A 56,442-nucleotide genomic window follows, 5' to 3' on the forward strand; every position below is an offset into this window, starting at 1 on the left:
GCGTCGCCCACACCGCGGCCCGGCTGCGCATCCCGCGCGAGGTCGGCCCGTACGACACCCTCTACTGGCCGTGTCTCGGCCCGGCCGTCTACCGGATCCCGCCGCCCCGCCGCGGTGACCTGGCCGCCGCCATCACGGAGGCCGCCGTCGAGTCGACCTGGTACCACCCGCACCGGCACGGCACCGTGACCGCCGTCGTCGAGGCGCCCATGTGGGGCGTGGCCGCCGTCGAGGACGGCGGCACACCCGCCGACGCGGCCGCCGTGCTGCGCACCGTCAGCCACACGCTGCGCCGCGACGCGCGGCTCCTGGAGGACGTCCTGGCGCGGATCCACCCGCATGTCTCGGCCGCCCCGGACGCGGCCCGGCTGCTCGCCCCGGTCGAGGACTATTTACTGGTCGGCCCCGGACTCGCCGACGCCTGGGACCCCGACGTCACCGACGGCGGCCGCCCGATGCCCCCGCTCACCACAGGGCACCTGGCCGCGCTGCGCATCGCCGGTCGGCGCCTGGCCCTGCGCACGGCCGGACTCCTGCACCAGCTCGTGACCCGCGCGGGCGCCGACCCGGCCGGCGCGCTGCCGGAACTCGACCGGCTCATCGACCTGTGGTGCGCCGACTACCGCGACGGCTGCGGCGCCCGCTGGATCCCGGTCCCGCGCCAGATCGAGTACCAGTCCCGGGTCGTGCTCGCGGCCTTCGAACTCGCCGCGCGGGACGCGCCCGCGTGCTCCCGTTCGGGTGAGCCGGGCTGGGGATCCGAGGCCGCGGTGCCGATGCATCGGGAATGACCAACACCATCACAGCGACAGCGGTACGGCGCGCGGCACACCTGGGTCTGACGGCGGCGGCCGCCCTGCTCCTCGCCGCCGCGGCCCCCGCGACCGCCGCCGGGTCCCAGGCCGGCGGCGACCACCTCTACCTCCTGGTGACCACGGGCGACGCCCGCTCCAGCGACACCCGTGGCACCCTCCTGCTGTGCGACCCGCCCCAGGGTCACGGCCGTGCCGCCGAGGCCTGCGCCCAACTGGACTCCGCCGACGGCGACATCGACGCCCTCCCGCTCGCGGACGTCTACTGCCCGATGCTCTACGCGCCGGTCACCGTCCAGTCCCGCGGGCAGTGGAGCGGCCGGCCGGTCGACTACCGACGGACCTTCTCGAACGGCTGTGTGATGAGGGCGCGGACCGGCGCGGTCTTCGCCCTGGACGGCTGACGTCCACGCGCGCGGGGCAGGGCCGGCTCAGTTCGCCCGCTCACGCGCGTGCAGCGCCACCGTCACGACCGTGCGGGCCTGGTGCTCCACCTGGTGTTCCAACGGCACCCAGCGGGCCCCGAAACGTTCCGCGAAGGACTCGCTCCACACCCTGACGAGCCGTTCGAGTCGTGGGGCCGCGGGGTCGTCGGCCTCCTGGAGGACCCGTAGCAGCATGGCCGCGGCCCGCAGCGGCAGCCGACGGGAGAACGCGTCCACACTGCCGACGTACGCCCTCGTGTCGTCGGCGGGCCGTGTGCGGATCCAGTCCGCGGCCAATCCGGGCACCAGCTCCAGGCCCCAGGTGGCGGCCCGCAGCAGCGGCCCTCCGGCGCCCTCCAGGCGCGGCACCGCGTCCGCCAGCACCCGGTCCACCGCCCGCGACTGCCGCAGCAGCCGCTCCGCCAGCCGCCGCATCGCCGCCGCCGGGGCCGGATGCGGCGCCGGATCGTCCACCAGGTCGCTCGCCCACATCGGTACCTCGACCACCGCGGTAAGGCCCCCGTAGCGGTGCGCGTGGTACCAGGTGCTGAGCCGCGCGTCGTCCGGCATGCTCGGGTACGCCGCCCCCGCGCCCGGTGCCGGCATCACATGCACCCCGGGTCCGGACGCCGGCCAGCCCGCCGCGTCCGAGGCGCCGGTCTCCACCGGGATGTGCAGCTCCGCCGCGGACTTGGCGAACGGCTCGGCGATCCCCGGCACGTCCTTCGTCAACTGCACCCAGCTACCGCCCAGATCGGTGCCGTGCAGGGTCACCTGGACATAGGGCCGCAGTTCGTCGATCAGTCCGGTCAGGGCGCGGGTCTCGGGTGGCAGCCGGTCGGGCGGCAGCATCGCGGGTGCCCACTCCGGCTGCTCCGTCCCGGCCGGGCGGAAGAAGCCGAGGTGGTAGTCGAAGAGACTGCGCGGCGCCGGGGTGACATGGAGACCGGCCCCGTCGGGATCCGCGCACAGCAGGAAGTGCCAGGACGTGTCCGCCCGCAACTGCCGCTCGGCCAGCACCCGTCGGGCCACCGCCAGGGCCGCGGGGCCGCCGGTCGGTTCGTTGGAGTGGGCACCCGCGACCACCAGGACGGCTCTGCGGGCGTCGCCGATCGACAGCACGTGCAGGGGCCGACCCGCGCGCGAGACACCCACCTGCCGCAGCCGGCAGACGCCGGGCCGCAGTGCGGCCAACGCCCGCGCGGACCGGACCAGTTCGGTCACCGTGGGGTAGCGCAGCTCCGGCAGCAGACTCACCCCCGATATGTCCGACCGGCCTCGCAATCCGCAGTACCCCACGGTCTGGTTGAGCTGTCAAGCACGCCATGGGGGAGCCTCCAGGGGGCGCCCGGAAGCATTTACCGGCAGCCACTACGACCGTAGGTGCGAACCGGGTTGTCCGCGCCCCGCCCCAGCGCCCGCGGTGGCGGCCCGGCGTCACCGCTGGCGTCCGCGCCCGGCCGACGTCAGGAACGCCTCACCGACCGGCTCGGACAGTGACCGCCTTCGCGCGCGTGCCGCTCACCGGCGCGGCCGAGACCTCCGTGGACCTCCTGCGGAGGGCCTGACCGCAGACGGCCGCACCTGCCTCTCCCACCGCACCTGGTCAGTCTGCGGCGACCCGCTCCAGCAGCGCCACCGGCGACTCGCCCAGGAGCTCCGCCACGCGCGCGTGCCCGGAGAACTCCCGCTCCGGTACCAGCACATCGCGCCAGACACCCGGCGGCAACGGCAGCACCGTCTCCCGCCAGCCGCCCCCCTCCGTCAGTCGCAGCGACAGCCGGGTCACCGCGGTGAGGACCTCCCCGGAGCGCGCGAACGCCACGCAGTGGGCCGCCGCGGGCCCCTCCGCGGCCAGCGGCGTGTACGCCGCCGCGTCGCCGAAGACCTCCGGCCGGCGTCGGCGCAGCAGCAGCGCCGCGGACGTGAGCGCGCCCTTGTCGCCGGTGTCCTGCGGCGGGAACCGCACGGGCCGCCGGTTGTCCGGGTCCACGAGGGCCAGGTACCGGCTCTCCGTGCCCTGGTACACGTCCGGCACTCCTGGCATCGTCAACTGCACCAGGGCCGTGCCCAGTTCGTTCGCCCGGATGTGCGCTTCGAGGCGAGCGCGCAACGCGGCCACCTGCTCACCCTGCGGCCCGCACGGCCCGGCCGCGACGAACTCCGCCACCGCCTCCTCGTACGCCGGCTCCTGCTCCGTCCAGCTCGTGTACAGCCCCGCCTCGCGCACATGCTTCAGCAGGGCCTCCCGCACCCGCTCCGGAGCCGCGGGGCCGAGCCCGAACACCGTCTGCCAGGCCGCCCACGCCAGTTGCGCGTCCGGTACGCCCTCGCCGGTGCGGGTCACCTCGGCCAGCGTGTCCGCCCACCACTGCGGGCACTCGGTGAGCACGGCCAGGGCCGCGCGCACGTCGGCACTGCGCTTGGTGTCGTGCGTCGACACCACGATCCCCGTCAGCGGCCAGTCGCGCTGCACGCGCGTGCAGTAGGAGTGGAACTCCTCGGGGGAGACCGCCGGAGCCCCGGGGTTCCCGCCCACCTCGGTCGCCGACAGCAGCGGCACATAGCGGTAGAACGCCGTGTCCTCCACGGACTTGGCCCGCAGCGCCGACGCCGTCTGCGCGAACCGGGTCCGGAACTCCACGTGGTCCGGCCCGTCACCGGCCCGCCCCAGCACCAGATCCCGTACGACGTCGACGGCGCCCGCCTCCTCGGGGACCACGAAGGCGAGCCGGGCCTCGGCCGCGGCCTCCTCGGTGACGACGGAGGCGGCGTCCGAGGCCCCGTAGGGCCGGTAGACCTCCATCCGCACCAGCAGTTCCTGGAGCGCGGTGCGCAACGCCCAGGGCGCGCGGTCGCGCAGCGCGGGCTCCGGGGACGTGGCACACACGCGTACCGCCACCCGGGTCAGCCGGTCGGTCTCGGCGGCCAGCTCGTGCGTGATCACCTTGTACGCCGCCCGGCGGGCCGTCGCGGCCCAGTCACCGCCGCGGTCGGTCTGCGGGGCCGCGAACCGCCGGTACTGGCCGAGGAGTTCCCCGAACCCCGCCGGATCCGTGAACAGCCCGTCGATGTGCCTCAGGGCGTCGTACCCCGTCGTCCCCGCCACGGGCCAGGACGCCGGCAGCCGCTCCCCGTCCGCCAGGATCTTCTCCACGACCGTCCAGCGCCCGCCGGTCGCCTCGTGCAGCCGCCGGAGGTAGGTGTCGGGGTCGGCGAGGCCGTCGGGGTGGTCGACCCGCAGCCCGTCCACGACCCCGTCGTGCAGCAGCTGGAGGATCTTGGCGTGGGTGGCCTCGAACACCTCCGGATCCTCGACCCGCACCCCGATCAGCTCCGAGATGCTGAAGAAACGCCGGTAGTTGAGCTCGGTACGGGCAAGCCGCCACCACACCGGTCGGTACCACTGCGCGTCCAGGAGCTGCGGCAACGGAAGTTCCCCGGTGCCCTCGCGGAGCGGGAACACGTGGTCGTAGTAGCGCAGCACCTCGCCGTCCACGGTGAGGTTGCCGAGCTCCGCGCCGACCGGGCCCCCCAGCACCGGCAGCAGCACCTGGCCGTCCTGCGCCTCCCAGTCGATGTCGAACCACCGCGCGTACGGCGACTTCGGGCCCTCCCGCAGGACCTCCCACAGGGCGCGGTTGTGGCGCGGGTCCATCGCCATGTGGTTCGGCACGATGTCCACCACCAGTCCGAGCCCGTGCTCCCGCGCGGTGCGCGACAGCGCTCGCAGCCCGTCCTCGCCGCCCAGTTCCTCGCGTACGCGCGCGTGGTCCACGACGTCGTAGCCGTGCTTCGAACCCGGGACGGACTCCAGGACGGGGGACAGGTGCAGATGCGAGACGCCCAGCGAGGCCAGGTACGGCACGGCCGCCGCCGCGGCCGCGAACGGGAAGTCGGGCTGCAACTGGAGCCGGTACGTGGCCGTCGGCACCGACGGGTCGAGTCGCTCAGGTGTCATGCAGACGTACGTACCCGCCCTGCGGCCTTTCGTGTCACCGGGTGCTCCATGTGCGCGGGACGCGGACCGCGGACGTCGGGACGATCCCGTGCCGTCGTGCCGTCGGGGGAGCCGACGGGCCCGTGCCGTCTCGACGGGACCGTGCCGTGACGACGAAACGGAGCCGTCGCGACGGGACGGGCTCGTCGCGACGGAACGGCCTCGTCCCGACGGCGGCGGCACCAGGGCGACGGCACGACGCTACCGTCCCGTCCCCGCGCCGACGGTGCGCCCGACCTCGTACCCCGGGCGCACCGAAACGGCCCTCCACGCGCGCGTACCCGCACACCGGCAACGAACACGCGCCGCTAGACGGGCCGCCGCAACACCGCCATGCTGCGGTCCACCAGTGTCAGCCGGTCCCCGGCCCGCACCTTCGCCCCCGTGCCCGGCGGCACCCCCTCCGGGCGGGCGGTGTCGACCACGACCTCCCACTGCCGGCCGTGGTTGACCGGGACCACGAAGTCCAGCGTCTTGGGCGAGGCGTTGAACATGAGCAGGAACGAGTCGTCGGTGATCCGCTCCCCGCGGGCGCCGGGCTCGGAGATCGCGTTGCCGTTGAGGAAGACCGTCAGCGCCGAGGCCTGCGCCCGGTCCCAGTCCCGCTGGGTCATCTCCTTGCCCTCGGGAGTGAACCAGGCGATGTCCGACAGCTCGTCGTGGGTGCCCTCCACGGGCCGCCCGTGGAAGAAGCGGCGGCGCCGGAAGACCGGGTGGTCCTTGCGCAGCCACACCATCGCGCGCGTGAAGGCCAGCAACTCGGCGCCGAGCCCCGTGGCCCCGTCGCCGTCCTCCTCCGGCCATCCCACCCAGGCCAGCTCGCTGTCCTGGCAGTAGGCGTTGTTGTTGCCGCGCTGGGTGCGCGCGACCTCGTCGCCATGGCTGATCATCGGCACGCCCTGGGACAGCATCAGCGTGGCGATGAAGTTGCGCATCTGGCGGGCGCGCAGCTCCCGCACCTCGGGGTCGTTGGTCTCGCCCTCGGCCCCGCAGTTCCAGGACCGGTTGTGGCTCTCGCCGTCGCGGTTGTCCTCGCCGTTGGCCTCGTTGTGCTTGTCGTTGTACGAGACGAGGTCGTGCAGGGTGAACCCGTCGTGGCAGGTGACGAAGTTGATCGAGGCCAGCGGGCGCCGGCCGTCGTCCTGGTAGAGGTCGGAGGAACCGGTCAGCCGGGACGCGAACTCCGCCAGCGCGCGCGGCTCGCCCCGCCACAGGTCCCGTACGGTGTCGCGGTACTTGCCGTTCCACTCGGTCCACAGCGGCGGGAAGTTGCCCACCTGGTAGCCGCCCTCGCCGACGTCCCACGGCTCGGCGATCAGCTTCACCTGGGAGACCACCGGGTCCTGCTGCACCAGGTCGAAGAACGACGACAGCCGGTCCACCTCGTGGAACTGCCGGGCCAAAGTGGCCGCGAGGTCGAAGCGGAAACCGTCGACGTGCATCTCGGTGACCCAGTACCTGAGCGAGTCCATGATCAGCTGGAGGACGTGCGGGGACCGCATCAGCAGGGAGTTCCCGGTGCCCGTGGTGTCCATGTAGTACCGCTGGTCGTCGGTCAGGCGGTAGTACTGCGGGTTGTCGAGCCCCTTGAAGGACAGCGTCGGGCCCAGGTGGTTGCCCTCGGCGGTGTGGTTGTAGACGACGTCGAGGATCACCTCGATCCCGGCCTCGTGCAGCGCCCTGACCGCCGACTTGAACTCCAGGACCTGCTGACCCCGGTCGCCCCAGGAGGCGTACGCGTTGTGCGGGGCGAAGAAACCGATCGTGTTGTAGCCCCAGTAATTGTTCAGGCCCATGTCGACCAGGCGGTGATCGTTCACGAACTGGTGGACCGGCATCAGCTCCAGGGTGGTGACGCCGAGCTCCACCAGGTGCTCGATGATCGCGGGGTGCGCGAGCGCGGCGTAGGTGCCGCGCAGCTCCTCGGGCAGCCCCGGGTGCCGCATGGTGAGGCCCTTGACATGGGCCTCGTAGATCACCGTCTCGTGGTACCCGATCCGCGGCCGCCGGTCGTCGCCCCAGTCGAAGTACGGGTTGACCACGACCGACGTCATGGTGTGCGGCGCCGAGTCGAGGTCGTTGCGCTTGTCGGGCGAGTCGAAGTGGTAGCCGTACACCTCCTCGCCCCAGCGGATCGAACCGCTGATCGCGCGCGCGTACGGGTCGAGCAGCAGCTTCGACGAGTTGCAGCGCAGGCCGCGTTCGGGGGCGTACGGACCGTGCGCGCGGAAGCCGTAGCGCTGCCCGGGCATCACGCCGGGCAGATACGCGTGCCGGACGAACGCGTCGCTCTCCCGCAGTTCCACCGCCGTTTCCGAGCCGTCGTCGTGCAGCAGACACAGCTCTACTCGGTCCGCGGCCTCGGTGAAGACCGCGAAATTGGTACCGGCGCCGTCGTACGTGGCACCGAGTGGATACGCCTCTCCAGGCCAGACCTGCATGAAACGACTCTTTCAGCTCTCCCGCGCCGCGTGTGGCGGCTTGGCCCCGAGTGTCCCCGAAAGTGATGGAACCACCTATGACTTACGTCCCTCTTACCGATCGACCGGTGCACAGGACGATCACAGGATCGTCCTGAGCCGAACCTTTTGGGGCAGACACGTACTCCCGGAGTACCCGGGGAGTAGGGGGAAGATGTGCGCAAGATAGTGCACCGCCACCTCGGGAAGGTGGTGGCAGGTGCGGCGATCGCGGTGGCCGGGACCGCCGTGATGGTCGGGATCACCCTGCCGGGTACGGCGGGGGCGGACGACACGGGAGGCGGGAAGGCCGCCTCGGGACAGTCCGCGGCGCAGGCCGGACAGGGCGCGGACGGGGCCGTCGCGCCCGGGGTCGTCGAAAAGGCGCCGGCCGCCGAGGGCGAGAAGGGCAAGGGCCGCGACCCGCTCACGGACGACGAGATCGAGCGGGTCGAGCGGATCGCCGTGAACCCGCAGATGATGAAGGCCGGTGAGGACGTCGAGGGCGACCGCGGCCCCGAACGGCTCACCGTGGACCTCGCCGACCCCGAGGCCGGCGAACTGGACGACCCGAACGCCCCCCGGCGGGCGAACGTGACGTTCTACGACTACCGGGACGACTCCCTCGTCACCAGGACCGTCGACCTCGACAGCGGCAAGGTCGTCGCGACCGGCACCCAGCACGGCGTCCAGCCGCCGCTGAGCGGCGCCGAGTACGCGGAGGCCGCGAGCCTGCTGATCGGCGACCCGCTCGGCGCGGACCTGAAGGCCGACTACAAGGACGCCACCGACAAGGAGCTCACCGACGCCAACCAGCTCCTGCTCACCGGCGCCGTGTACCGGGCCGTCCCGGGCGGACAGCCCGCCGCGCTCGACAAGTGCGGTGAGCACCGCTGCGTGCGGCTGTTCCCCAAGGTGAAGAACGGCCCCTGGATCGATGCCAGGGCCTTCGTGATCGATCTGAGCGCCCGCAAGGTCGCCAAGCTCGAGAGCTGATCCGCCCCCCTCCGTCCACTTTTCCTACCTGCTCCTTCCGCAAGGGAGTCATTTCTTCATGCGTGTCAACAGAATCAGCCGCGCGCGCAGGCACGCGGCCCTCGGCGTGTCCGTGGCCGCGCTGGCCGCCGGTGTCACGACCGGTGCGGGACCGGCCGCCGCTCAGCCCAGGGCCGCCGCCGCGGCCGCGGCGGAGTGCAGCAGCGCCTACAAGATCGAGCAGAAGCTCTCCAGCGGCACGACCTGGCGGATGTGCTGGCGCTACGACAGCAAGGCCGGAATGGTCCTGGAGGACATCTCCTACCAGCCCAAGGGCGAGGCCGCGCCGATCAAGGTCCTCAACAGCGCGCGGCTCGGCCAGATCCACGTCCCCTACGACGACGGCAGCGTCGAGTACGACGACCTGACCGGCTTCGGCTTCGCGCAGGGCCTGATGAACCTGGACCCGGGCGAGTGCCCCGGCGGCACCATCAAGAGCGTCAAGGTCCCCGACTCGTGGGACCCGGACCGCGAGAACGTCAACGGCCTGTGCACCACGACCCGTTCCCGCGGCCACGCCTACCGCATGCAGGGCGACAGCGCGAACAAGGTCTACCAGGCCCAGGGCAAGGACCTGCTCGTCTACTCGGTCAACCAGGTCGGCTGGTACGAGTACATGACCGAGTGGCGCTTCTCGGACGACGGCACCATCAGCATGAACCTCGGCGCGACCGGCAGCCTCTCCTACGAGGACTACGACGCCGGCGACGGCCGCGGCTGGCCCATCGGCAAGGGCCCCCGCGCCCAGGCCACCAGCCACAGCCACAACGCCTTCTGGCGCCTGGACTTCGCCCTCGACGGCTCCTCCAAGAACCGTGTCGAGCAGTACGACTCGACGGTCACCGCGGCCGCCCAGGGCCAGCAGGCCGCGACCGTCAAGACCACCCGCACGCCGGTCACCAAGGAACTCGCCGGCGACTCCAAGAGCTACCGCTGGTGGCGCATGGTCAGCGCGGTCGGCAAGAACAAGGACTGGCACCCGCGGTCGTACGAGATCGTCCCCGGTCCCAGCACCAAGTACCCGGGCCGCTCCTTCACCAAGCACGACGTGTACGTCACCGAGTACAACCCGTGCGAGCAGTTCGCCAGCAACAACACCGGCGACTGCGGGGCCGGAGCGGGCAAGTCCGTCGACAAGTGGGTCAACGGCCAGTCCCTCACGCACCCGGTGGTCTGGATGAACGTGGGCTTCCACCACATCGCCCGGGACGAGGACCAGCAGCCCATGCCCGTCCACTGGCAGGGATTCTCCATCGCCCCCAGGGACGTCACGGCTATGAATCCGCTCACGCCGGCCGAGCTCGCCGGGCAGAACGGTCACTGGGAATGGGGTAGTTGAGATTGACCCTGTCCATCCGGCTGCACCGCCGACCGCTCCCGGAGTACCCTTCCTTGATCGTTGGCAAGGGGAGTGCTCGGGGGAGCGGAAGGCGGTGCGCGGGTGGGCTCGGGAGGGCTGGAGTTGCCCCCTGGTGACGAGGGTCACGAGGGGAACTCCGCAGACGCCCCGCCCGGCACGGTGTCCCTGGCGCGGCCGATGGACGCGGGAGCGACGATCGGGCCGGAGCTGGACTGGGACGCCGACGCCTGGCGCGAGGTACGTACGCGCGCACAGCGGGCCGGCCGGGCCTACATCTGGTTGAACCTCGTCGAACAGCGGCTGCGCGCCGTCGTGGCCGCTGTTCTGCGCCCCATCTACGAACCCGTCCACGGCCACGACGACTGGGTGGTCGCGGCCGCCGGACCCGCCGGACAGGAGTGGGTCCAGCGCGCGGTCGCGGTCCGCGAGGTCAGCCGCCGCAAGGGCTATCTGCTCGACCCCGCCGACGACAACGTCCTCAGCTTCCTCACCCTGCCCCAGCTGCGCGAGCTGATGGTGCAGCACTGGCCGTGCTTCGAGCCCTACTTCGACGACCGCCGGGACGTCGAACTGGCCCTGGACGAGCTGGAGGTGACCCGCAACGTCGTCTCCCGCAACCGGGCCCTGTCCGAGGCGGTCCTCGGTCAGGCCGAGCGTGCCTCCGCCAAGCTCCTCGAGATACTCGGCGCCGGCGGCGACGTGCCGTCCGCGCGCAGGCTGCCCGTCGACGCCGTCGAGGACCTGGTCGGCGACCGGTACGCCGACGTGGTCGCCGTACACCCCGACCGGGTGCGGCTGCTGCGCCAGTTCCCCGCCGAGGACATCTTCGGCGGCGCCCGCCGACTCGACGCCGTCGGTATCGGCCTCAACCTCCTCGTGCAGAACTTCTCCGGGCGCCGCCTGGTGCGGCTGGCCGAGGCCGGCTGCCGGGTGCGGCTGCTGTTCCTGAACCCGGCCTCCAGCGCGGTCAAGCGGCGCGAGCGGGAACTGGGCATGAAGCGAGGCGAGTTGAGCCGCGCCGTCGAGATGAACATCCTGCACATGCGCCGGGTGCGGTCCAGGCTGCGCGACCCGGGCGCCTTCGAGATCCAGGTCTACGACGACACCCCGCGCTTCACGGCCTACCTCGTGGACGGCGACGGTTCGGACGGCATCGCGGTCGTGCAGTCCTATCTGCGCCGGTCGCGGGGCATGGAGGCACCGGTCCTCGTGCTGCGCAACGGCAGCCGGGTCGTCAAGGCGGGCGACGTGGACGACAGCGGTCTCTTCCCCACCTACCGCGAGGAGTTCGAGACGAACTGGGCGGATTCGCGACCGGTGTCCTGAACGTCCCACCGTGCGGGGCCCCAAGCGGAACGCGCTCCTCTGATTGTCAGTGGCGCATGGGAAGGTGGAGACCACTGGGGGAAAGCACCACCAAGGAGGGGGGACCACCCATGGGCTGGCACCGAGAGCTGCTGATCGGCTTCGACCTGGAGACCACCGGCACCGATCCGCGCGAGGCGCGCATCGTCACAGCCGCCGTGATCGAGGTCAGGGACGGGCAGCCCCTGGGGCGCCGGGAGTGGCTGGCGGACCCGGGCATGGAGATCCCGGCGGACGCCGTGGCGGTGCACGGCATCAGCAACGAACGGGCGGCCGCCGAGGGCCGCCCCGCCGACCAGGTCGCCGACGCCATCGCGGACGTCCTCACGACCTACTGGAAGACGGGCGTCCCGGTGGTCGCCTACAACGCCGCCTTCGACCTGAGCCTGCTCTCCGCCGAACTGCGCCGCCACGGCCTGCCGTCGCTGCGCGAGCGCCTGGGCGGCCTCGACCCCGCACCGGTCATCGACCCGTACACCATCGACCGCTCGGTGGACCGCTACCGCCGCGGCAAGCGCAACCTCGAAGCGGTCTGCACCGAGTACGGCATCGCGCTCGACACCGCCCACGACGCCGGCGCCGACGCCCTCGCCGCGGCCCGGCTGGCCTGCGCGATAGCCGTCCGGCACCCCAAGGTCGCGGGTCTTGGCCCGGCCGACCTGCACCGCCGTCAGATCGAGTGGTACGCGCAGTGGGCGGCGGACTTCCAGGACTTCCTGCGCCGCAAGGGAGACGCGACGGCGGTGGTCGACGGCACGTGGCCGCTGCGGGAGCCGGCCGACGAGACGGTGTGAGAGGGCGTCACCCCGACGCGCCTCACTCCGGGAGGGCGCCCGGCATCGCATCCGGAGTCGCGTCCGGAAGCGGAGGGCTCGCGATGGGCTCCACCCGGGGCTTCGCCAACCGCTCGTAGTCGGCCCCCGACATGCACAGCGACCGGTCGAGCCGGGCGGCGTTGAAATACAACCGGGGCTGCTTCACGACCTCCGGATCGGCGACCACCTCCAGCTCGGGATCGAAGCTGAACGGCAGCACCGTGCCGGGGATCGCACGGGCCAGCCGCTCGGCGGTCTCCGCATCGCTGAACCCGACGTAGCGCGCCGCGAACAGCGCCCGGACTGCGTCCAGGTCCACCCGCCGGTCCCCGGGGACGACCGCGAGGACATGCCGGGTGGTCCGGCGGTCCACCTTGACCCGCAGCACGATGCACTTCGCGGCCTCGCAGGTGGGGTGCCCGCGCAGCGCGCACACGGCCTCGGTGCTGCCCTCGGGTGCGTGGTCGATCAGCTCGTAGCCGACGCGGGAGGTGTCGAGCAGGGAGATCAGACGGTCGTAGGTGTCGTGGGTGTCGTCGCCGGGCATCGGGTGTCCTCTTCCATGGGGCGAACTTCGGTGCGGGGCGGGGTGGTTGCGCGATGGGCACGCTCCACGGACTGCCCCCAGTAGGTGCCGGTGATCATCATGACCGCGCCGAGCCCGGTCAGTGCGGTGAAGTGCTCTCCGCCGAGGGCGACGCCCGCCGCCGCGGCCCAGATCGGTTCGGTGCCCAGCAGCAGACTGGCCCGACTGGCCGAGGTGCGCTGCACCGCCCAGGTCTGGGCGAGGAAGGCGAACACACTGCAGAACAGGGCGAGGTAGAGCAGTTGCGACCAGGTGACCGCGTCCGCGCGGGACAGGGTCGGAAGGTCGCGGGCGGCCAAGGGGAGGAACAGGACCGTGCCGACGAGGGTCTGCACGGTGGTGAGGTGCAGCGGCCGGATCGCCCGGCCGGTGGTGAGCCGACCGACCAGGGCGACATGGCCGGCCCGGACGACCGCGGCCCCCAGCATCAGCAGGTCGCCGAGGCGGGGCGCGTGGAAGCCGTTGCCCGCCATGAGGAGCCCTACGGCCAGGACGCACACACCGGCGGCCGCGTAGAACACGGGCGGCAGTCCGCCCCGGTGACCGGTGCGGTCGAGGAGGGGGGTGAGGACGATGGTCAGGCTGATGATGAGCCCCGCGTTGGCGGCGCTGGTGTGGGCGACGCCGTAGGTCTCGACGACCAGGACGGCGGCCTGGGTGAGGCCCAGGGGCACCCCCGCCCGCAGCTCCTCGCGGGTCCACCGGCGGGGCCCTCGGCCGGGCGGGGCGAGGACTCCCAGGCAGGCGAGCGCGGACAGGGCGTAGCGGGCGAAGAGGACCAGCAGGACGGGGAGAGCGGACGTCGCGGTCTGGGCGGAGAGATAGCTCGAACCCCAGACGATCGCGACCAGCAGGAGTACCAGGTCGGTACGGCGGGCGTCGGACACCCGCCCACCCTGCACCGATCCGTCTCTGAAGCCCAGAACCAGTTTCTTCAACGATCTTTTAGTGCTCCTACACTGTAGTGATGGACGAACGGCAGCTCCGGATCCTGCGGGAGCTCGGCGAACTGGGCAGCGTCACCGCGGTCGCCGAGGCGCTCCTCGTGACTCCGTCGGCGATCTCGCAGCAGCTCAGGCTGTTGCAGCGTTCGGTGAAGGCGCCGCTGACCGAGCGCGACGGCAGACGGCTGGTGCTCACGGACGCCGGACAGGCGCTGGCGGGCGCGGCCATCGAGGTGGAGACGGCGCTGGCCCGCGCCCGGCACACGGTCGAGGAGTTCGTGGACCGCCCCGACGGCGAGGTCTCGGTGGCGGCCTTCCACAGCGCGGGCGCGGCCTTCTTCCCCCTGCTGCTGCGCGCCCTCGCCGCCCCCGGCACCCCGGTGCCGAGGCTGGCCGACGAGGACGTCCCGCAGGAGGACTTCCCGCGCCTCACCCGCGAGTACGACATCGTCCTGGCCCACCGCCTCGACCACGCCTCAGCCTGGCCGCCCACGGTGACGGCCACCACGCTCCTGCGTGAGCCGCTCGACGTGGCCATGCCCGCCGACCACCCGCTGGCGGCCCGACGCAGGGTGACCCCGGCGGACGTGGCCGGCGAACCCTGGATCACCGTCCACGACGGTTTCCCGGTCATGGCCACCGTCGAGGCGATCGCGGCGGCGGCGGGCCGCCGCCTGCACCTGGCCCACCGCATCAACGAGTTCGCGGTGGCGGCGGAGGCGGTGGCGGCGGGGGGAGGCCTGGCGCTGATGCCCCGCTGGACGATGCGCCGGCATCCGGCGCTGGTCCTGAGGCCCTTGAGCGGAGTACGGGCCAGACGCCACATCGACGCCCTGTACCGCCCGGAGAGAACTGCGAGGAGGGCGGTCCGCACGGTGTTGACGGAGCTGAGGAGGGCAGCCCTCCTGATTCAGGGGGAGGAGACGTCCTAGGGGCGGTCAGAACGGATACCACCGCACCGTCTCATCACCGTCCCGCAAGGACGCCACCCTGCGCTCGAACTCCGCCAACGCCTTCGGATTCGACGGCGCGTGCTGGGCGACCCACGCGCAACTGGCCGTCTCCCGGGCCCCTCGCAGCACCGAGCACCCCTCCCACTCCCGCACGTCCCACCCGTACGCGGAGGTGAACGCGTCGTAGGCCTCCGCGGGCATCCCGTACCGGTCCCGCGAGAGAGCCATGACCACCAGATCGTGCTCCCGCAGATCCGAGGAGAAGGTCTCCAGGTCGACCAGGACAGGCCCGGACGGCCCGACGTGCACATTGCGCGGGAGTGCGTCCCCGTGGATCGGCCCCGGCGGCAGGTGAGGCGTCACCGCGGCCGCGGCCGCCGCGAAACCGTCCCGCCGCTCCCGCAGGTACGCCGCGTCGGCCGAGTCGATCGCCTCACCCGCGAGCCGCAGCCACCGCTCGACCCCGCCCAGCAGCTCTCGGGGCGGCAGGGCGAAGGAGGGCGAGGGCAGCGCGTGCACGACCCGCAGCAGTTCGGCCAAATCCCGCGGCTCGGCGGGACGTACGGCGTCGGGGAGCCGGTGCCACAACGTCACCGGATGTCCCTCGACCAACAGCGCCTTCGGCTCGGCCGCCCGCACCGCCGGCACCCCCTCCTCCGCCAGCCACACCGCGATGTCCAGTTCACGGCGGGCCCGGTCGAGGAGCTCGGCGTCGCGTCCCACCTTGACGACCAGGTCACCGGCGGCGAACACGGCGTTCTCCCCGAGGGCCAGGAGCTTCGCGGACCCCGCCGGCAACCCCGCCGCTGCCAGTACGTCCCGCGCCCGTGCCTCGTCCATCGTCCGGCCTCCCGGTCCTGACATGTCCCGCATGCCCGTGTATCGCCACCGCGAACGGCGTCGAGTTCGCGCCATCGCCCGGTCAGTCTCGCATTCCCACAGGTGGGCCCGTGTGCGCGCTGCCTTGACGGCGCATACCCCCTTCACGACCATGACGGAGGCCCAGGCCAGGAGGGCCGGATCGTCACGAGCCGCGTGAAGGAGTCGATGACGTGACCTTGGTGACCGCGACGGAGCGGTCGGCGCGGGGCGCACCGCGCGCCGAGGGGGACCGCCGCCCGCCCGACCGCGGGGCCTGGTTCCTGGTGCTGCCCGCACTGATCCCGATCCTGGTGCTGAGCGTGGGACCCCTGCTGTACGGGATCCTGCTGGCCTTCACCGACGCCCAGTCGGGCCGGACCCGGGCCACCCAGTGGATCGGCGGCCTCAACTTCCGGGACCTGCTGCACGACACGCTGTTCTGGGAGTCGTTCCGGATCGGTCTGGTGTGGGCGGTCGGCGTGACCGTGCCGCAGTTCCTGCTGGCCCTGGGGCTCGCCCTGCTGCTGAACCAGGACCTCAAGCTGCGCTGGCTCGCCCGCGCCCTCGCGATCACCCCCTGGGCGATGCCCGAGGTCGTCGTCGGTGTCATGTGGCGCCTCGTCTACAACCCGGACGCCGGTGTCCTCAACGAGACCCTGCGCACCCTCGGCCTCGGCGACGGCCGGGACTGGCTCAGCGGACTGTCCACCGCCCTGCCCGCCGTGATCGTCGTCGGCGTCTGGGCCGGGATGCCGCAGACGACGGTCACCCTGCTCGCCGGCCTCCAGAACACCTCGCGCGAACTCCACGAGGCGGCCGCGATGGACGGCGCGGGCGCCTGGCGCAGATTCCGCACGGTCACCTGGCCCGCCCTCAGACCGGTCGCCCTCGCGATCACCGCGCTCAACTTCATCTGGAACTTCAACTCGTTCGCCCTGGTGTACGTCCTGACCAGCGGCGGACCCGGCGGCCGCACCCGCCTGCCCATGCTCTTCGCCTACGAAGAGGCCTTCCGGTACGGCCAGTTCGGCTACGCGGCCGCCATGGGCCTCGTGATGGTCGCCGTCGTCTCCGTCCTGCTCGCCCTCTTCCTCGTGGGCCGCCTCAAGGGAGGTGACGACACATGAGGACCAGCACCACCGGCCGTGTCGGCCAGTACGCCGCCCTCCTCGCTTATCTCGTCTTCCTCGCCTTCCCCTTCCTCTGGCTCGTCTCCACCGCCTTCAAGTCCCCGCGCGAGCTGGGCAGTCTGCACCCCACCTGGATCCCCAGGGACCCCACCCTCGACAACTTCCGTCAGGCCTTCGACGAACAGCCCCTGCTGCGCGCCGCCGGGAACTCCCTGCTCGCCGCGCTCGCCGCCGCCGTGATCGCCGTACTGATCGCGACCCCGCTCGCCTACGTCATGGCCCGCCGGCGCACCCGGCTCGCGAAGGCGGCCACGGGCTGGGTGGTGGTCAGCCAGGCGTTCCCGCTCGTACTGGTGATCATCCCGCTGTTCCTGGTGCTGAAGAACCTGCGGCTGATCAACTCCCTCGCGGGCCTGGTGATGGTGTACGTCGTGTGGGCGCTGCCGTTCGCGCTGTGGATGCTCGTCGGGTACGTCCGTGCCGTGCCGACCGAGCTGGAGGAGGCGGCGGCCGTCGACGGGGCCGGACGGCTCAGGACCCTGGTGTCGGTCACGGCGCCGCTGCTCGCGCCGGGGATCGTGGCGACGGCGCTGTTCGCGTTCATCACCGCGTGGAACGAGTTCTTCTTCGCCCTGGTGCTGCTGAAGACCGCGGACAAACAGACCCTGCCGGTCGTCCTCACCCACTTCATCGGGGCGGAGGGAGTCGCCGACCTCGGCCCGCTCGCGGCGGCCGCCTTCCTCGCCACCCTTCCCTCGCTGGTCATCTTCGCGATCATCCAACGCCGTATCACGGGAGGCATGTTGGCCGGGGCGGTGAAGAGCTGATGCGCGCGCGATGGTTCGCGGGGGTCCTCCTCCTGCTCCTGGCCGGATGCACCGGCACGAGCGCGTCCGAGGACGGTCGCGTCACCCTCCGCTTCCAGTCCCTGGCCTGGCAGGAGGAGTCCGTCGAGGCCAACCAGGAACTCGTGAAGGAGTGGCACGCGACCCATCCCGACGTCAAGGTCGAGTATGTGCAGGGGAGTTGGGACAGCGTCCACGACCAGTTGCTCACCTCGTTCGAGGGCGGCGAGGCGCCCGACATCATCCACGACGCCTCCGACGACCTCGCGGACTTCGCCTACGGCGGCTATCTCGCGGATCTCAGGGACCTGCTGCCCGAGCGGCTGAAGTCGGACATCCCGCAGCGGAGTTGGGACACCGCCACCTTCGGCGACGGCGTCTACGGCGTGCCCTTCCTCCAGGAACCCCGCGTCCTGATCGCCAATACCGAGTGGCTGAAGGGGTCCGGCGTACGGATTCCGACCCCCGAACACCCGTGGAGCTGGGCGGAGTTCCGCCGGATCACCGAACAGCTCAGCGGTGCCGGCAAGTACGGCGTGGCCTGGCCGCTCAAGGAGCCCGTCTCCGCGACCCTCAACCTGTCCCTGTCGGCGGGCGGACAGCTCTTCCACCGGGGCGCCGACGGAAAGGTCACCATCCGCCTCGAGAAGGCCGACGAGACCGTGCCCCGCACCATCCACGACCAGGCGAACACCGATCGCAGCGCCTCGCCCACCACGCTCGGCAGCGGCGGCTCCGACACCCTGCCCGGCTTCTTCGGCGGCAAGTACGCGATGGTTCCGCTCGGGTTCTCCTACCGTCAGCAGATCGCGCAGCAGGCACCCAAGGGCTTCCGGTGGCAGGTGCTGCCCGCCCCGGCCGGCGCCGACGGGCTCACCCAGGGCGTCAGCCCGCAGACCCTGTCCGTCGCCGAGGACAGCCCGCACAAGAAGGAGGCCGTCGAGTTCATCGACTTCCTGCTCCGGCCGAAGAACATGGTCCGGCTGGCGCTCGGGGACTGGATGCTGCCCACGGGGACCGAGGCGCTGAAGGACCCCGCCCTGCACACCGCCAAGGACGGCTGGGCGACGGGGACCGCCCTCGCCTCGCACCTCCGGCCGGCGCCCGCGCAGTCCGTCCGGGGCTATCCGGAATGGAAGGACAAGGTCGCCACCCCCGCCTTCCAGGAGTACTACAGCGGCGCGATCGGCCTCGGTGAGCTGCGCAAACGTCTGGAGGACGACGGGAACCTGGTGCTGGCGCGCTACCAGCGGTGACGCTCCGACCGTGCGGCCGCGGCACGCCTCGCGAGGCTCGACGTATCTGAGGGCCCCCACCCTCACCGCGGCGAAGTACTTCGCGTCCGGCGATCAGTACGGCCGGCGGCATCCGGTCGAGCTCGGGTTTTCGGGCGTCGGGGGCTTGATGCATGCCTCCCTGTGACGGACCCGCCCCCGGCGCCGGGTCGACGCGGCCTTCCGTGCCGCCGGTCTCGACCGGACCGTACTCGTGGGAGCTGTGTCCCCCGAACGATGGTTGCGGCTTCACGAGGTGCTTGCGCCGCGCCCTGAGACAGAATGAGATTGTACGAGACGTCTCGTCTCGCCTAGTCTCCTCCCCATGACCACTCCCTCGCACATCGCCATGTTCTCCATCGCCGCCCACGGCCACGTCAACCCCAGCCTGGAGGTGATCCGCGAGCTCGTGGCGCGGGGGCACCGGGTCACGTACGCCGTTCCGCCCCTGTTCGCCGAGAAGGTCGCCGAGGCCGGGGCCGAGCCGAAGCTCTGGAACTCGACCCTGCCCGGGCCCGACGACGACCCGTCGGCCTGGGGCACCGAGCTGCTCGACCACGTGGAGCTCTTCCTCGCCGACGCGATGCAGGCCCTGCCGCAGCTCGCCGAGGCGTACGAGGGCGACGAACCGGATCTCGTCCTGCACGACATCACCGCCTACCCGGCCCGCGTCCTCGCCCACCGCTGGGGCGTGCCCGCGATCTCCCTCTCGCCGAACCTCGTCGCCTGGGAGGGCTACGAGGAGGAGGTCGCCGAGCCCCTGTGGGCCGGACCGAAGAGCACCGCACGGGGGCAGGCCTACTACGCCCGCTTCGAGGACTGGCTGCGCCGGAACGGCATCGACCTGCACCCCGATTCCTTCGTCGGCCGCCCCGACCGCTCCCTCGTCCTCATCCCCCGGGCGCTCCAGCCGAACGCCGACCGGGTCGACGAGAGCGTGTACACCTTCGTCGGCGCCTGTCAGGGGGACCGCGCGGCGCAGGGGGAGTGGCGGCGGCCGGCCGGGGCCGGGAGGGTGGCACTGGTCTCCCTCGGCTCCTCGTTCACCAAGCGGCCCGACTTCTACAGGGAATGCCTCAAGGCCTTCGGTGACCTCCCCGGCTGGCACCTCGTGCTCCAGATCGGCAAGCACGTGGACCCGGCCGAGCTGGGCGCCGTACCGGACAACGTCGAAGTGCGTTCCTGGGTCCCGCAGTTGGCGGTTCTCAGGCAGGCCGACCTGTTCGTCACGCACGCCGGCGCGGGCGGCAGCCAGGAGGGACTGGCGACCGCCACGCCGATGATCGCCGTACCGCAGGCCGTGGACCAGTTCGGCAACGCCGACATGCTCCAGGGCCTCGGGGTCGCCCGCCGGATCGACACGGAGGAGGCGAGCGCCGAGGCGCTGCGAGAGGCCGCCCTCGCGCTCGTCGACGACCCCGAGGTCGCCCGCAGGCTCAAGGAGGTCCAGGCGGAGATGGCCCGGGAGGGCGGCACACGCGGCGCCGCCGACCTCATCGAGGCGGAACTGCGCGCATGAGTGAGGGCCCGTTGGCACCCCGGTGGCCAACGGGCCCTCAGCGCAAGGGGGTTCTGTCCCTGTCGCCAGGGTCAGACCCTGAGCGGCTCCCCCTCGTCGTCCCGCGCCGGGGGCGCCGCCACGGCGTCCGCGGCCTCGTCGTGGGTGAGGTCGGGCAGCCGGTGCAGCCACTTCGGCAGGTACCAGTTGCGCTCGCCGAGCAGCGCCATGACCGCCGGGAGCAGCACGCCCCGGATGATCGTCGCGTCGATGAGCACCGCGGCCGCGAGGCCCACGCCCATCTGCTTCATGGACTGCATGGACAGCGTCCCGAAGATCGCGAACACGGCGACCATGATGACGGCGGCGCTGGTGACGACACCGGCCGTGGTGACCACCCCGTGCTGGATCGCGTCCTTCGTGCCGCGGCCCCGCAGGTGCGCCTCACGGATCCGCGAGACCACGAACACGTGGTAGTCCATCGACAGGCCGAACAGGATCACGAAGAGGAACAGCGGCAGCCAGGTGATGATGGCGCCGACACCCTCCGCGCCCACCAGCGACGCGCCCCAGCCGTGCTGGAAGACCGCGACGAGGATGCCGTAGGCGGCGCCCACCGACAGCAGGTTGAGCACGATCGAGGTGATCGCGACCGTCAGCGAGCGGAACGACAGCAGCATCAGCACGAAGGCGAAGACCACGACGAACGCGAAGACCGGGACGACCGCTCCCGCCAGTTGGTCGTTGAAGTCCTTGGAACCGGCGACCTGTCCGGTGATCGGCGCCTCGACCCCGTCGACCTTGCCGAGCGTGGCCGGACGCACCTCGTCGCGCAGCTTGTCCAGGCTCTCGCCGGCCTTGTCCAGGTCGGAGCCGCCCACCAGCGGGACGTACACGAAGGCGAGGTTCTGCGCGTCGTGCAGCTTGATCTCGACCGGGCCCCGCGAGGCGCCCGAGGAGACAGCCTTCGCCTTGAAGTCGGCCAGCGCGCCGGTGACTTCAGGAGCGTTGATGTCGGCCGCCTTGACGACCACCTCGGCCGGCTCGGTGCCGCCCGGGAAGGCGTCGTTGACCCGGTTGTACGTCTGCACGATCGGCAGCGAGTCGCCGAACTCCTGGTCCAGGGTGAGGTTCTGCGTCTTCATGCCGAGGGCGGGAGCCGCGATGGCCAGCAGCGCGCCGGCCGCGACCACGACCGAGACGACGGGCTTGGCGAGCACGCCCTTCAGCACGGCGGTCCAGAAGCGGCTCTCCCGGTTGCCGCCCCGCTTGCGGCGCAGCCGGCTCTCCGGGTGCAGGAAGGGGATCTTGCCCTTCTCGACCCGCTCGCCCAGCAGCGAGAGCAGCGCGGGCAGCACGGTCACGGAACCGACCATGGCGACCGCCACGACCATCAGCGAGGCCAGGCCCATCGCCTCGAACTCGGCGAGCCCGGTGAAGAGCATGCCCGCCATCGCCACGCACACCGTGACACCGGAGACGATGATCGCGCGGCCACTGGTGGCGGCGGCGATCCGCAGGGCTGTCTGAGAGTCCCGCCCGGCCTGCCGCTCCTCGCGCTCCCGGCGCAGATAGAACAGGCAGTAGTCGACCCCCACGGCCAGACCGACCAGCAGCATCACCGAGTTGGCGGTGTCGCTCATCGGCATGACATGGCTGACGATGCCCATCAGGCCCATCGTGGCCATGATCGCGCTGACGGCCAACAGCACCGGCAGCAGCGCCGCGACCAGGGCGCCGAACGCGATGAGCAGGATGCCGAGGGCCACCGGCACCGCGGAGATCTCGGCCTTCTGGAAGTCGTCGCCGAACGCGTCGTCGAACGTCTTCATCATGCTGGCGCCGCCGATCTCCTCGATCCGCAGCGACCCGTGCTCCTTCTGCACCCCCTCGACGGCCTTCAGCACCGGCTCGACCCGTTCCCCGGCGGTGTCCGCCTCGCCGCGCATGTCGAACTGCACGAGCGCGCTGCGGCCGTCCTTCGAGATCGTGTTCGTGTCGTACGGCGAGGTCACGTCGGTGACCTTGCCGGTGCCCTCGACGGCCTTCACGACCGCGGCGACGGCCGCCCTGAAGTCGGCGTCGGTCGCCTTGCCGCCGGCGTCCTTGGCCTGGATCAGCACCGACTCACTGGCCGGCTCGTCGATCCCGGCGTCCTCGATGATCTTCGCGGCGGTGTGGGTCTCCCCCTTGAGCTGGTCGCTGTCCTTGACGTCGACCCGGCCGGCCGCCGAGCCGAGTCCCATGGCCAGGACGACGAACAGCACCCAGATACCGACGGCAGCCCATCGGTGCCGTGCGCTCCAGCCGCCGGCCCGGGCGGCCAGGCCCCGCACCCTTGTGTCTCCGTTCCCCATGACGGGCTTGCCCCCTTGTGAGCGGTGGCAGCCCCCTGCCGCCACCTTTCGCTACGACGGTATGAGCTGGATAAACCCGTCTCGTCGTGCTGGCCGGTGAAGTGCGGGGGCCACCGGCTCCTCCCAAGGGACCGCGCGCCCTCCGTACTGGGGAGGACCGTGACCCTTACATCTAACGAACGTCGTACGGGGCGGTGATCGGGGTCCGCGCGCACTCCGTCCTAGGGTGTGCGCATGACGACCACCTACGCGGCGCTGCTGCGCGGAATCAACGTCGGCGGCAGCAGGAAGGTCCCCATGGCCGACCTGCGCACGCTGATGGAAGACCTCGGACACGACGGCGTCCGCAGCTACCTCCAGAGCGGCCAGGCCGTGTTCACCGCCGACCACGGCGACGAGGACTCCCTGGCCGCCGAACTCACGGACGCGATCGAGAAGCGGTTCGGCTTCACGGTCGACGTGATCGTCCGCGACCACGCCTACCTGAAGGCCATCGCCGACAACTGCCCCTTCCCGGCAGCAGAGTTGGAGGGAAAGCAGCTCCACGTCACCTACTTCTCCGCACCCGTCGACGCGGACCGCTTCGCGGAGATCGACCAAGCGGCCCACCTCCCCGAGGAGTTCCGCCTCGGCGACCGCGCCCTGTACCTGTACGCCCCGAACGGCCTGGGCCGCTCCAAGCTCGCCGAGCAACTCTCCAAGCCACGCCTGAACAAGGGCCTGATCGCCACCAGCCGCAACTGGAACACGGTCGTCAAGCTGGTGGAGATGACCGGTGAGTGACCGCGGCCCCGCCGTGGAGGCCGCCGTCCAGGGCGAGTTGCGGCTGCTCGACCCCGAGGTGCGCGCCTCGCCCGAGCTGGTGGGCGCGCTGCTGCACCCCGAGTTCCACGAGTTCGGCGCGTCCGGACGGCACTGGGACCGCACGTCGATCATCGCCGCCCTCGCGGGGGCCGGCGACGAGGCGGCCGACCCGATCGTGGCGTCCGGGATGAAGGGCGTCGAGCTCGCTGTCGGCCTGGTGCATCTCATCTTCGACACGGAGTCCAACGGCGCCCACGCACACCGCAGTTCGCTGTGGCGGCTCACCCCGAGCGGGTGGCTGCTCTACTTCCACCAGGCGACGCCGTTCGCGGAGTGACGTGACGGGACCGCGAACCGACGGCGCTCGCCCCGGTGGACGGACGGCCCCACGGACAAGGTCGAGACCGCTGTGCGAGGCTCCTCCCATGCGTTACATCATCATCGGGGCCGGAGCGGTCGGCGGGGCCGTCGGCGGGCGGCTCGCGGGGGCCGGGCACGAGGTCGTCCTGGTCGCGCGGGGCGCGCACCACGCGGCGCTCAGGGACGGCGGACTGCGGCTGCGCGTGCCGGAGGGCGAGTTCACGTACCGGCTCCCGGTCGTGGACGGCCCGGCGCAACTCGGCACCCTGCGCGCCGACGACGTCCTCGTCCTCGCCGTGAAGACCCAGGACACGCGAGGCGCCCTCGACGCCTGGGGGCCGGCCCCGGTCGAGGGCGGCGGCACGGCGGCCGAGCGGCTGCCGCTGCTGTGCGCGCAGAACGGCGTGGAGGGGCAGCGCGTGGCCCTGCGCCGCTTCCGGCACGTCTACGGCGTCTGCGTGTGGCTGCCGGCGACCTTCGTCGAACCCGGGACCGTCTCCGCCGCGGGCAGTCCGCTCACCGGCATCCTGCACCTGGGCGTCTACCCGCACGGCACGGACGAGACGGCCCGGCGGATCGCCGCCGACCTGGAGAAGGCGAGGTTCGAGGCACCGGTCGTGCCGGACCTGGCCCGCTGGCAGTACGCCAAGCTGCTGTCCAACCTCGCCAACGCCGTCGAGGCGGTCACCGGTCCCGTCGAGAGCGAGGAGGCCCTGGCGCTCGTCCAGCGGGTGCGGGCCGAGGGGGCCGCCGTCCTCGACGCCGCCGGGATCACGTACACGAGTGTCGAGGAACAGCGCGCGGTGCGCGGCGACAAGATCACCCTGCTGCCCCTGGAGAACGCGCCCCGCGGCGGCAACTCCTCCTGGCAGTCCCTCACCCGCGGCACCGGCACCATCGAGGCCGACTACCTCAACGGCGAGATCACCCTCCTCGGCCGCCTGCACGGCGTACCGACCCCGTTGAACGAACTCCTCCAGCGCCTGGCGAACACCTTCGCCCGGGAACGCCGGGCGGCTGGGTCGATGCCGCTGGAGGAACTCGTACGGCTGGCCGACGAGCTGGAGCGTCCTACGCGCTGACCGGCAGCAGGACCCGTGCCGACGCGCTGTCGTACCGCCGCAGCAGCACCCGCGCCACCTCCGGTGCGGGCCCGAGCACCTCGGCCAGCACGTCCGCCTGCGCCGCGCCCCGCCCGATCCGGTCGGGCAGGAACCCCGGGGCGAGGACGTACGGCGCCACGGCCACCTTCGCGCAGCCCAGGGCGCGCAGTTCGCGTACCGCGTCCTCGGTGCGGGGCAGGGCCGCGGAGGCGAACGCAGGCCGCACGGCGCACCAACCGGTGTGCCGCCACTCCCGCGCGATGTCAGCGATCACTGCGATCGCCTCCGGGTCGGTGGACCCCGCCGAAGCCAGTACGACCCCGGTCGAGGACTTGTCGGCGGGCGTCAACCCCGCCTCGTACAGCCGTCGTTCGAGCGCCGACAGGAGCAGCGGGGACGGTCCCAGCACCTCCGCCTGCCGGATCCGCAGCTGCGGCGGCGCGTCCCGCAGCACCGCGGGGATGTCCGCCTTCGCGTGGAACGCCCGCGTCAGCAACAGCGGCAGCGCTACGACGTCACGGACGCCCTGTGCCGCCAGCGACTCCAACACCCCCTGCACGGAAGGGATGTTGAAGTCGAGGAAGCCCGTCTCCACCCGTACGTCCGGGCGCAGCGAGCGCACCCGGCGGACGAGGGCGTGCACCGTCGCGGCGTGCCGCGGGTCGCGGCTGCCGTGGGCGATGACCAGGAGGACGGGCTTCATGGGAGTCAGCCCTTCACCAGCAGACCGCGGCTGCGCAGCACCCACCGCTCCAGCGGGCTGAAGATCAGCAGGTCGATCGCGATGCCGACGAACAGGATGAGCAGGATCGCCTCGAACACCATGGCCATGTCGCTGTTGGTGCGGCCGTTCTCCAGCAACTGGCCGAGACCCACGCCCAGATCGGGGAACTGGGCGATGATCTCCGCGGCCATCAGCGAGCGCCAGGAGAACGCCCAGCCCTGCTTGAGGCCCGCCACGTAACCGGGCAGCGCGGCCGGCAGCGTGACGTGCCAGATGCCCTTGACGCCCGTCGCGCCCATCGTGCGGCCGGCCCGCAGGAACAGCGGCGGCACCTGGTCGACGCCGGACACCAGGCCGTTGGCGATGGAGGGGACTGCGCCGAGCAGGATCACCGCGTACATCATGGAGTTGTTCAGGCCCAGCCAGATCACGGCCGGCGGCACCCACGCCACCGACGGCAGCGACTGGAGGCCGGACAGGATCGGGCCGATGGCCGCCCGGATGAACTTCACCCGGGCCACGATCAGACCCAGCGGGGTGCCGATGAGCAGGGCGAAGAAGAAGCCCAGCAGACCGCGCGAGACGCTGGTCCAGATGTAGCCGAGCAGATCGCCCTGGAGCCAGGCCTCCTTGAACGTGTCGCCCACGGCCGCCGGGGAGGGCAGCTTGGACGGGTCGTCCACGATCGGGTAGAGCAGGGTCCAGATCACCAGGACCACCGCGAGCGCGATGACCGGCGGCAGGACCTTGTTGACCAGGGTCTGCCGGAGGGGCGGGCGGCCGGTGGTCCGGGTCTCCAGCGCGTCGAGGCCCGCCTCTACGCTCCCGGCGTCCTGGGCCGGTGTCGTGTCAGTGCTGGCCATGGCGGCGGATCTCCCCACGCAGTTCTTCGGTGATCTCACGGGCCAGTTCGGCCACGGGCGCGTCCTCGATGCGGCGCGGCTGCGCAATGTCGACCGTCCACTCGCGCGCGATCCGGCCGGGGCGGGAGGACAGCAGGATCACGCGCTGCGCGAGCCGTACCGCCTCCCGGACGTTGTGCGTGACGAACAGGACGGACACGCCGGTCTCCGCCCAGATCCGGGTGATCTCGTCGTGCAGCACGTCCCGCGTGATGGCGTCGAGGGCCGCGAACGGCTCGTCCATCAGCAGCAGGTTGCTCTCCTGGGCGAGCGCGCGAGCCAGGGCCACGCGCTGGCGCATACCGCCCGACAGCTCGTGCACGCGCTTGCCGTACGCGCCCTTCAGCCGGACCAGTTCGAGCAGCTCCTCGGCCTTGCCGCGCCGCTCGGGCTTGGCAACTCCCCTGACCTTCAGGGCGAGTTCGATGTTCTTGCCCGCGGTCAGCCACGGGAAGAGGGCGTGCTCCTGGAACATCAGGGCGGGGCGGCCGTCCGTGGTGATGGACCCGGCGGTCGGGCCGTCGAGCCCGGCTACCAGGTTCAGCAGGGTGGACTTGCCGCAGCCCGAGGCCCCCAGGAGGGTGACGAACTCGCCCGGCGCGACATCGATGCTGACGTCGTCCAGGACGAGCTGCTGTCCGCCCGGTCCCGCGAAGGACTTCGAGACGTGGTCGAGACGCGCGGCGTACTCGACCGTCTCGTCGGCCTTGGCGAGCGTCGTGGTCGTGGCCATGGTCGTCACCTCCTGGGAACTCATCGGGGAACGGGGTCAGCTCGTGCCGAGACCGGCGGCGTCGACGGTGGGCTCGCCCTCGGCCTTGAGGACCTTGTTGAGGATCGTGAGGTCGTAGATCCCGTTCAGGTCGGGCTTCTCCAGCAGGCCGGCCTTGACCGCGTGCTCCGCCTCGGTGTTCAGGGTGGCGGCCAGCGGGTCGTTGGTGAACTGGATCGACTTCCAGGCCGGGTCCAGGACCGCGGGCTTGAGCGCCTTGCCGGAGTCCGCCTCCAGCTGCTTGTTGGCCGCCGCCTTCGCCGCGTCCGGGTTGGCGTTGATCCACTTGTTGGCTTCCACCGACGCCTTCAGGACGGCCTCGACCGCCTTCGGGTGCTCCTTGAGGAAGTCCTGGCGCACGATGATGTTCGTGATCACGAACTTCTTGTCCGGCCACAGCGACGACTCGTCGAGCAGCACCTTCGCGCCCTCGGCGACCAGCTTGGACGCGGTCGGCTCCGGCACCCAGGCGCCGTCGATGGAACCGGACTTGTAGGCGTCCGGCGTGATCTTGTTGTCGGTACGGACGACGGTGACGTCACCCTTGCCGCTCTGCGCGTCGACCTTCCACCCCTGCTCGGCGATCCAGTTGAGGAACGCCACGTCCTGCGTGTTGCCGAGCTGCGGGGTCGCGATCTTCTTGCCCTTGACGTCCTTCAGGGACTTGATCTTGTCCGGGTTGACGACCAGCTTCACACCGCCGGAGGCCGAACCGCCGATGATCTTCAGGCTCTTGCCGCCCGACTTGACGTAGCCGTTGATCGCCGGGGAGGGGCCGATCCAGCCGATGTCGATCGACTTGGAGTTGAGCGCCTCGATCTCGGACGGGCCGGCGTTGAAGGTCGCGTACGAGGCCTTGGTGGCCCCGAGCTCCTTCTGGAAGAAGCCCTTGTTCACCCCGACGAGCGCGGTGCCGTGGGTCAGGTTGCCGAAGTAGCCGATCTTGACGGAGTCGAGGCCGTCGATCTTCTTGGCGCCGGCGGCGACCTTGGCGGTGCCGTCGTCCTTGGCCTCGGAGCCGTAGCCGCACGCGGCGAGGGTGAGGAGCGGGAGCGCGGCGATGACCGCGAAGGTACGGCGAAGAGCGGATGAAGCAGGCACGGGAGGTGTTCCTCTCGGAGGCCCGGCGGTCACGGTCTCTCAGGTCGTGGCCGGGAGGTCGGCAGGTCTGCGTCTACGGCTGTGGGGGGACGGGGCGCGCAAGCGGTGCGCGTACGTCAGCGCACACATCGCGCCACCCCGCCCTGCCCGCTGCCGAGCGCGCCGCTGCCTACGCGGCCGCCCTCCTTCGCGAACGTGGACCAGTAGTCGAGGGGGTTCATGTCAGAAGTCCCACCCGTCGTCCTCGGACTCGTCCTTGACGGGCTCCGGGGACGCGAACGACTCGCCGACCATGCCCGCGGTGAGCGTGGTGCCGTCGTTCGGGTCGATGAGGATGAACGAACCGGTGCGCCGCGAGTCCGAGTAGGAGTCGACGGGCAGCGGTTCGGCGGTGCGGATCTTCACGCGGCCGATGTCGTTGGCGACGAGCTGTCCCGGGTGCGGGTGCAGGGACAGGTCGGCGAGCGTGAGCCGGGACGGGATGTCCTTGACGATCGCCTTGACCGTGCGGGTGCCGTGCTTGAGCAGGACGCGGTGGCCGACGGTCAGCGGGGCGTCGGCCACGTGGCAGACGGTCGCCTCGATGTCCTGGGTGGTCGGCGGCGCGTCCTTGCTGGGCACCAGCAGGTCGCCGCGCGAGATGTCGATGTCGTCCTCCAGGAGGATCGTCACCGACTGGGTCGTCCAGGCCACGTCGACCGGCTCACCGAGCAGGTCGATACCGGCGATCTTCGTGGAGCGGCCCGAGGGGAGCACGGTGACCTGCTCGCCGACCCGGAAGGATCCGGCGGCGATCTGACCGGCGTAGCCCCGGTAGTCGGGGTGCTCGGAGGTCTGCGGACGGATCACGTACTGCACGGGAAGGCGCGCGTGGCAGTGGGACAGGTCGTGGGTGACCGGGACCGTCTCCAAGTGCTCCAGGACGGTCGGGCCGCCGTACCAGTCCATGTTCGCCGACGGCTCCACCACGTTGTCACCGGCGAGCGCCGAGATCGGGATCGCGGTGACCTCCGGAACGCCCAGTTCGAGCGCGTACGCCGTGAACTCCTCGGCGATCGCGGCGAAGACGGGCTCGGCGTAGTCCACCAGGTCCATCTTGTTGACCGCGAGCACCACGTGCGGCACCCGCAGCAGTGCGGCGAGGGCCGCGTGCCGGCGGGTCTGCTCCACGACGCCGTTGCGGGCGTCGATGAGGATCACCGTCAGCTCGGCCGTGGAGGCACCCGTCACCATGTTGCGGGTGTACTGCACGTGGCCTGGGGTGTCGGCGAGGATGAACCGGCGCCTCGGGGTGGCGAAGTAGCGGTAGGCCACGTCGATGGTGATGCCCTGCTCGCGCTCGGCCCGCAGCCCGTCGGTGAGCAGCGCGAGGTCGGGAGCCTCCTGGCCGCGGCTCGCGGAGACCCGCTCGACGGCCTCCAGCTGGTCGACGAGGACCGACTTGGAGTCGTGCAGCAGCCGGCCGACGAGGGTCGACTTGCCGTCGTCGACGGAGCCGGCGGTCGCGAACCGCAGCAGGGTCGTCTCGGTGAGTTCCGTGGTGGTGGTCATGCTTAGAAGTACCCCTCGCGCTTGCGGTCTTCCATCGCGGCCTCGGACATCTTGTCGTCGGCGCGGGTGGCGCCGCGCTCGGTGAGCCGGGAGGCGGCGATCTCCGTGATGACCTTCTCGATGCTGTCGGCGTCGGAGTCGACGGCACCCGTGCAGGACATGTCACCGACGGTCCGGTAGCGCACCAGGCGCTTCTCGACGGTCTCGCCGTCCTTGGGGCCGCCCCACTCACCGGCGGTCAGCCACATGCCGCTGCGCGAGAACACCTCACGCTCGTGGGCGAAGTAGATCTCCGGCAGCTCGATGCCCTCGCGGGCGATGTACTGCCACACGTCCAGCTCGGTCCAGTTGGACAGCGGGAAGACCCGGACGTGCTCACCGGGGGCGTGGCGGCCGTTGTACAGGTTCCACAGCTCGGGGCGCTGACGGCGCGGGTCCCACTGGGAGAACTCGTCGCGCAGCGAGAACACCCGTTCCTTGGCGCGGGCCTTCTCCTCGTCCCGGCGGCCACCGCCGAAGACCGCGTCGAACTTCTCCGCCTGGATCTTCTCCGTCAGCGGCAGCGTCTGGAGCGGGTTGCGGGTGCCGTCCGGACGCTCCTTGAGCACACCGCGGTCGATGTAGTCCTGTACGGAGGCCACATGGAGGCGCAGCCCATGGGCGGCGACCACACGGTCCCGGTACTCAAGGACCTCGGGGAAGTTGTGTCCCGTGTCCACATGCAGCAGCGAGAAGGGGATCGCCGCGGGGGCGAACGCCTTCAAAGCCAGGTGCAGCATGACGATCGAGTCCTTGCCGCCGGAGAACAGGATCACCGGCCGCTCGAACTCACCCGCCACCTCACGGAAGATGTGCACCGCCTCGGACTCCAGCGCGTCCAGGTGCGAGAGGGCGTACGGAGCCTCCGTGCCGTCCTCCGCCTTCGCAACGGTCGTCGTCATGCCAGTCCCCTCTCGGTGAGCAGCGCGTGGACCGCGGCCGCGGACTCCTGGACGGTCTGGTTCTGCGACTCGATCCGCAGATCGGGCGACTCGGGCTCCTCGTAGGGGTCGTCGACCCCGGTCAGCCCGGACAGCTCGCCCGCGGCCTGCTTGGCGTACAGGCCCTTCACATCGCGTACGGAGCACACCTCGACCGGAGTCGCCACGTGGATCTCCAGGTACGCGGCGCCGCTGTCCTGGTGACGCTTGCGCACCGCGTCACGGCTGTCGGCGTAGGGCGCGATGACCGGGACCAGCACCTTGACGCCGTTGCGGGCGAGCAGTTCGGCGACGAAGCCGATGCGCTGCACGTTGGTGTGCCGGTCCTCGCGGCTGAAGCCGAGGCCCGCGGAGATGAACTCGCGGATCTCGTCGCCGTCGAGCACCTCGACGAGGTGGCCCTCCTCGCGCAGCTTGCCGGCCAGCTCGTACGCGATGGTGGTCTTGCCGGCACTCGGCAGACCCGTGAGCCAGACGGTGGCTCCGGTCGTCACGTGCAACTCCTTGGTAGATGTCGTCATCCGTGCAGCCCGCACTCGGTCTTCGCACGGCCCGCCCAGCGGCCGGCGCGCGCGTCCTCGCCCTCCAGGACACGGCGGGTGCAGGGGGCGCAGCCGACGGACGCGTAGCCGTCCATCAGCAGGGGGTTCGTCAGGACTCCGTACTCCTGGACGTAGGCGTCCACGTCGTCCTGGGTCCAGCGGGCGATCGGGGAGACCTTGACCTTCTGCCGCTTCTCGTCCCAGCCGACGACCGGGGTGCCCGCCCGGGTCGGGGACTCGTCGCGGCGCAGGCCGGTCGCCCAGGCCAGGTAGTCCTTCAGGCCCCGCTCCAGCGGCTCGACCTTGCGCATCTTGCAGCACAGGTCGGGGTCGCGGTCGTGCAGCTTGGGGCCGAACTCCGCGTCCTGCTCGGCGACCGTCTGACGCGGGGTGAGCGTGATGACGTTGACGTCCATCACGGCCTCGACCGCGTCCCGGGTGCCGATGGTCTCCTCGAAGTGGTAGCCGGTGTCGAGGAAGACGACGTCCACGCCCTTGAGGACCCGGGACGCGAGGTGCGCGACCACCGCGTCCTCCATCGACGAGGTCACGCAGAAGCGCTTGCCGAAGGTGTCGACGGCCCACTGGAGGATCTCCAGGGCGGAGGCGTCCTCCAGGTCGCGGCCGGCCTGCTCGGCGAGCGCCTTGAGATCGTCGGTCGAGCGCTCTTCCTGAATCGCGGTCATATCTGATCTCCCCCTGCGTCGGTGTGCTGAAGACCCCGGGCGAGGAGCCCGAGGAACTTCAACTGGAATGCGCGGTTGCACGCCGCGCATTCCCAGGCGCCGTGGGCGCCTTCCAGGGCTTCGCTCGGACGCAGGTCCTCGTCGCCGCAGTAAGGGCAGTAGAAGGGGGCGGCACGCTCGCTCATGAGAGGGCCTCCTCGGACGCGCGCGAGGCCCAGGCGGCGAAGCGCTCGCCCTCCTCGCGCTCGGCCTGGTACCGCTTCAGGACCCGCTCGACGTAGTCGGGCAGCTCCTCGGAGGTGACCTTGAGGCCACGCACCTTGCGGCCGAACCCGGCCTCCAGGCCGAGCGCGCCGCCCAGGTGCACCTGGTAGCCCTCGACCTGCTCGCCCCGGTCGTTGAGGACGAGCTGCCCCTTGAGACCGATGTCCGCCACCTGGATGCGGGCGCAGGCGTTCGGGCAGCCGTTGAGGTTGATGGTGAGTGGCTCGTCGAAGTCCGGGATCCGGCGCTCCAGTTCGTCGATCAGGGAAGAGCCGCGCTGCTTGGTCTCGACGATGGCGAGCTTGCAGTACTCGATGCCGGTGCAGGCCATGGTGCCGCGCCGGAAGGGCGAGGGCTTGGCCGTCAGGTCCAGCGCCTCAAGGGCCTCGACCAGCGGCTGGACCTGTGCCTCCTCGACATCGAGGATGATCATCTTCTGCTCGACGGTGGTACGGACCCGGCCCGAGCCGTGGGCCTCCGCGACCTCGGCGATCTTCGTCAGCGTGGCGCCGTCGACACGGCCGACGCGCGGGGCGAAACCGACGTAGAAGAGGCCGTCGTTCTGGCGGTGCACGCCGACGTGGTCGCGCCAGCGGCCCGAGGGCTCGGCGGGCGCGGGACCGTCGACCAGCTTGCGCTTCAGGTAGTCGTCCTCCAGGACCTGGCGGAACTTCTCCGGGCCCCAGTCGGCGACGAGGAACTTCAGACGGGCGCGGGTGCGCAGCCTGCGGTAGCCCCAGTCACGGAAGATGCCGACCACGCCGGCCCACACCTCGGGCACCTCGGCCAGCGGCACCCAGGCGCCGAGCCGGACACCGAGCTTGGGGTTCGTCGACAGGCCGCCGCCGACCCACAGGTCGAAGCCGGGGCCGTGCTCGGGGTGCTCGACACCGACGAACGCGATGTCGTTGATCTCGTGGACCACGTCCAGCAGCGGGGAGCCGGAGATCGCCGTCTTGAACTTGCGCGGCAGGTTGGAGAACTCCTTGCTGCCGATGTACCGCTCGTGGATCTCCTCGATGGCCCAGGTGCCGTCGATGATCTCGTCCTCGGCGATGCCGGCGACCGGCGACCCGATGACGACACGCGGGCAGTCGCCGCAGGCCTCGGTGGTGGAGAGACCGACCGCCTCCAGGCGGTTCCAGATCTCCGGGACGTCCTCGATGCGGATCCAGTGGAGCTGGATGTTCTGCCGGTCGGTGACATCCGCGCTGCCGCGCGCGAACTCCTCGGAGATCTCGCCGATCACGCGCAGCTGCTGGGTGGTGAGGCGTCCGCCGTCGATCCGCACCCGCAGCATGAAGTACTTGTCGTCCAGCTCCTCCGGCTCCAGGATCGCGGTCTTGCCGCCGTCGATCCCGGGCTTGCGCTGGGTGTAAAGGCCCCACCAACGCATCCGGCCGCGCAGGTCGTTGGGGTCGATCGAGTCGAAGCCGCGCTTCGAGTAGATCGTCTCAATGCGTGTCCGCACATTGAGACCGTCGTCGTCCTTCTTGAACTGCTCGTTGCCGTTTAGCGGGGTGTGGTGCCCCGCGGCCCACTGACCCTCACCGCGGTGACGGCTCACCTTGCGGCGGGGCGCTGCGGCAGCAGGGTTCTGCGGGGTGGCGGCCATGGTTGTTACGTCCTTCGGGACAGGCGGGAAGCGGCTCTTACCTGCGCGTACGGGCGCATGGGTGGACCTGCGCGTCATTGCGCGGCAAAGAGAACGAGAGGATGTGTCGGGTGACGCTGCGGCTCGTCAGCGCACCGGACAGATGGCGCTGGACATGCGGCCGAGGTCGACGTGCCGCCGACTCACCAAGGCAATTCCAGTTCCAGACATGACGGAAGCGTGTCACGGCGATCTGGACACAGTCCAGCTTTATCCGCCATGTGGACACCCTTGTCTCGACAGGCGAGACCAGGGTGTCGTTGGTCACAAAGATCGCGAGCCCTCTTGTTCCCGCAGGTCAGGCCGGGTACGCCCCGGGCCAGGGACCGGGTGCGGGTACGTCCGCCTCCTCCTCGACCTTGGTGTCGAAGAGCTGGAAGCCGCGGCGCTGGTAGTTCTCCATCGCGTGCTCGCCGTCTTTGGAGCAGGTGTGCAGCCAGACCCGCTTGGTGTCCGTCAGCCCCGGCCAGCGGTCCGCGAGGTCCCAGGCGCGGGCGGTGCCGTAGGAGAGGAGGTGACCGCCGATCCGCCGGCCGCGGAAGGCCGGGATCAGGCCGAAGTAGACGATCTCCACCACGCCGTCGTCCTGGGGCTCCAGCTCGACGTATCCGGCGGGCGTGCCCTGCTCGTAGGCCACCCAGGTCTCCACGCCCGGCCGCTCCAGGTGCTCCCGCCACCGCGCGTACGTCCAGGAGAGCCGGTCGGTCCAGTGGATGTCACCGCCCACCGAGGCGTAGAGGAAGCGGCTGAACTCGGGGGAGGGGACCTCCGCGCGGCGGATGCGGACGTCGCCCTCCGGGGGTTCGGCCGGGAGGAGGTCGGTGGGGGCGGTCTGTTGCAGGGACCAGGTGGTCACGGCGATGTTCGGCATGCCGGTCAGGGAATCATCTACCCCAGAGATCTGTCGATCGAGGCCAGCGGCAGCGCGAACAGCACCCGGCCCGACTGGGACCACACGTCGCCCGTCTGTTCCCAGTACGACAGGGACTCCGCCTCCCCGCTCCAGCAGCTGCGGGTCTCGTCCGTGCCGCAGCGGGTGGCCTTCGCGGGGTTCGAGGTGTTCTGGCGCCACAGGGTGCCGTGGTCGCCCTCCGTCCCGGCCGCCCGGCCCAGGTACCACTGGCCGTCGTGCGACAGGACGGGCCCGGTGCCGGAGGCCTTCGTGACGTAGGCCTCGGCCACGCGCGCGTAGCCGCCGGTGTCGGTGGCCAGGAGGCCGGCCCGGCCGGGGTCGCCGCTGAAGTCGTAGCGCCACAGACGGGCGCCGGTGTCGTCGTCCCCGGAGGTCCACTCGCTCGCGACCAGGCTGTCCGGCGCGGTGCTGCGGTCCAGGGAGAGGTAGTCGGGGCGGGCGGCGCCCGGCTCGTCGGCCAGGCGGTAGGAGCCGACGGCGGGCAGGACCCACTGGGCGCCGTGCGCCGACCAGCCGCCGCGGACCCGGCCCACCGCACTGCTGTCGACGGTGGCCCGCTGGACGCGGTTCATGTCGTAGACGTACAGCGCGTCGCCACCGTCGCCGCTCGCGGTGACCAGCAGCTTGTTCTGGTACCAGACCATTCCCGAGACCTGGGAGACGAGGCCGCGGTAGTCGCGTCCGTCGTCGACCGGGACGGCGAGGAGGACCCAGGAGTAGGTGAGCTGGTTCAGGTCGTCGGCGTCCACGAAGGCGACCCGGGCCAGGCCCCCGCCGTCCGCCGCGGTGCCGGTGCGGCTCCACGCGGAGAGGATCACGCGGTGGGCGCCCCATAGGCCGTCGTCGTCGGCGTCCCCCGAGGTGGTGACCGCCCCGGCCCGCCAGGAGCGGGTGTCGGCGGCGTCGAAGCAGTAGGCGGCGGTGGCCGTCGGCTCCACGGGCAGCGCCGTGCGCTCACCGGCCGTGCAGTCGATCGCGTCGCGCAGCGGCCGGTCGGCGGAGTCGAGGACGGCCGAGACCCCGACGGGACGGCCCATCCCGGCGGAGAGCCGGTCGAGGGCGCGCTGCGGGAGGGCGGATTCCTTGAGGCGCAGCGGGGCGGTCTCGGTCTGCGAGGTGAGCGGCTTCAGTGTCCCGGGATTGGCGGCGACCGTGGCCTGTGAGGCGCTGATCATGGTGGCGGCGGCGGTCAGCGCGAGGGCGGTCCCTGCCAGGAAGGCGCGCAGCGCTTGGCCACGCTTCCGCCTGCGGTGTCTGCCACGTTGCTTCATACGTCCTCCCGAGGCGGGCCAACTGCGCCTGATGATCCGTACGTTGACCGAGGAGCAGGTGGGGTGGCCCGTAGAGGGATGCTACGGCAGTGCGGCACGACGGGGGGCGAAGATGCTGCAATTATGCGGAAGATGCACCATGACCGAGGGTTTTCACCCGGTCTCGGCGGCGGTGCGGGCCCCGAGCACGGCCGGGGCCGTGGAGTGCGGCAGCAGGTCGCCCGGGTCGCCCGGCAGCAGCACCTCGACCTCCGCGTCCTCGCAGAAACGATACGGCCGGTGGTCGAGGAACGCCCCGAGATACCGCCGTACCCGGGACATCTCCGCGCGCACGGTCACCGTGCGGCCCGGATCGCCGAACATGTCCTGCGCCAGTCCCGCCGCGCTGCGGCCCGCGGGGTGCAGGGCCAGCAGGTAGAGCAACTCGGCGTGCCGAGGGCTCAGTTCGTGACTCCACGTGCCCGCCCCGCCCGACACCGTCACCGTCCAGCGGCGCGGCTGCGCCAGGTCCAGCACGATCCGGGTGGCGCCCTGCGGCTCCGGTTCCTCGGTGGCGCGGACCAACCAGCCGCCGGCCAGCGGCTCCAGGGTGCACAGACCGAGCGCCGGCAGCCACCGGCGGCCCGGTGAGGGCGACTTGGGCAGCGCGATCCGGTTCGGACACGGCATTCCGGTGACCGCGGCCGTCCAGCCGTCCCGGTCCACCACCAGGGCCCGGCCGGTGAGCCGGGCGAGCACCGGCGCCGCCACGGCCCGCAGTCGCTCCAGCGAGGCCAGATGCATCTCGCGCAGCCGGCACTCGGCGAGCTTGGCCACCGAGTCGACCCAGGCGAGCGTCGCCGGATGCATGGTGTCCAGGGGGCCGCTGACGTCGACCACGCCGATCAGCCGGCCGTCGCGCGGGTCCTTGATGGGGGCGCCGGTGCAGGTCCAGGAGGTCTGGGAGCGCACGAAGTGCTCGGAGGCGAAGACCTGGACGGGGCGGCGCACCACCACCGGGGTGCCGATGCCGTTGGTGCCGACGACGTTCTCCCGCCAGTCGGCGCCGAGTTCGAAGCCGGTGCCGTCGGCCTTGCGCAGGACGGGGGAACTGCCCTCCCGCCACAGCACCCGGCCGTCGTCGTCGGCGACCACCATGATGTGGTGGGCGACGTCCGCGACCGACAACAGCCCCTCCCTCAGCACCGGCAGGACGTGCCTGAGCTGTGTGCCCTCCCGGCGCCGCTGCACCTCATCGGGGGGCAGCAGACCTGACCGGAAGTCGTGGTCCGGGTCCACGCCGCCGCGCAGCATACGGCTCCAGGACTCCTTGATCACGGGGCGCGGAGCGAGGGGTGCGCGCCGCCCGGACAGGGTGGCGGAGCGGATGTCGTTCAGTACCCGGGCCGCACGTGCCGTGTCCATGGTGCCCAGATGGGTCGCGTGCGTCGGCGAGAGCGGCACTGGTCCTCCCGGTCCCGGATCCGTTGACTGTCCGTCTCATAGTGCCGGTCGCGGCTCCGAGCGGCACACAGTCCACCCACAGACGCCAGGAAGTTGCAACCCCCTGCAACCCTGGTGGTGGGGTCCGGCTTGTTTGAAACTTGGGCGAACGCCGTCTCGCAGCGGCGTGTTTCGGCCTCCGAGGGCCGTAACGGGGGTGGTGCCGTGTCGGCGCAGCACCACCCCCGTTCTCATGTCCCCGGGCTCACTCCACGGGCCGCGCCCGCTCCACCACCGAGGCCAGGTCCAGGGTCGTGGGCAGCGTGCCGAAGGCCCTGCCGCTGTCGGCGCCCAGGCGGGACGCGCAGAAGGCGTCGGCCACCTCCGCGGGGGCGTACCGGACGAGCAGGGAGCCCTGGAGGACGAGCGCGAGCCGTTCCGTCAGGTGGCGGGCCCGGCCCTCGATGCCCTCCAGGTCGGCCAGTTCGGTGAAGAGGTTCTTCGTCGCCGCGTCCAGCCGGTGGTCGGCGCCCCGGGTTCGGCCAATCTCCAGGAGGTAGGCGTTCAGGGCCTGGGGCTCGCGTTGCAGGACCCTCAGGACGTCCAGGGCCTGGATGTTGCCCGCGCCCTCCCAGATCGAGTTCAGCGGTGATTCACGGACCAGGCGGGGCAGGCCCGACTCCTCCACGTAGCCGTTGCCGCCCAGGCATTCGGCGGCCTCGACCGTCAGCGGGGTGCAGCGTTTGGTGACCCAGTACTTGGCCGCCGGCACCGCGATCCTGAGGAAGGCCCGTTCCTGTTCGTCGTCCGTGTCGTAGGCGGCCGCCAGGCGCAGGGCGAGGGTGGTCGCGGCCTCGGACTCCAGGGCGAGGTCGGCGAGGACGTTGCGCATCAGCGGCTTGTCGACGAGCTTGCCGCCGAAGGCCTCGCGGTGCGTGCAGTGGTGGATCGCCTGGGCGACGGCCTGGCGCATCAGGCCCGCCGAGCCGAGGACGCAGTCCAGCCGGGTCGCCGCGACCATCTCGATGATGGTGCGGACCCCGCGACCCTCGTCGCCGACGCGGCGGGCCCAGGTCCGGTCGAACTCGACCTCGGCGGAGGCGTTGGAGCGGTTGCCGAGCTTGTCCTTGAGGCGCTGGAGGAGAAACGTGTTGCGGGTGCCGTCCTCCAGGACCCGGGGGACGAGGAAGCAGGTCAGTCCGCCCGGGGCCTGGGCGAGGACCAGGAAGCCGTCCGACATGGGGGCCGAGCAGAACCACTTGTGACCGGTGAGCTCGAAGGTCTCCCCGTCGGGCAGGGCCCGGGCGGTCGTCGTGTTCGTCCGGACGTCGCTTCCGCCCTGCTTCTCCGTCATCCCCATCCCGAACAGCGCCCCCGCCTTCAGGTGGGCGGGGCGCAGCTCGCGGTCGTAGACCATGGACGTCAGCCGCGGCTCCCACTCGGCGGCCAGGTCCGGATCGGTGCGCAGGACGGGGACGGCGGCGTGGGTCATCGACAGGGGGCAGCAGTTGCCCGCGTCGACCTGCGTCCACAGCAGGAAGGCCGCCGCGCGCCGTACGTGTCCGCCGGGGCGGGCCCAGGCCGCGGTCAGGCCCGCGGAGACGCCCTTGCCGAGCACCCGGTGCCAGGCCGGATGGAACTCGACCTCGTCGATACGATGGCCGTGGCGGTCGTGGGTGCGCAGCCGGGGCGGGTTCTCGTTGGCCTGCACGCCCCACTCCTGCACCTGCGCCGAGCCACAGGCCCGCCCGAGGGCGCCCAGCTCACCGTGGACCTCGTCGAGCAGGGCCGGATCGAGGTGCCGTTCGACGGCCTCCTTGAGCGCGCGGTCGGCGCCGTAGACGTCGTAGTCGATCAGAGGTGGGGGCTGGTTGGTCACGGTGTGCGTGGTGCCTGCCATGTTTGCGAAAGTACCCCGGGGCGGGGGGAGGGTCACCTCACGGACTCGGGGTGGGGGTGTCGGTCGCGCCTGCGGGGCGGGGGGCGCGGGTGTGGTCCTGTGCTCCCTTGGGGTACGGGTACGGCGCCCACCGGCTCCGCGCTCACGGGCATGGCGTCGCGTGGTCACGGGCCCGGCGCTCCACCGGCCCGGCGCTCCACCGGTTCGGTGCCTCACAGGCCCGGCGCTCAGGGGATCGGCGCTCATGGGCATGGCGTACACGGCCCTGTGCCCCACGGGCACGGAGCCCACGGGCGCAGCCCCCACCACCCCGGCGCCCCACGAACCCGGCACCCGACCCCCGGGGAAAGCGCGGGTCGGGCACCGTGGTGCTGTGGGGGTGGGGGCTCAGGCCAGGTGGGCCATCGCCTCCGCCGTCCGGTGGACCGGGTCCGCCTCGGGCACACCGTGCGGCCAGCCGGGGCGGTACACCGTGTCCAGGTAGCGTTCGCCGAGATCAGGGGCGATCGCGACCGCGGTGAGGCCGCGGCGGCCGTGGGCGGACAGCCACTGGTGGGCGCCGCTGACGACCGTGCCGGTGGAGCCGCCGAACAGGAAACCCCGGGCTGCCAGCCGGCGGCAGACCTGGAGGGTGTCCGGTTCCTCCACGAGGACCACGTCGTCGATGTACGACTTGTCGAGCAGCTGCGGCGGCACGCTCGTGCCGAGACCCGGGATCAGACGGACTCCGGGCGGCCCGCCGAAGGTGACCGAGCCGACGCTGTCGACGGCGACGATCCGTACCGGCCGCCGCCACTGCCAGAACCAGCGGGCGCAGCCCATCAGGGTCCCGGTGGTGCCGGCCCCGACGAACAGGACGTCCAGGTCCGGGAAGCGCCGCGCGATCTCCGGTGCCGTGGTGCGGTAGTGCGCCCGCCAGTTCCCCTGGTTGCTGTACTGGTTGAGCCACACGTACCGCTCGTCCGAGGCGCACAGCGCCCGCACGTACGCCAGCCGCGCCCCCAGGTACCCGTCGTGCAGGTCCGGTTCCCTGACCACGTGCACCCGGGTGCCGAGCGACTCCATCAGCCGGATCGTCGGCAGGTTGCACCGCGAGTCGGTCACGCACAGGAACCGGTAGCCCCGGCTCGCGGCGATCATGCTCAGGGCCACCCCCAGGTTCCCCGACGACGACTCGACCAGGACCGACCCGGGCCGCAGGGTGCCGTCGCGCTCGGCGGCGTTCACCATCTCGCGGGCCGCTTTCAGCTTGATGGACCCGGCGAAGTTGAAGCCCTCGCACTTCAGGAACAGCGGAAGCTCCAGCGCGGCCCGCAGGTCGACGTAGAGGTCTGACTCGTTGAACTCCGAAGGATCGGATATGACGGGCATGACGCCCCCCTCCTCATGCGCCAAGGTGATTCAGCCGTACCGGCGCAGCTCGTTGAAGAACCCGTCGACGACGTGCAGTTCGCCGCGCCGGGCCAGTTCGTCGTGGACGAACCGGCCGACGGCGAGGTCGAGCACTCCCAGTCCGAAGGGGGAGAACACCACCGTCCGGTCCGTCGGGACGGTCACCCGTCCGGTCAGCACGTCGTCCAGCGTGCCGTCGATGAAGTCCCGGCTCCCCGTGAGCTGTTCGGCCAGGTGCGGGGAGGTCTCGGCCTTGAGGCAGTGCTCGACGTCGTCGACGAAGTTGGCCGACGCGAGCAGGATCTCCGGGGCGAGGTCACGCAGGGACACGTGCAGGACCAGGGGGTGATGGCCGAACCACGACGGATCGTGGACGTGCGGTGTGCCGGCGACCGTGGCGAAGACGACCAGGTCGCTGGAGCGGATCAGGGATTCGGCCGTGTCGTGCACGGCCACCTTCCCCGGCGCGCCGGACCGCTCCAGGTAGCCGCGGAAACCGGAGGCGCTCTCGGCGGACAGATCGTGCACGCCCGTCTCCTCGAACTCCCAGCCGGTCGCGGTGAGATGGGTGTGGATGTAGCGGGCGATCAGCCCGGTGCCGATGAACCCGACCCGCGTCGGGCGGTCCCGGCCCGCGCTGAGCTTCCCTGCCGCCAGCGCCGCCGACGAAGCGGTGCGCGTGGCGCTGATGACCGAGCTCTCCAGGCACGCGAACGGGTAACCCGTGTCCGGGTCGTTGAGGATCAGCACCGCCGACGCGCGCGGCAGCCCGGACGTGATGTTCTCCGGGAAGCTGGACACCCACTTCAGGCCGTCCACCCGCAGCGGTCCGCCCAGTGAGGCGGGCAGGGCGATGATCCGGGACGAGGGACGGTCGGGGAAGCGCAGGAAGTACGACGGCGGGTTCACGGAGTCGCCCGCGCCGTGCAGCCGGTACACGTCCTCGACGAGGTCCGCGATCTCCCGCTCCCTGCCATGCAGGGCCTGTTGGACCTGTGCGCCGGTGACGAGCGCGAAGGACGGGGCGTCGAGGGTGCTCATACGCCGCTCACCTCGCCGTCGGCGCGCAGCACCGGGTCGCCGAGCGCGGCCAGCACCTCGCGCGGTCCCTCGAAGGGCTCACGGCCGTGTGCCGTACGGACGTTGTCGACGAGCAGGAGATCGCCGTCCTGCCACGGCTCGCGCACGGTGTGGGCGTCGTACACCTCGTTGATCGTCCGGACGACGTCCGCGTCGATGGGACTCCCGTCGCCGTAGCGGGTGTTGAAGGGAAGCCCGTCGGCGCCGTACATGTCCACCAGGTATTCGTGCACTTCGGGCTCCATGGTCCACTCGTTGAGGAACGCGATCTGGTTGAACCAGCAGGGCAGGCCCGAGCCCGGGTGCCTGAGCACCGCGCCGCGTCGCTGCCGGGTGTGCAGGGAGCCGTCGTCCTGCCAGGCGAACTCGACGGCGTGCCGGCGGCAGTAGCGCTCCACGGCGGCGCGGTCGTCCGTGCCGAAGGCCTCCTCGACGGACGCGCCGATCTCGTCGTGGTACGCCCGGGTCAGCAGCCAGCCCTCGCGCTCGAAGCGGGAGACCAGGTCGCGGGGCAGGGCCCGCAGCACCGCCGGGGCGTCGGCGAGCGCGGTCGCGCCACCGGACCCGGGCGCCTCCAGGCACGCGAACAGCAGCAGGCCCGGGAACTCCAGGCCGTAGCTGACCTCGTGGTGCATGCACATCTGATGGTTCGGCGGCCACTTGGTGGACGAGTACACGCCGTCCGCGTAGCGGCGCCGGGGCGCGAAGGGCTCACGGTCGGGCATCAGGCCGTCGGTCAGCCGCCGGAAGACCGCCGCGCTCGTCCCGGGGTCGGCGAGGCCCAGCCCGCGCACCAGGACACAGCCGTGGTCGAGGACGAGGGCGCGCAGCGGGTCACGGTGCTCGGCGGCCCAACTCTCCGCGTCGCCGGATGACGTGGCGTGCAGGACCGGCGGGGAGCCCGGGGCCAGATCCAGGTAGGGAAGGAGATTCGTGGAGGACATCTCGGGGTTCCTTTCAGCCGCGCCGGTCGAGCAGGTCCGCCAGGTCCGCGAGGACCGGGTGGCGGACGACGTCCTGGATGCTGACCGCCCGGTCCAGGGCGATCGCCAGACGCACGGCGGACAGGGAGCTGCCACCGCGGTCGAAGAAGTGGTCGAGGCGGCCGATCCGGTCGGCGGGCACGCCGAGCACCTCGGCCCAGGCGTCCGCCAGCCGCCGCTCGGCGTCCGTCACGGGCCCGTCCGCCGCACCGGCGTCGAGGTCCTCGGCGAGCGAGGTGAGCGTCCGGCGGTCGGTCTTGCCGTTGGCGGTCAGCGGCAGACGCTCCCGCCAGTGCACGACGGCGGGCACCATGTACGACGGCAGCGAGGCCGCCAGCCGTTCCCGCACCGTGTCCGCGGCCACCGGCTCGGGCCCGGCGCAGAACGCGGCGAGCTGGGTGCCCCGTACGACCACGACGGCCCCGTCACGCACCCCGTCCACCCGCAGCAGCGCGTTCTCGACCTCGCCGATCTCCACGCGGAACCCGCGGATCTTGACCTGGGTGTCCCGGCGGCCGAGGAACTCCAGTTTGCCGTCGGCCCGCCAGCGCCCCACGTCACCGCTGCGGTAGAGCCGTTCGCCGGGCCGGTACGGGTCCTCGGTGAAGGCGGCCGCGGTGCGCTCGGGGTCGTTGACGTACCCGCGCCCCACGCACACCCCGGAGAACACGATCTCGCCCGGCGCGCCCAGCGGCACGGGGACCAGGTCCTCGTCGACGACGTACACCCGCACATTGCGCACCGGCCGCCCGAGCGGCACCCGCTCGCCGTCCGGCACCCGGTCCATGACCTCGTGGTTGGTGTCGTCCGACGTCTCGGTGAGGCCGTAGGCGTTGGCCAGCCTGATCCCGGGCGCGGTGGCGAACCAGCGCTGCACCAGCTCCCGCTTCACCGCCTCGCCGGTCACCGACACACAGCGCAGGTCCTGCAGTTCGCGTGGCCGCTGTCCCAACTCGGCGAGCACGGCCTCCAGATACGAGGGGACGACCTGGAGCACGTTCACACGGCCCCGCACCACGGTGTCCACGAACCGCGGCATGTCCAGGATGGTGTCCTGGCCGACGATCAGGGTCCGCCCGCCGACGACCGGACCGGCGAGCAGCTGCCACAGGGAGATGTCGAAGCACTGCGGCGCGGTCTGCGCGACCACGTCGTCCTCGCCGATGCCCAGGTCCTCCACCTTGGCGAGGACGTGGTTGAGGAAACCGGCGTGCTCGCACATCGCGCCCTTGGGCTCACCGGTGGAGCCGGACGTGAAGTAGATGTAGGCCAGGTGGTGCGCCTCGACCGGGATCCCGAGATCGTCGCCCGCGTGGCCCTCGGCGTACACCGTCTCCACGAACAGCGGTTCGGCGGCCGTACCGGAGAGCGAGCCGGTGCTGCCCTCCTCGGTGACGAGGAACTCGCAGCCCGCCCGGAACAGCGTCCTCGCGACCCGCTCGGCCGGGAAGTGCGGCTCGATCGGCAGATACACCCCGCCCGCCTTGAGCACGCCCAGCACGGCGGCCATCCAGTCCAGGTTCCGTTCCATGACGACGGCGACGACGTCCTCGGCCGTCAGGCCGCGGGCCAGCAGTGCCCGACCGATCTGGTTGGCACGGGAGTTGAGCTCGGCGTACGTCCACCGCCGCTCGTCCCGCACGGCGGCCACGGCGTTCGGGTGCTTCTCGACCCGTTCCTCGAACAGCTCGTGCACCCGCCGGTCCGGGAGCTCGCGGACCGGCCCGGCCAACTCCTCCAACTGGTAGCGGAGTTCGTCCTCGGACAGCAGGCTCGGGCGGTCCGGGTGGGCGAGGGCGGTGAGGTGGTAGCCGGCCACGCGCGCGGCGGCGTCGGTGTCGAGGGCGCCGGTGCGGTAGCGCAGCCGCAGTTCGCCGTCGGTGACGGTGACGCGCAGGTCGGCGCGGTGAGTGCCGTCCGCCTCGCCGGAGAGGGCGGCCAGCACCCTGGTGTGGGCCGCGAGCAGCGCGGCGGGGTCGGTCGGTGTGCCGTCGGGCAGCGGGAGCGTGTACTCGGTGACGTCCGGTATCGGACCGGGCCGGTGGTGCGGAGCTGTTTCCATGACTTTCTTCCCCCTGTGTTCCTCGTTCGGACGGTTCAGGCGTGGCGCGGTGCCACCGCCGGATTCCCGCCCCAGTGCGCCCCCGCCGGCATCTCCTCGCCCTTCATCAGGAAGGCGTCGGCACCGAGCACGGCGCCGTCGCCCATCGAGACGCCGTAGTGGACCAGCGCGCCCGCCCCGAGGGTGCAGCCGTCGCCGATGACGATGTGGTCGGACTTGAAGGTGCCGTCCTCCTGGGAGTGGGCCTGCACCTTGGAGTGGGCGCCGAGCGTGCAGTCGTCGCCGATCGCGGTGAGTGTCCGCTCGGTGATGGCGACACCGTCGTCGAAGACCCGGCGACCGATCCGCACGCCCATGAGCCGCCAGACGACGTTCTTGAACGGCGTGCCGTTGAACACCTTGAGCTGTCCGTCGGGCACCTTCCACAGCCGCTCGTGCCACCAGAAGTACGGCTCGTAGATGGAGCACAACCGCGGCCGCAGCGACCGGAACCGGGTGATCAGCCGCTCCACCAGCACCCAGTAGCCGACGGTCACCGCGAGACCGGCCATCAGGCAGCCGCCGATCAGCGGGCCGCCGAGGGCGCTCCGGCCGCCGTAGAGGTCGACGGCCGCGAAGCCGAGCAGTGTCAGCAGGAACCAGTGCAGCCAGCGCAGGAACAGGAACAGGGCCATCGAGCGGGCGTTGTAGCGGTTCTTGGCGCTCAGGCGGCGGCGCAGTTCGTCGCCCTCGCGGAGGTGGTCGAAGCGGGTGTCGCGCTCCACCGTGCGTGGGATCTCGAACGGTGGCGAGCCCAACAGGCCGACACCTTCACGGAGTTCGCCGTCGAGCGGGACCAGCACCTTGGTGGCGAGCAGGCAGTTGTCCCCGGTGCGGCCGCCCACGGGATAGGCGATGTGGTTGCCGAGGAAGTTGTGCCCGCCGATCCTGACCCGCGAGACCCGGAACGAGGTGCTGGAGTACTCGGCGTTGAGGATCGACAGCCCGTCCGCGACCATCGTGCCGCTGCCGACGGTGGCCAGGTACGGCGTCTCGTGCGACACCTCGGTGCCGAAGTTCGAGCCGGTCTGCTCGACCTGCGAGAGGTCGTAGCCGATGGACCGCAGGTAGGGGACGATGTACGAGCTGTCCCCGCACAGCCATGTGAAGAACTTGATGTTGGTCATCCGGGCGATCGCGCGCTGCACCGAGTAGTGGAAGCCGTACAGCGGATAGACCCGGTCCGGGCGCAGGGCCAGGTTGAGCAGTCGGGGCAGCAGGGTGACGCCGACGAGGCCCACGAGGACCGAACCGGCGAAAAGCACCAGGGACAGGACGAGCGCCTGGGCGTAGAAGCCGGCCGACGCCAGTTCCTTCGCGTTCGGTTCGAGCAGCGGGTCCAGCGCGGGGACCAGGTCCAGCACCAGGTAGACGCCGCCGATGCCGAGCGGGACGTACACCAGCAGTGTCTGGAGGAGGGCCACGAGGGCGTAGCCGGCCCGGCGCGCGGCGGTGCAGCGCCTCGCCGGGACGCGGATGTGGTCGACGTCGGTGGGGCGGGCCGGGGAGCCGTGCCAGCGTTCGCCGGCGGGGACCGCGGCGCCGTCGTACAGGGCGGAGGAGTGGCCCAACTGCCCGCCGTCGCCGATGGACGTGCCGATGTCGAGGACGGTCTTCTCGCCCACGAACACGTCCCGGCCGAGGGTGACCGGGCCGGTGCGGATCCGGCCCGTGTGGGCCCGGTAGCCGAGGAACAGGGCGTCCTTGCGGATCACCGTGCCGGCGCCCACGGTCAGCAGGTCGGTGGCCACCGGCACCGAGTGGGACAGGATCGTGACGCCCGGGCCGATGCGGGCGCCGAGGGCCCGCAGGTACAGGACGTAGAGCGGGTTGCCCGTGAACAGGACCATCGGGTTGGCGTGCAGGAGCGCCTTGACCAGCCAGAAGCGGACGTAGGCCGCACCCCACACCGGGAACTCCGTCTCCTTCCACCGGCCGACCAGCACCCACTTCGCCACCACGGGCAGGGTGCACAGGGCGAGGAAGAGGGCGCCGCCGAAGACCAGCGAGCGCAGATAGACGGAGAGCAGGCCCTCGCCGCCGGATATCCAGGCGTACCCCTCGGCGGTGGCGACACCGGCGCCGAGGCAGTACGCGGCGAAGACGAGGAACTGCAGGAGCCCGCACAGCGCGTAGCGGGCGGTGCTGCCCGGTGGCGGGGGCGGCTCGGCCGGCCGCGCGGGGGCCGGTTCGGTGGCCGGGGCCTCGGCCAGGGCGGTCGCCAGGCCGCGGATCGTCGGATGGCCGTAGACGTCCCGCATCGACACCTGCGGCAGGTCGGCGCGCTTGCGCACCCGGGCGCAGAACTGTGCCATGACGAGGGAGTTGGCGCCCAGGTCGTCGAAGAAGTGGCTGTCGAGGGGTACTTGCTCCGTCTTCACGACCCCGGCCAGCACCTCGGCGAGGACCTGGGCGGTGCCGTCCACCGGGGCGACTGTCGTGATCTCGCCAGGATTTACCACCACTTGAGCTCCTAGATCATCACTTTTGGCCTTATGGACTATTCGGTGTGCCTGCTAAGTCGGGCCGGGCTCTCCACCGGTTCCGGGGGCCGGGGCGGTGTTACGGCCTCGCGACACCGCCGGGCCGCTCCTGCGACGACCGTTTCCAGCGGGCCACGCCCGACGTGCCGCCACGAGAGGGCGAAGAGGAGCGCTCCGGTGGTCATGACGGCGTAGAGGAGCTCGGGGGAGTCGGAGAGCGCACCGGTGGCGAGCAGGAGCACATGGGCGGCGTACAGGGTCAGCGGCATGCTGCCCGCCGCCGCGAGCGGCGTGAGCGCCCACGTGAGGCGGGTGCTCCTGGTCAGCAGCAGGGCGCCGCCGAGGATCGCCGCCGCCGAACCCAGGGTGAGGAGCATGTCGAAGGGGGTGGTCGCGTGCGGCGCGCGGGAGAGCAGCGCCCACCAGGTCTCGCCGTCCGGGCTGTCCCACAGGGCCTCGGCGCGGGAGGCGCCCGGGAACTCCGCGCTCCACAGGTGGCGCAGTCCGCCGTACCGGAACAGGACCAGGGAGGACGCCGGCCAGACGGCGGCCACGAGGGCGAGGCCGCCGCCGAGGAGGCGGGGTGCGGCCTTGCGTGACGTCAGGTCCAGTCGGCCGAGGGCGAGTCCGGCGCACAGATAGGCGGTGCACGCGAGCACCGGGTAGTCGCCGTGCACGAGCAGGTCGGACACCAGGCCGAGCGGATCGGTGACCACGTCCTGGAGCGTCGGATCGCCTTCGAACGCGGGCTCGGGCAGTACGCCCCGCAGCGCGTGGACGGCGAACGGGGCCGCGACGGCCAGGGACAGGGCCAGGCCCGCCAGGGCGCGCGGGCCGAGGCCCAGCAGCGGGATCGCGATCAGGAACAACAGGGCGTAGAACACCAGGATCACGTCCACGTCGAGGCCCGCCGCGCGCGAGGCGTACCCCAGCAGCAGTCCGATGAGCGCGATGACCCCGGCCCGCGCTGCCACCGCGACGGCCGCGGGCCGTCCGGTAGCCGGCCGACGGCCGCCGGTCGTGAAGGCCAGACCGAGCCCGGCGGTCACGGCGAACGTCGCCGAGGAACGACCGCCCGCGAACATCCAGGCGGGCGTGGGCGATCCGGCCTCGTCGAACGCACCGAACACGTGAACGGAGAACATTCCGAGCAGGGCGAGACCCCGGGCCACATCGACCCCCACGATGCGCGGCACGGCTTGGTTCGGCGCGTTCGGAGCAGGCATGAGAATTCTCCAGAGTGGGATACGGCGGAATATCGCCCGCTGTTCACCGCGCAGCGGAAAATCATGGAGAAGGACCCCCGTGGTTCCGGTGTTCCGGAAGAAAAGGAAGTGCCGTGAGGCACGGAACGGAATAAGAGAAGGAGCGGTTCTGTATGCGCCTGGAGTGACCACGAGACGGGGACGGGGTGGCCGGCTCGGGCCTTGGTCAGGGCCCTGAGAATGCAATCCGAATTGTTTCGACGGGCTCATGAACGGGTCAAGCCCGTTTCGGTCAATGGCGGTTTCCTGCCGGTCGGCCGATGACTGGTGGTATGACCTGTTCGTGCCGTTCGGTGGCGCCACCGGGGAACTCACTTCAGGGGCGGTGCATATGTCGCCCGCCATTCCGGTTGCGGAATCCACTACATTCGGCCAACGGGTTCATGACAGAAAAAGGGTTCGATTTTCTTCGCGATTTCCGCGGGATTGCCCGCCGTTTTCCCCGGCATGACGGAACCGAACACGAGCGGGCGTTCCCCGCACGGGCGTACCCAGGACCGGGACGGGGGGATGAGTGCACGCTCTCGTGGCGGATACCTTTAGGTCGTGCAGGCAGCAAGCGAATCCCCTCAACAGCCCCCCGGCCGGCTCCACCGGGCCCGCGCCCTCTACCGGAACGTCTCGAAGCGCAGGACCGCCTGGCTGCTGCTCAAGGACACCGTCAACTCGTGCATCGAGTACCGCATCCTGGGGCTCGCCGCCGAGGCCGCGTTCTTCTCGCTGCTGTCCGTACCGCCGCTGCTGCTCAGCCTCATCGGCCTGCTCGGCTACGTCGACGACTGGACCGGCACCGACAGCATCAGCAGCCTGGAGGCCAACCTCCTGGACGCCGCGCGCACCGTCCTGTCCGACAAGGGGGTACGGCAGATCGCGCAGCCGATCCTCGACGACGTGATGAAGGGCGGCCGCCCCGACGTCATCTCCGTCGGCTTCCTGTTCGCCCTGTGGTCCGGCTCGCGCGCGGTGAACGTCTTCATCGACACCATCACCGTCATGTACGGCCTCGACGGGGTCCGCGGCATCGTCAAGACCCGGCTGGTCGCGTTCGCGCTGTTCGTCGCGGCCCTGCTGATCGGCTCGGTGGCGCTGCCGCTGATGGTGGCGGGGCCGGACGCGGTGGTGCGGATCGTGCCGTGGTCGACGACGGTCGTCCAGGTCCTGTACTGGCCCGTGGTGATCATCCTGTCCATCGCCTTCCTGACGACCCTCTACCACGTGTCGGTACCGGTGCGCTCACCGTGGATCGAGGACGTCCCGGGCGCGCTGGTGGCCCTGGCGATGTGGGTGCTGGGCAGCTTCCTGCTCCGGATCTACCTCCAGAGCACCATCGAGGGCGCGACGATCTACGGCTCGCTCGCCGCCGCCGTGGCGGTGCTGCTGTGGATCGGCGTGTCGGCCTTCGCGGTCCTGGTGGGCGCCGCGATGAACGCCGCGATCGACCGCGTGTGGCCGGCGGCGGCCACGGCGGCGGCGCGCGCGGCGCAGGAGCGGGTGCGGGAGGCGCAGGTCGCGGAGTACGTGGCCCGCGCGGCCGCACTCCACGACACCCACCCCGACCCCGACGATCCCGACATGCCCTCGGAGTTCCCGGAGCGCTGGTCCCGCTTCCTGCCTCCGGAGGACGTGACCTCCCGTCTGCGGACGCATGCGAAGTCGGCGCATCCCCCGCAGAAGCCCGAGAGCTCCTGAGGGGGATGCGTCGTCGGGTGCGGGTCGGTGGGGGCTGGTCGCGCAGTTCCCCGCGCCCCTGAGGTCGGAGGACCGGACGGAGTCAGATCTTCCACGTTCCCGCGGCCGCCGCCTCCCTCGCGAACTCCGTGAAGTCCCGCGGCTTCCGGCCCAAGACCTCCCGCACTCCGTCCGACAGATACGCGTTGCGGCCGTCCAGCAACTGCTCGAACGCCTCGACCAGGGCACCGACCTCCCCCTCCGGCACCCCGAACTCCGCGAGGCGCTCCCCGTATGCCCGAGCCGACACCGCCCGGTACGTGAGCTCGCGCCCCGTCTCCTTCGCGATCTCCGCGACCGCCTCGCCGAAGGTCAGCAGCCGGGGCCCCGACACGGTGACCGTCTGCCCGACGTACCGGTCGCCCGCCGACAGCGCCGCCACCACCACGTCCCCGATGTCCCGCACGTCCACGAACGGCTCGCGCACCTCACCCGCCGGGAACACCAGCTCCCCGCTCAGCCGCAGCTCCTCGACCAGCGGCCCCTCACTGAAGTTCTGCGCGAACCACGAGGCCCGTACGACCGTCCAGTCGGCCCCCGACGCGTGCAGCGCCTCCTCCGCGTCCCGCGCCCGGTCCTGCCCCCGTGACGACAGCAGCACCAGCCGCCGCACGCCGGCCCCCACCGCCTCCCGGGAGAGCGCCCCGACCGCCTCCGCGGCCCCCGGGGCGCCGATGTCCGAGGGGTAGACCAGATAGGCGGCGTCCGCACCCCCCAGCACCCCCGCCCAGGTGGACCGGTCCTGCCAGTCGAACCCCCGCGCCCGCGAGGCCGCCCGCACCGTCAGGCCCGCCGCCCGGGCGGACCGCGCCACCCGGCTGCCCGTACGACCCGAGGCACCGGTCACCACCACCGTCGTGTTCCGCGTGTTCTGTGTCATGCCGTCGAGTCAACTCCCGTGCCCGGCACGGGCCCATCGCTGAACGGCTCATTCCCATGGGTACGCGTCTACGCTGGCCGCATGGACGCTCTGGCAGGTCTGCTGGAAGGACCGCGGGCGCGTGGCGCCTTCATGATCCGCGCGTGTTTCGACCCGCCCTGGGCGGTGCGGGTGGAGGACCGGGCGCCGCTGACGGTCATGCTGATGGTCCGCGGGGAAGCGGTGGTCATGCCCGACGCGGGCGAGCGGATCCGGCTGCGCCCCGGCGACCTCGCCATCGCCCGCGGCCCCGACCCGTACACCTGCGCCGACGACCCCGGCACGGCCCCGCAGGCGCTGATCCTGCCCGACGGGGAGTGCCGCTACCCCGACGGGCGGGCCCTGAACGGCTCCATGGACCTCGGGGTCCGCACCTGGGGCGACCGGCTCGACGGCGAGACCGTGATCCTCATCGGGACGTACCTGATGGACGGCGAGATCAGCAACCGGCTCCTGGACGCCCTGCCGCCGCTGCTGTCGCTGACCACCGACGTGTGGGAGTGCCCGCTGACCCCCCTCCTCCTGGAGGAGATCGTGCGCGACGAGCCGGGCCAGGAGGTCGTCCTGGACCGGATGCTGGACCTGCTGGTCATCGCGGCGCTCCGGGCCTGGTTCTCCCGGCCCGAGGCACAGGCGCCCGCCTGGTACGCGGCGCTGGCGGACCCGGTGGTGGGGCGGGTGCTGCGGCTGATGCAGGACGATCCCGCGCACCCGTGGACGGTGGCCTCCCTGGCCGCCAAGGCGGGGGTGTCGCGTGCGGCGCTCGCCCGCCGGTTCACCGAGCTGGTGGGGGAGCCGGTGATGACGTATCTGACCGGGTGGCGGCTGGCGCTGGCGGCGGACCGGCTGCGGGAGGGCACCGCGACACTGGAGGCGATCGCCCGGCAGGTGGGGTACGGGAGCGCGTTCGCCCTGTCCAGCGCCTTCAAGCGGAGGTACGGGGTCAGTCCGCAGGAGTTCCGGCTGCGAGCCGGACCGCCGTAGCCTGGACAGGTGTACACGGAACGGCCGTCCCGGCTCGCCGGTGCCGTCATCTGGACCGGCGACGGCTCCGGACGGGTCCTGCCCGACGGGTGCATGGACCTGCTCTGGCACGAGGGACGCCTGCTCGTCGCCGGGCCCGACACGCGTGCGTACGTCACCGGGGGCGCCCCCAGCACCTGGGTCGGCCTGCGTTTCTCCCCCGGTTCCGCGCCCGCCTTCCTGGGCGTGCCCGCGCACGAACTGCGGGATCTCCGCGTCGAGTTGGCCGACCTCTGGCCCGCCGCGGAGGTACGGCGGCTGCGGAGCCGTATCGCTGGGGCCCCCGACCCCGCCACGGCGCTCGAGACCGTCGTCCTGGAGCGCGCGGCCCCTCCCGACCCCGTCCTGCGCGCCCTCGTCGCCGCCCTCGACGCGGGCCGCCCCGTCGCCGTGACCGCCGACGAGATCGGCCTCGGGGCACGGCAGTTGCACCGGAAGTCGCTCGTGGCGTTCGGGTACGGGCCGAAGACCCTGGCCCGGATCCTGCGGCTGCGGCGGGCCCTGGCGCTGGCCGGGGCCGGCGTGCCGTTCGCGCAGACGGCGGCGCGGTGCGGGTTCGCCGACCAGGCCCATCTCGCGCGGGACGTACGCGAGTTGGCGGGCGTGCCGCTCGGGCGGCTACTCGCCGGTTAGCGGGGCGTACAGGTCGACGCCGTTGCCGTCGGGGTCGTGCAGGGACGCGTACCGCTGGCCCCAGTCGGCGTTCCACGGCTTGAGCTCACCGTGGAAACCCTCGCCCACCAGCTCCGCGTACACCGCGTCGACCTCGGCGGGGCTGCCGCAGCGCAGCGCGAGCGCGGTACGGCTCCCGCCGGACGGCGCCCGCCACCCGGGGTGGAAGGAGCGGACCGTGTCCTCGGTGTCGAGCATCAGCCGTACCCCGCCCGGGAGTTCGGCCTCGGCGTGCGGCTGCGACTCGGCCCCCTCGGGGAACGGGAAACCGAGCCGGCGGTAGAAGGCGACGGAAGCGGCCATGTCGGAGGCCACCAGACCGATGGCGTCGAATCGTGGAGTCATGCCGTCACCGTAGACAGCGCCCCCGCACCCGGTCTTGAAGGAATCGGACACCTCGGCCGGCCGAGCCCGTCCCACCCCGTCCCAGCAGGTCCCCGTACGGCCCGCACTCCCGGACCGCGCCCCCGTACGCGGGACGGACCGTCCCCGGTCGGCCCGGGGACGCGAGCGGCTCTCGCCGTGCGCACCCCGGCCCTGTGAGGCTGTGCCGTGCCAAGCGAAGCGAGCCGCCCCAGGGGGAACCACGGGGGGAACCACGGCGGTTCGGAAAGGGAGACATCCATGAGCATGCGCAAGCGGGCCGTCGCGACGGTGACGGCCGCGTTGCTGGGGGCGGGCACGCTGGGCCTCGCCGTGGCGCCGGCGGCCGACGCGGCCTCGTACCACGGCATCGACGGCAACGGCGTCGTCAGCGACGACTGGCAGGACGAGGAGAACCTGAGCGTCGACGACTACGCCGACAGCAACGCCACGGCCCTGTGGCAGTCCGTCCTGTACGCGGACGGCGCCAAGTGGCAGGACGAGGACGGGGACTGGCACAACTTCGCCAAGAGCCACATCGACGGCTCCTTCGGCCCGCGGACCGAGTCGGCCACCCAGTGGTGGCAGGAGCGCTACGGCCTCCAGGAGAACGACGGCGTGGTCACCGACCAGAGCTGGGAGTTCGCCCAGCAGTGGCTGCACGGCCCCGGCTCCGGCGGCGGTGTCCGCTACGACGGCGACCGGCGGGACGTCGACTTCAAGCGGGTCAGCGGCAAGTACCGGGTGAAGCTCAAGGGCAGCGGCCCCTGGCGGATCGCCTCCTACGACCAGCGCGGCTGATCCCGGCCGGCGGGGGAGCGGGCGGCCACGGTCACCCGCTCCCCGACGGCCACGCCCACAGCACCCCCGCCACCAGCAGCACGATGACCCCGAACGCGACCAGCGCCGCCGTACGCCACCGCCGGTACTCGAGCGCGGCCGGCACCGACGCCGCGACCTCCGGCGCCACCGCGCCCACCACCGCGCCGTACGGCCAGACCGCGTCGGCCAGGTCCCACAGCGCCAGCAGTCGCGCCTGGTCCGCGCCCGCCACCGTGCACAGCGCCCGCACCGCCCCCCGCGGCGGCAGCTTGGCCCCGCTGAGATACCGCTGCCAGGACGACTTGCTGTACGCGGTGCGCCGGGCCAGCTCGGCGAGGCTCAGATCGGTGCGGTCCTTGAGGTGCCGCAGTTGCTCGACGAGATGCCGCGCCTCCCTCGGAAGCGAGTCCGGCAGCGGTCGCCAGCGCGTCATGGTCGTCCCCCAAGTGCTCGCCGCCGCCCTGGCAGGGGCGGCGGCCCCCCTCCCCGCCGCATCGTTCGACGCCCGTCCGCCCCGGCCAGTTCCCCCCGCCCACGGATGACCGAAGCTGAACGAATCCGGCGGTGAGTGGCTCCTGCACCCGATCGACGGTCAGTCGCGCGGCGGGGCCGTGCTCGCCCGCTCCACCAGCCGCGTCGACAGCTCGGTCCGGGTGCTCTCCGGGCGGTCGCCCTCCATCATGCGGACCAGCAGACGCAGCGCCGTCGCCGCCATCTCCGACAGGGGCTGACGGACCGTGGTCAGGGCCGGAGTGGTCCAGCGGGCCTCGGGGAGGTCGTCGAAACCCACGACACTGATGTCCTCGGGGACGCGCAGGCCCCGTTCGGCCAGCGCCTCGTACACGCCGAGGGCCATGTGGTCCGAGCAGACGAAGACCGCGGTGGGCGGCTCGGGCAGATCGAGGAGTTCCAGCATCCGGCGGCGCGCCGCGCTCTCGTCGAAGCCGGCGTACCGGACGTACTCGGGCCGCTGCCGGATCCCCGCCGAGGCGAGCGCGGAACGGTAACCCGCCACGCGCGCGCCGCTGCACATCCTGCGCTGGTGGCCGGCGACGACCGCGATCCGCTCGTGGCCCAGCGCGAGCAGGTGCTCGGTCGCCGTCACCCCGCCCTGCCAGTTCGCCGCGCCCACCGAGACCACGCCCGGCGGCGGCTCGATCACCGGGTCGATCAGCACGTACGGGATGCGGTGCTGGTCCAGCCAGCCGTACTGCGACGACGTCAGCTCGGCCAGGTTGAACAGCACCCCGGAGGAGCCGCGCGCGGTGAGCTTGTCCATCCAGCCGCGGTCCGGGCGCCCCGCCCGGTTCCGGGCCAGCCCCGCCGAGACCACCACCTCAAGGCCCGCGTCGTGGGCGGCCGACTCCACGCCGTGCAGCACCGCCCCCGACCAGGAGGTCTCCAGCGAGTGCACGACCAGGTCGACGAGACCGGACGACTTCGCCGCGTCGAACCTCGGTCTGCGGACATAGCCCAGCCGGTCCAGTGCCTCGGTGACCCGGCGACGGGTCTCGGGGGCCACGTCCTCACGGCCGTTGACCACCTTGGAGGCGGTCGGCACCGACACGCCCGCCTCCCGGGCCACGACCGCCAGCGTGGGACCGGCCGCCACGCTCGCACTCCCCGTGCGGACCATCGGGAACCACCTCTCCGGCCCGCCCGAGGGCCCTGAAAGTTTCGACCAGCGCGGAAACAGTAAGCGCTTCCTACCCTAGGTTCGCCCGATGACGTGGGGAAGAGGTCAGGCTTCGCCGGTCTGCCCCAGCCCCCTTGACTTTCGAAACTCCGAACGCTGTCCGCAGCTCAGGCGGAACCCGGTGAAGTCGGCCGTGAAGGCCGCATCGACCAGGTCCACGGCATGGATTGCGGCCATCGCGCCGGTGAACCGGAGCCTGGAGCCGTAGTCGTCGGAGAGGCGGGTGAAGTCCAGGTCCGGACCTACC

General features: G+C 71.6%; 50 protein-coding genes and 2 pseudogenes (2 of these 52 only partly in view). 19 read left to right on the forward strand and 33 right to left on the reverse strand.

What is annotated here, in order from left to right; all coding sequences use genetic code 11:
- On the forward strand, positions 1-791 hold the 3' portion of the coding sequence (locus ABZ098_RS11800; protein WP_356589752.1) for a M14 family zinc carboxypeptidase. It extends 574 nt beyond the left edge of the window; the window shows 791 of its 1,365 coding nt (coding positions 575-1,365); its start codon lies off the left edge, out of view; it ends in the stop codon at positions 789-791.
- The gene (locus ABZ098_RS11805; protein WP_356589754.1) at positions 788-1,216 is read left to right on the forward strand and encodes an SSI family serine proteinase inhibitor; all 429 of its coding nucleotides are present in this window, start codon (positions 788-790) and stop codon (positions 1,214-1,216) included. Before ABZ098_RS11800 ends, ABZ098_RS11805 begins: the two co-directional genes overlap by 4 nt.
- A 27-nt stretch (positions 1,217-1,243) precedes the next feature.
- On the opposite strand, the gene ABZ098_RS11810 is transcribed toward ABZ098_RS11805, so the two are convergent.
- The 3 genes from ABZ098_RS11810 to glgX all read right to left on the reverse strand — a co-directional run bounded on the left by ABZ098_RS11810 (position 1,244) and on the right by glgX (position 7,678).
- Complete coding sequence (locus ABZ098_RS11810; RefSeq protein ID WP_356589756.1) at positions 1,244-2,494, reverse strand: M14 family zinc carboxypeptidase; 1,251 nt, start codon at positions 2,492-2,494, stop codon at positions 1,244-1,246.
- A gap of 349 nt (positions 2,495-2,843) precedes the next feature.
- Complete coding sequence (gene treY, locus ABZ098_RS11815; RefSeq protein ID WP_356589758.1) at positions 2,844-5,198, reverse strand: malto-oligosyltrehalose synthase; 2,355 nt, start codon at positions 5,196-5,198, stop codon at positions 2,844-2,846.
- Between the two features lie 347 nt (positions 5,199-5,545).
- On the reverse strand, positions 5,546-7,678 hold the full coding sequence (glgX, locus tag ABZ098_RS11820) for a glycogen debranching protein GlgX (protein WP_356589760.1): 2,133 nt from the start codon (positions 7,676-7,678) through the stop codon (positions 5,546-5,548).
- Positions 7,679-7,873: 195 nt separating this feature from the next.
- Here glgX and ABZ098_RS11825 point away from each other — a divergent pair, with 195 nt between their 5' ends.
- The 4 genes from ABZ098_RS11825 (at position 7,874) to ABZ098_RS11840 (ending at position 12,250) form a co-directional block, all read left to right on the forward strand.
- Positions 7,874-8,692 carry a Tat pathway signal sequence domain protein gene (locus ABZ098_RS11825; protein ID WP_356589762.1) on the forward strand — a complete coding sequence of 273 codons (819 nt, stop codon included), beginning with the start codon at positions 7,874-7,876 and terminating at the stop codon, positions 8,690-8,692.
- Positions 8,693-8,750: 58 nt separating this feature from the next.
- On the forward strand, positions 8,751-10,070 hold the full coding sequence (locus tag ABZ098_RS11830; RefSeq protein WP_356589764.1) for a copper amine oxidase: 1,320 nt from the start codon (positions 8,751-8,753) through the stop codon (positions 10,068-10,070).
- Between the two features lie 72 nt (positions 10,071-10,142).
- Positions 10,143-11,417, forward strand: coding sequence for an SAV2148 family HEPN domain-containing protein (locus ABZ098_RS11835; RefSeq protein WP_356590504.1), 1,275 nt, complete (start codon positions 10,143-10,145; stop codon positions 11,415-11,417).
- 110 nt (positions 11,418-11,527) lie between these two features.
- Positions 11,528-12,250, forward strand: coding sequence for a 3'-5' exonuclease (locus ABZ098_RS11840; RefSeq protein WP_356589766.1), 723 nt, complete (start codon positions 11,528-11,530; stop codon positions 12,248-12,250).
- 22 nt (positions 12,251-12,272) lie between these two features.
- On the opposite strand, the gene ABZ098_RS11845 is transcribed toward ABZ098_RS11840, so the two are convergent.
- Both ABZ098_RS11845 and ABZ098_RS11850 read right to left on the reverse strand, forming a co-directional pair.
- The gene (locus ABZ098_RS11845) at positions 12,273-12,818 is read right to left on the reverse strand and encodes a YbaK/EbsC family protein (protein WP_356589768.1); all 546 of its coding nucleotides are present in this window, start codon (positions 12,816-12,818) and stop codon (positions 12,273-12,275) included.
- The gene (locus ABZ098_RS11850; RefSeq protein ID WP_356589770.1) at positions 12,779-13,744 is read right to left on the reverse strand and encodes a DMT family transporter; all 966 of its coding nucleotides are present in this window, start codon (positions 13,742-13,744) and stop codon (positions 12,779-12,781) included. The genes ABZ098_RS11845 and ABZ098_RS11850 overlap by 40 nt, the downstream gene beginning before the upstream one ends.
- 80 nt (positions 13,745-13,824) lie before the next feature.
- Here ABZ098_RS11850 and ABZ098_RS11855 point away from each other — a divergent pair, with 80 nt between their 5' ends.
- Positions 13,825-14,733 (forward strand): LysR family transcriptional regulator, encoded by a 909-nt coding sequence (locus ABZ098_RS11855; RefSeq protein WP_356589772.1) that lies wholly within the window; start codon positions 13,825-13,827, stop codon positions 14,731-14,733.
- Positions 14,734-14,739: 6 nt separating this feature from the next.
- Here the strand turns inward: ABZ098_RS11855 and ABZ098_RS11860 are convergent, their stop codons facing one another.
- Positions 14,740-15,594: an aminoglycoside phosphotransferase family protein gene (locus ABZ098_RS11860; protein WP_356589774.1), complete on the reverse strand. Its 855-nt coding sequence runs from the start codon at positions 15,592-15,594 to the stop codon at positions 14,740-14,742.
- 212 nt (positions 15,595-15,806) lie between these two features.
- Between ABZ098_RS11860 and ABZ098_RS11865 the strand changes: the two genes are divergently transcribed.
- The 5 genes and pseudogenes from ABZ098_RS11865 to mgt all read left to right on the forward strand — a co-directional run bounded on the left by ABZ098_RS11865 (position 15,807) and on the right by mgt (position 20,383).
- Positions 15,807-16,742 (forward strand): sugar ABC transporter permease, encoded by a 936-nt coding sequence (locus ABZ098_RS11865; protein ID WP_356589776.1) that lies wholly within the window; start codon positions 15,807-15,809, stop codon positions 16,740-16,742.
- Entirely contained in the window at positions 16,739-17,572 is an 834-nt protein-coding gene (locus ABZ098_RS11870) for a carbohydrate ABC transporter permease (RefSeq protein ID WP_356589778.1), read from the forward strand. The genes ABZ098_RS11865 and ABZ098_RS11870 overlap by 4 nt, the downstream gene beginning before the upstream one ends.
- A complete protein-coding gene (locus tag ABZ098_RS11875) occupies positions 17,572-18,846 on the forward strand; it encodes a sugar ABC transporter substrate-binding protein (RefSeq protein WP_356589780.1) in 1,275 nt (424 codons plus the stop codon). Before ABZ098_RS11870 ends, ABZ098_RS11875 begins: the two co-directional genes overlap by 1 nt.
- 115 nt (positions 18,847-18,961) lie before the next feature.
- A pseudogene (locus ABZ098_RS11880) lies at positions 18,962-19,150 on the forward strand (ErmE/ErmH/ErmO/ErmR family 23S rRNA (adenine(2058)-N(6))-methyltransferase); the annotation flags it as partial.
- Positions 19,147-20,383 (forward strand): annotated as a pseudogene (mgt, locus tag ABZ098_RS11885) (macrolide-inactivating glycosyltransferase). The pseudogenes ABZ098_RS11880 and mgt, both read left to right, overlap by 4 nt.
- 71 nt (positions 20,384-20,454) lie before the next feature.
- Here the strand turns inward: mgt and ABZ098_RS11890 are convergent.
- Positions 20,455-22,719: an MMPL family transporter gene (locus ABZ098_RS11890; protein WP_356589782.1), complete on the reverse strand. Its 2,265-nt coding sequence runs from the start codon at positions 22,717-22,719 to the stop codon at positions 20,455-20,457.
- A 234-nt stretch (positions 22,720-22,953) separates the two neighbouring features.
- Between ABZ098_RS11890 and ABZ098_RS11895 the strand changes: the two genes are divergently transcribed.
- From ABZ098_RS11895 to ABZ098_RS11905, 3 genes are all read left to right on the forward strand, one after another.
- Entirely contained in the window at positions 22,954-23,502 is a 549-nt protein-coding gene (locus tag ABZ098_RS11895; protein ID WP_356589784.1) for a DUF1697 domain-containing protein, read from the forward strand.
- Complete coding sequence (locus tag ABZ098_RS11900; protein ID WP_356589786.1) at positions 23,495-23,860, forward strand: nuclear transport factor 2 family protein; 366 nt, start codon at positions 23,495-23,497, stop codon at positions 23,858-23,860. The genes ABZ098_RS11895 and ABZ098_RS11900 overlap by 8 nt, the downstream gene beginning before the upstream one ends.
- Positions 23,861-23,948: 88 nt before the next feature.
- Complete coding sequence (locus ABZ098_RS11905) at positions 23,949-24,965, forward strand: 2-dehydropantoate 2-reductase N-terminal domain-containing protein (protein ID WP_356589788.1); 1,017 nt, start codon at positions 23,949-23,951, stop codon at positions 24,963-24,965.
- Here ABZ098_RS11905 and ABZ098_RS11910 read toward each other — a convergent pair.
- The 21 genes from ABZ098_RS11910 to ABZ098_RS12010 form a co-directional block, all read right to left on the reverse strand.
- Positions 24,955-25,689, reverse strand: coding sequence for a sirohydrochlorin chelatase (locus ABZ098_RS11910; protein WP_356589790.1), 735 nt, complete (start codon positions 25,687-25,689; stop codon positions 24,955-24,957). The genes ABZ098_RS11905 and ABZ098_RS11910 overlap by 11 nt on opposite strands.
- 5 nt (positions 25,690-25,694) lie before the next feature.
- Positions 25,695-26,573, reverse strand: a complete 879-nt coding sequence (locus ABZ098_RS11915; protein WP_356589792.1) for an ABC transporter permease — start codon at positions 26,571-26,573, stop codon at positions 25,695-25,697.
- Positions 26,560-27,369, reverse strand: a complete 810-nt coding sequence (locus ABZ098_RS11920) for an ABC transporter ATP-binding protein (RefSeq protein ID WP_356589794.1) — start codon at positions 27,367-27,369, stop codon at positions 26,560-26,562. Before ABZ098_RS11920 ends, ABZ098_RS11915 begins: the two co-directional genes overlap by 14 nt.
- A gap of 12 nt (positions 27,370-27,381) precedes the next feature.
- A complete protein-coding gene (locus ABZ098_RS11925; RefSeq protein ID WP_356589796.1) occupies positions 27,382-28,485 on the reverse strand; it encodes an ABC transporter substrate-binding protein in 1,104 nt (367 codons plus the stop codon).
- 222 nt (positions 28,486-28,707) lie between these two features.
- On the reverse strand, positions 28,708-30,036 hold the full coding sequence (locus ABZ098_RS11930) for a GTP-binding protein (protein WP_356589798.1): 1,329 nt from the start codon (positions 30,034-30,036) through the stop codon (positions 28,708-28,710).
- 2 nt (positions 30,037-30,038) lie between these two features.
- Positions 30,039-30,977, reverse strand: a complete 939-nt coding sequence (gene cysD, locus ABZ098_RS11935; protein ID WP_356589800.1) for a sulfate adenylyltransferase subunit CysD — start codon at positions 30,975-30,977, stop codon at positions 30,039-30,041.
- The gene (cysC, locus tag ABZ098_RS11940; RefSeq protein ID WP_356589802.1) at positions 30,974-31,537 is read right to left on the reverse strand and encodes an adenylyl-sulfate kinase; all 564 of its coding nucleotides are present in this window, start codon (positions 31,535-31,537) and stop codon (positions 30,974-30,976) included. The genes cysD and cysC overlap by 4 nt, the downstream gene beginning before the upstream one ends.
- On the reverse strand, positions 31,534-32,244 hold the full coding sequence (locus tag ABZ098_RS11945) for a phosphoadenylyl-sulfate reductase (protein WP_356589804.1): 711 nt from the start codon (positions 32,242-32,244) through the stop codon (positions 31,534-31,536). The genes cysC and ABZ098_RS11945 overlap by 4 nt, the downstream gene beginning before the upstream one ends.
- The gene (locus tag ABZ098_RS11950; RefSeq protein WP_356589806.1) at positions 32,241-32,429 is read right to left on the reverse strand and encodes a hypothetical protein; all 189 of its coding nucleotides are present in this window, start codon (positions 32,427-32,429) and stop codon (positions 32,241-32,243) included. Before ABZ098_RS11950 ends, ABZ098_RS11945 begins: the two co-directional genes overlap by 4 nt.
- Complete coding sequence (locus ABZ098_RS11955; protein WP_356589808.1) at positions 32,426-34,123, reverse strand: nitrite/sulfite reductase; 1,698 nt, start codon at positions 34,121-34,123, stop codon at positions 32,426-32,428. The genes ABZ098_RS11950 and ABZ098_RS11955 overlap by 4 nt, the downstream gene beginning before the upstream one ends.
- 126 nt (positions 34,124-34,249) lie before the next feature.
- On the reverse strand, positions 34,250-34,333 hold the full coding sequence (locus ABZ098_RS11960) for a putative leader peptide (protein WP_349817346.1): 84 nt from the start codon (positions 34,331-34,333) through the stop codon (positions 34,250-34,252).
- Between the two features lie 127 nt (positions 34,334-34,460).
- The gene (locus ABZ098_RS11965) at positions 34,461-35,033 is read right to left on the reverse strand and encodes a GNAT family N-acetyltransferase (protein WP_356589810.1); all 573 of its coding nucleotides are present in this window, start codon (positions 35,031-35,033) and stop codon (positions 34,461-34,463) included.
- 17 nt (positions 35,034-35,050) lie between these two features.
- Positions 35,051-36,346 (reverse strand): hypothetical protein, encoded by a 1,296-nt coding sequence (locus ABZ098_RS11970; RefSeq protein WP_356589812.1) that lies wholly within the window; start codon positions 36,344-36,346, stop codon positions 35,051-35,053.
- Positions 36,347-36,499: 153 nt separating this feature from the next.
- A complete protein-coding gene (locus tag ABZ098_RS11975; protein ID WP_356589814.1) occupies positions 36,500-37,750 on the reverse strand; it encodes a GAF domain-containing protein in 1,251 nt (416 codons plus the stop codon).
- A gap of 283 nt (positions 37,751-38,033) precedes the next feature.
- Entirely contained in the window at positions 38,034-39,668 is a 1,635-nt protein-coding gene (locus ABZ098_RS11980) for an acyl-CoA dehydrogenase family protein (RefSeq protein WP_356589816.1), read from the reverse strand.
- Positions 39,669-40,055: 387 nt separating this feature from the next.
- Entirely contained in the window at positions 40,056-41,039 is a 984-nt protein-coding gene (gene sbnA / locus ABZ098_RS11985; RefSeq protein WP_356589818.1) for a 2,3-diaminopropionate biosynthesis protein SbnA, read from the reverse strand.
- Positions 41,040-41,069: 30 nt separating this feature from the next.
- A complete protein-coding gene (gene sbnB, locus ABZ098_RS11990) occupies positions 41,070-42,101 on the reverse strand; it encodes a 2,3-diaminopropionate biosynthesis protein SbnB (protein WP_356589820.1) in 1,032 nt (343 codons plus the stop codon).
- Positions 42,098-43,084, reverse strand: a complete 987-nt coding sequence (locus ABZ098_RS11995) for a TauD/TfdA family dioxygenase (RefSeq protein ID WP_356589822.1) — start codon at positions 43,082-43,084, stop codon at positions 42,098-42,100. Before ABZ098_RS11995 ends, sbnB begins: the two co-directional genes overlap by 4 nt.
- A gap of 13 nt (positions 43,085-43,097) precedes the next feature.
- A complete protein-coding gene (locus ABZ098_RS12000) occupies positions 43,098-45,185 on the reverse strand; it encodes a non-ribosomal peptide synthetase (RefSeq protein ID WP_356589824.1) in 2,088 nt (695 codons plus the stop codon).
- 35 nt (positions 45,186-45,220) lie between these two features.
- The gene (locus ABZ098_RS12005) at positions 45,221-47,689 is read right to left on the reverse strand and encodes a Pls/PosA family non-ribosomal peptide synthetase (RefSeq protein WP_356589826.1); all 2,469 of its coding nucleotides are present in this window, start codon (positions 47,687-47,689) and stop codon (positions 45,221-45,223) included.
- Positions 47,690-47,724: 35 nt separating this feature from the next.
- The gene (locus tag ABZ098_RS12010) at positions 47,725-48,933 is read right to left on the reverse strand and encodes a heparan-alpha-glucosaminide N-acetyltransferase domain-containing protein (RefSeq protein ID WP_356589828.1); all 1,209 of its coding nucleotides are present in this window, start codon (positions 48,931-48,933) and stop codon (positions 47,725-47,727) included.
- Positions 48,934-49,518: 585 nt separating this feature from the next.
- Here ABZ098_RS12010 and ABZ098_RS12015 point away from each other — a divergent pair.
- A complete protein-coding gene (locus ABZ098_RS12015; RefSeq protein WP_356589830.1) occupies positions 49,519-50,661 on the forward strand; it encodes a YihY/virulence factor BrkB family protein in 1,143 nt (380 codons plus the stop codon).
- Positions 50,662-50,743: 82 nt separating this feature from the next.
- Here ABZ098_RS12015 and ABZ098_RS12020 read toward each other — a convergent pair whose 3' ends face one another.
- On the reverse strand, positions 50,744-51,580 hold the full coding sequence (locus tag ABZ098_RS12020; protein WP_356589832.1) for an NmrA family NAD(P)-binding protein: 837 nt from the start codon (positions 51,578-51,580) through the stop codon (positions 50,744-50,746).
- An 81-nt stretch (positions 51,581-51,661) separates the two neighbouring features.
- On the opposite strand from ABZ098_RS12020, the gene ABZ098_RS12025 reads away from it, so the two are divergent.
- Positions 51,662-52,603: an AraC family transcriptional regulator gene (locus ABZ098_RS12025; RefSeq protein WP_356589834.1), complete on the forward strand. Its 942-nt coding sequence runs from the start codon at positions 51,662-51,664 to the stop codon at positions 52,601-52,603.
- 9 nt (positions 52,604-52,612) lie between these two features.
- Entirely contained in the window at positions 52,613-53,275 is a 663-nt protein-coding gene (locus ABZ098_RS12030) for a helix-turn-helix domain-containing protein (protein ID WP_356589836.1), read from the forward strand.
- Here the strand turns inward: ABZ098_RS12030 and ABZ098_RS12035 are convergent.
- Positions 53,261-53,659 (reverse strand): VOC family protein, encoded by a 399-nt coding sequence (locus ABZ098_RS12035; protein WP_356589838.1) that lies wholly within the window; start codon positions 53,657-53,659, stop codon positions 53,261-53,263. The two genes, ABZ098_RS12030 and ABZ098_RS12035, sit on opposite strands and share 15 nt — an antisense overlap.
- Positions 53,660-53,938: 279 nt before the next feature.
- On the opposite strand from ABZ098_RS12035, the gene ABZ098_RS12040 reads away from it, so the two are divergent.
- Entirely contained in the window at positions 53,939-54,478 is a 540-nt protein-coding gene (locus ABZ098_RS12040) for a peptidoglycan-binding domain-containing protein (RefSeq protein WP_356589840.1), read from the forward strand.
- 31 nt (positions 54,479-54,509) lie between these two features.
- Here the strand turns inward: ABZ098_RS12040 and ABZ098_RS12045 are convergent, their stop codons facing one another.
- From ABZ098_RS12045 to ABZ098_RS12055, 3 genes are all read right to left on the reverse strand, one after another.
- Positions 54,510-54,932: a helix-turn-helix transcriptional regulator gene (locus tag ABZ098_RS12045; protein ID WP_356589842.1), complete on the reverse strand. Its 423-nt coding sequence runs from the start codon at positions 54,930-54,932 to the stop codon at positions 54,510-54,512.
- A gap of 159 nt (positions 54,933-55,091) precedes the next feature.
- On the reverse strand, positions 55,092-56,135 hold the full coding sequence (locus tag ABZ098_RS12050; RefSeq protein WP_356589844.1) for a LacI family DNA-binding transcriptional regulator: 1,044 nt from the start codon (positions 56,133-56,135) through the stop codon (positions 55,092-55,094).
- A gap of 105 nt (positions 56,136-56,240) precedes the next feature.
- Positions 56,241-56,442, reverse strand: the 3' portion of a protein-coding gene (locus ABZ098_RS12055) for a family 43 glycosylhydrolase (RefSeq protein WP_356589846.1). The gene runs 1,475 nt beyond the window's last position; 202 of the gene's 1,677 nt are visible here — the last part of the coding sequence; the start codon falls outside the window, past its right edge; its stop codon occupies positions 56,241-56,243.

This window comes from Streptomyces sp. NPDC006335, assembly GCF_040612795.1.
In the GTDB taxonomy this organism is placed as follows: Bacteria; Actinomycetota; Actinomycetes; order Streptomycetales; family Streptomycetaceae; genus Streptomyces.

Coding starts and splice junctions, on each gene's coding strand:
- ABZ098_RS11805 (WP_356589754.1), top strand. CDS start 788: ATGACCAACACCATCACAGCGACAGCGGTACGGCGCGCGGCACACCTG.
- treY (WP_356589758.1), bottom strand. CDS start 5,198: ATGACACCTGAGCGACTCGACCCGTCGGTGCCGACGGCCACGTACCGG.
- glgX (WP_356589760.1), bottom strand. CDS start 7,678: ATGCAGGTCTGGCCTGGAGAGGCGTATCCACTCGGTGCCACGTACGAC.
- ABZ098_RS11830 (WP_356589764.1), top strand. CDS start 8,751: ATGCGTGTCAACAGAATCAGCCGCGCGCGCAGGCACGCGGCCCTCGGC.
- ABZ098_RS11840 (WP_356589766.1), top strand. CDS start 11,528: ATGGGCTGGCACCGAGAGCTGCTGATCGGCTTCGACCTGGAGACCACC.
- ABZ098_RS11845 (WP_356589768.1), bottom strand. CDS start 12,818: ATGCCCGGCGACGACACCCACGACACCTACGACCGTCTGATCTCCCTG.
- ABZ098_RS11855 (WP_356589772.1), top strand. CDS start 13,825: ATGGACGAACGGCAGCTCCGGATCCTGCGGGAGCTCGGCGAACTGGGC.
- ABZ098_RS11860 (WP_356589774.1), bottom strand. CDS start 15,594: ATGGACGAGGCACGGGCGCGGGACGTACTGGCAGCGGCGGGGTTGCCG.
- ABZ098_RS11870 (WP_356589778.1), top strand. CDS start 16,739: ATGAGGACCAGCACCACCGGCCGTGTCGGCCAGTACGCCGCCCTCCTC.
- ABZ098_RS11875 (WP_356589780.1), top strand. CDS start 17,572: ATGCGCGCGCGATGGTTCGCGGGGGTCCTCCTCCTGCTCCTGGCCGGA.
- ABZ098_RS11890 (WP_356589782.1), bottom strand. CDS start 22,719: ATGGGGAACGGAGACACAAGGGTGCGGGGCCTGGCCGCCCGGGCCGGC.
- ABZ098_RS11895 (WP_356589784.1), top strand. CDS start 22,954: ATGACGACCACCTACGCGGCGCTGCTGCGCGGAATCAACGTCGGCGGC.
- ABZ098_RS11905 (WP_356589788.1), top strand. CDS start 23,949: ATGCGTTACATCATCATCGGGGCCGGAGCGGTCGGCGGGGCCGTCGGC.
- ABZ098_RS11910 (WP_356589790.1), bottom strand. CDS start 25,689: ATGAAGCCCGTCCTCCTGGTCATCGCCCACGGCAGCCGCGACCCGCGG.
- ABZ098_RS11915 (WP_356589792.1), bottom strand. CDS start 26,573: ATGGCCAGCACTGACACGACACCGGCCCAGGACGCCGGGAGCGTAGAG.
- ABZ098_RS11920 (WP_356589794.1), bottom strand. CDS start 27,369: ATGAGTTCCCAGGAGGTGACGACCATGGCCACGACCACGACGCTCGCC.
- ABZ098_RS11930 (WP_356589798.1), bottom strand. CDS start 30,036: ATGACCACCACCACGGAACTCACCGAGACGACCCTGCTGCGGTTCGCG.
- cysD (WP_356589800.1), bottom strand. CDS start 30,977: ATGACGACGACCGTTGCGAAGGCGGAGGACGGCACGGAGGCTCCGTAC.
- cysC (WP_356589802.1), bottom strand. CDS start 31,537: ATGACGACATCTACCAAGGAGTTGCACGTGACGACCGGAGCCACCGTC.
- ABZ098_RS11945 (WP_356589804.1), bottom strand. CDS start 32,244: ATGACCGCGATTCAGGAAGAGCGCTCGACCGACGATCTCAAGGCGCTC.
- ABZ098_RS11950 (WP_356589806.1), bottom strand. CDS start 32,429: ATGAGCGAGCGTGCCGCCCCCTTCTACTGCCCTTACTGCGGCGACGAG.
- ABZ098_RS11955 (WP_356589808.1), bottom strand. CDS start 34,123: ATGGCCGCCACCCCGCAGAACCCTGCTGCCGCAGCGCCCCGCCGCAAG.
- ABZ098_RS11960 (WP_349817346.1), bottom strand. CDS start 34,333: ATGTCTGGAACTGGAATTGCCTTGGTGAGTCGGCGGCACGTCGACCTC.
- ABZ098_RS11965 (WP_356589810.1), bottom strand. CDS start 35,033: ATGCCGAACATCGCCGTGACCACCTGGTCCCTGCAACAGACCGCCCCC.
- ABZ098_RS11970 (WP_356589812.1), bottom strand. CDS start 36,346: ATGAAGCAACGTGGCAGACACCGCAGGCGGAAGCGTGGCCAAGCGCTG.
- ABZ098_RS11975 (WP_356589814.1), bottom strand. CDS start 37,750: ATGGACACGGCACGTGCGGCCCGGGTACTGAACGACATCCGCTCCGCC.
- ABZ098_RS11980 (WP_356589816.1), bottom strand. CDS start 39,668: ATGGCAGGCACCACGCACACCGTGACCAACCAGCCCCCACCTCTGATC.
- sbnA (WP_356589818.1), bottom strand. CDS start 41,039: ATGCCCGTCATATCCGATCCTTCGGAGTTCAACGAGTCAGACCTCTAC.
- sbnB (WP_356589820.1), bottom strand. CDS start 42,101: ATGAGCACCCTCGACGCCCCGTCCTTCGCGCTCGTCACCGGCGCACAG.
- ABZ098_RS11995 (WP_356589822.1), bottom strand. CDS start 43,084: ATGTCCTCCACGAATCTCCTTCCCTACCTGGATCTGGCCCCGGGCTCC.
- ABZ098_RS12000 (WP_356589824.1), bottom strand. CDS start 45,185: ATGGAAACAGCTCCGCACCACCGGCCCGGTCCGATACCGGACGTCACC.
- ABZ098_RS12010 (WP_356589828.1), bottom strand. CDS start 48,933: ATGCCTGCTCCGAACGCGCCGAACCAAGCCGTGCCGCGCATCGTGGGG.
- ABZ098_RS12020 (WP_356589832.1), bottom strand. CDS start 51,580: ATGACACAGAACACGCGGAACACGACGGTGGTGGTGACCGGTGCCTCG.
- ABZ098_RS12025 (WP_356589834.1), top strand. CDS start 51,662: ATGGACGCTCTGGCAGGTCTGCTGGAAGGACCGCGGGCGCGTGGCGCC.
- ABZ098_RS12035 (WP_356589838.1), bottom strand. CDS start 53,659: ATGACTCCACGATTCGACGCCATCGGTCTGGTGGCCTCCGACATGGCC.
- ABZ098_RS12040 (WP_356589840.1), top strand. CDS start 53,939: ATGAGCATGCGCAAGCGGGCCGTCGCGACGGTGACGGCCGCGTTGCTG.
- ABZ098_RS12045 (WP_356589842.1), bottom strand. CDS start 54,932: ATGACGCGCTGGCGACCGCTGCCGGACTCGCTTCCGAGGGAGGCGCGG.
- ABZ098_RS12050 (WP_356589844.1), bottom strand. CDS start 56,135: ATGGTCCGCACGGGGAGTGCGAGCGTGGCGGCCGGTCCCACGCTGGCG.